The organism is Kitasatospora sp. NPDC050543 (assembly GCF_044457565.1).
Lineage (GTDB): Bacteria > Actinomycetota > Actinomycetes > Streptomycetales > Streptomycetaceae > Kitasatospora.
The window spans coordinates 1-55385 of record NZ_JBITGZ010000033.1 but is presented as its reverse complement, the minus strand read 5'-3'; the positions used below and the strand labels follow the sequence as shown (position 1 = coordinate 55385).

At 73.0% G+C, this 55385-nt stretch carries 48 protein-coding genes, 2 pseudogenes and 1 riboswitch (1 of these 51 running past the window's edge); of the genes and pseudogenes, 28 read left to right on the top strand and 22 right to left on the bottom strand.

Annotated features, from left to right (window positions below; translation table 11 throughout):
- The 7 genes and pseudogenes from ACIBH3_RS29595 to ACIBH3_RS29565 all read left to right on the top strand — a co-directional run.
- A pseudogene (locus ACIBH3_RS29595) lies at positions 1-305 on the top strand (glutamate ABC transporter substrate-binding protein) (it extends 600 nt beyond the left edge of the window).
- A 12-nt stretch (positions 306-317) separates the two neighbouring features.
- A pseudogene (locus ACIBH3_RS29590) lies at positions 318-964 on the top strand (amino acid ABC transporter permease).
- Complete coding sequence (locus ACIBH3_RS29585) at positions 961-1983, top strand: amino acid ABC transporter permease (protein ID WP_396315173.1); 1023 nt, start codon at positions 961-963, stop codon at positions 1981-1983. Before ACIBH3_RS29590 ends, ACIBH3_RS29585 begins: the two are co-directional and overlap by 4 nt.
- 8 nt (positions 1984-1991) lie before the next feature.
- Complete coding sequence (locus ACIBH3_RS29580; RefSeq protein WP_396315172.1) at positions 1992-2897, top strand: LysR family transcriptional regulator; 906 nt, start codon at positions 1992-1994, stop codon at positions 2895-2897.
- A gap of 187 nt (positions 2898-3084) precedes the next feature.
- On the top strand, positions 3085-3648 hold the full coding sequence (locus ACIBH3_RS29575; RefSeq protein WP_396315171.1) for a cysteine dioxygenase: 564 nt from the start codon (positions 3085-3087) through the stop codon (positions 3646-3648).
- A 70-nt stretch (positions 3649-3718) separates the two neighbouring features.
- Positions 3719-4777: a YeiH family protein gene (locus tag ACIBH3_RS29570; protein WP_396315191.1), complete on the top strand. Its 1059-nt coding sequence runs from the start codon at positions 3719-3721 to the stop codon at positions 4775-4777.
- A 244-nt stretch (positions 4778-5021) separates the two neighbouring features.
- Positions 5022-5723 carry a spermidine synthase gene (locus ACIBH3_RS29565; protein WP_396315170.1) on the top strand — a complete coding sequence of 234 codons (702 nt, stop codon included), beginning with the start codon at positions 5022-5024 and terminating at the stop codon, positions 5721-5723.
- Positions 5724-5800: 77 nt separating this feature from the next.
- Here the strand turns inward: ACIBH3_RS29565 and ACIBH3_RS29560 are convergent, their stop codons facing one another.
- The 3 genes from ACIBH3_RS29560 to ACIBH3_RS29550 all read right to left on the bottom strand — a co-directional run bounded on the left by ACIBH3_RS29560 (position 5801) and on the right by ACIBH3_RS29550 (position 11463).
- Positions 5801-8068, bottom strand: coding sequence for a glycosyl hydrolase family 18 protein (locus tag ACIBH3_RS29560; RefSeq protein ID WP_396315169.1), 2268 nt, complete (start codon positions 8066-8068; stop codon positions 5801-5803).
- Positions 8069-8414: 346 nt separating this feature from the next.
- On the bottom strand, positions 8415-10274 hold the full coding sequence (locus ACIBH3_RS29555) for a hypothetical protein (RefSeq protein ID WP_396315168.1): 1860 nt from the start codon (positions 10272-10274) through the stop codon (positions 8415-8417).
- 388 nt (positions 10275-10662) lie between these two features.
- A complete protein-coding gene (locus ACIBH3_RS29550; protein WP_396315167.1) occupies positions 10663-11463 on the bottom strand; it encodes a TetR/AcrR family transcriptional regulator in 801 nt (266 codons plus the stop codon).
- 233 nt (positions 11464-11696) lie between these two features.
- Here ACIBH3_RS29550 and ACIBH3_RS29545 point away from each other — a divergent pair, with 233 nt between their 5' ends.
- Both ACIBH3_RS29545 and ACIBH3_RS29540 read left to right on the top strand, forming a co-directional pair.
- A complete protein-coding gene (locus ACIBH3_RS29545; RefSeq protein WP_396315166.1) occupies positions 11697-12452 on the top strand; it encodes a molybdopterin-dependent oxidoreductase in 756 nt (251 codons plus the stop codon).
- Complete coding sequence (locus ACIBH3_RS29540) at positions 12436-13071, top strand: cytochrome b/b6 domain-containing protein (RefSeq protein ID WP_396315165.1); 636 nt, start codon at positions 12436-12438, stop codon at positions 13069-13071. Before ACIBH3_RS29545 ends, ACIBH3_RS29540 begins: the two co-directional genes overlap by 17 nt.
- Here the strand turns inward: ACIBH3_RS29540 and ACIBH3_RS29535 are convergent.
- A complete protein-coding gene (locus tag ACIBH3_RS29535; protein ID WP_396315164.1) occupies positions 13047-13556 on the bottom strand; it encodes an NUDIX hydrolase in 510 nt (169 codons plus the stop codon). The two genes, ACIBH3_RS29540 and ACIBH3_RS29535, sit on opposite strands and share 25 nt — an antisense overlap.
- A gap of 263 nt (positions 13557-13819) precedes the next feature.
- Here ACIBH3_RS29535 and ACIBH3_RS29530 point away from each other — a divergent pair, with 263 nt between their 5' ends.
- Complete coding sequence (locus tag ACIBH3_RS29530; protein ID WP_396315163.1) at positions 13820-15055, top strand: serine hydrolase domain-containing protein; 1236 nt, start codon at positions 13820-13822, stop codon at positions 15053-15055.
- Positions 15056-15261: 206 nt separating this feature from the next.
- Here the strand turns inward: ACIBH3_RS29530 and ACIBH3_RS29525 are convergent, their stop codons facing one another.
- Positions 15262-15585, bottom strand: coding sequence for a nuclear transport factor 2 family protein (locus ACIBH3_RS29525; protein ID WP_396315162.1), 324 nt, complete (start codon positions 15583-15585; stop codon positions 15262-15264).
- A gap of 207 nt (positions 15586-15792) precedes the next feature.
- Between ACIBH3_RS29525 and ACIBH3_RS29520 the strand changes: the two genes are divergently transcribed.
- Complete coding sequence (locus tag ACIBH3_RS29520) at positions 15793-16221, top strand: DUF6325 family protein (RefSeq protein WP_396315161.1); 429 nt, start codon at positions 15793-15795, stop codon at positions 16219-16221.
- A 7-nt stretch (positions 16222-16228) separates the two neighbouring features.
- Positions 16229-16513: an SHOCT domain-containing protein gene (locus ACIBH3_RS29515; RefSeq protein WP_396315160.1), complete on the top strand. Its 285-nt coding sequence runs from the start codon at positions 16229-16231 to the stop codon at positions 16511-16513.
- A gap of 145 nt (positions 16514-16658) precedes the next feature.
- On the opposite strand, the gene ACIBH3_RS29510 is transcribed toward ACIBH3_RS29515, so the two are convergent.
- From ACIBH3_RS29510 to ACIBH3_RS29500, 3 genes are all read right to left on the bottom strand, one after another.
- Positions 16659-17108 (bottom strand): DUF779 domain-containing protein, encoded by a 450-nt coding sequence (locus ACIBH3_RS29510; RefSeq protein ID WP_396315159.1) that lies wholly within the window; start codon positions 17106-17108, stop codon positions 16659-16661.
- Position 17109: 1 nt separating this feature from the next.
- On the bottom strand, positions 17110-18633 hold the full coding sequence (locus ACIBH3_RS29505; protein WP_396315158.1) for an aldehyde dehydrogenase family protein: 1524 nt from the start codon (positions 18631-18633) through the stop codon (positions 17110-17112).
- Positions 18634-18930: 297 nt separating this feature from the next.
- Entirely contained in the window at positions 18931-19881 is a 951-nt protein-coding gene (locus tag ACIBH3_RS29500) for a terpene cyclase (RefSeq protein ID WP_396315157.1), read from the bottom strand.
- Between the two features lie 236 nt (positions 19882-20117).
- Between ACIBH3_RS29500 and ACIBH3_RS29495 the strand changes: the two genes are divergently transcribed.
- On the top strand, positions 20118-23108 hold the full coding sequence (locus ACIBH3_RS29495) for an ATP-binding protein (RefSeq protein ID WP_396315156.1): 2991 nt from the start codon (positions 20118-20120) through the stop codon (positions 23106-23108).
- A gap of 286 nt (positions 23109-23394) precedes the next feature.
- Positions 23395-24477, top strand: a complete 1083-nt coding sequence (locus tag ACIBH3_RS29490; protein WP_396315155.1) for an aldose epimerase family protein — start codon at positions 23395-23397, stop codon at positions 24475-24477.
- A 79-nt stretch (positions 24478-24556) separates the two neighbouring features.
- Here the strand turns inward: ACIBH3_RS29490 and ACIBH3_RS29485 are convergent, their stop codons facing one another.
- Positions 24557-25057 carry a GNAT family N-acetyltransferase gene (locus ACIBH3_RS29485; RefSeq protein ID WP_396315154.1) on the bottom strand — a complete coding sequence of 167 codons (501 nt, stop codon included), beginning with the start codon at positions 25055-25057 and terminating at the stop codon, positions 24557-24559.
- A 52-nt stretch (positions 25058-25109) separates the two neighbouring features.
- Between ACIBH3_RS29485 and ACIBH3_RS29480 the strand changes: the two genes are divergently transcribed.
- Positions 25110-25838: a helix-turn-helix transcriptional regulator gene (locus ACIBH3_RS29480; protein WP_396315153.1), complete on the top strand. Its 729-nt coding sequence runs from the start codon at positions 25110-25112 to the stop codon at positions 25836-25838.
- A gap of 65 nt (positions 25839-25903) precedes the next feature.
- On the opposite strand, the gene ACIBH3_RS29475 is transcribed toward ACIBH3_RS29480, so the two are convergent.
- Positions 25904-27097: a globin domain-containing protein gene (locus ACIBH3_RS29475; RefSeq protein ID WP_396315152.1), complete on the bottom strand. Its 1194-nt coding sequence runs from the start codon at positions 27095-27097 to the stop codon at positions 25904-25906.
- An 82-nt stretch (positions 27098-27179) separates the two neighbouring features.
- Positions 27180-27968: a hypothetical protein gene (locus tag ACIBH3_RS29470; protein ID WP_396315151.1), complete on the bottom strand. Its 789-nt coding sequence runs from the start codon at positions 27966-27968 to the stop codon at positions 27180-27182.
- 336 nt (positions 27969-28304) lie between these two features.
- Between ACIBH3_RS29470 and ACIBH3_RS29465 the strand changes: the two genes are divergently transcribed.
- The 5 genes from ACIBH3_RS29465 to ACIBH3_RS29445 all read left to right on the top strand — a co-directional run bounded on the left by ACIBH3_RS29465 (position 28305) and on the right by ACIBH3_RS29445 (position 34567).
- Complete coding sequence (locus ACIBH3_RS29465; protein ID WP_396315150.1) at positions 28305-29585, top strand: extracellular solute-binding protein; 1281 nt, start codon at positions 28305-28307, stop codon at positions 29583-29585.
- A gap of 134 nt (positions 29586-29719) precedes the next feature.
- Positions 29720-30721 carry a carbohydrate ABC transporter permease gene (locus tag ACIBH3_RS29460; protein WP_396315149.1) on the top strand — a complete coding sequence of 334 codons (1002 nt, stop codon included), beginning with the start codon at positions 29720-29722 and terminating at the stop codon, positions 30719-30721.
- A gap of 39 nt (positions 30722-30760) precedes the next feature.
- Positions 30761-31672, top strand: a complete 912-nt coding sequence (locus ACIBH3_RS29455; RefSeq protein ID WP_396315148.1) for a sugar ABC transporter permease — start codon at positions 30761-30763, stop codon at positions 31670-31672.
- A 95-nt stretch (positions 31673-31767) separates the two neighbouring features.
- Positions 31768-33513 (top strand): glycoside hydrolase family 13 protein, encoded by a 1746-nt coding sequence (locus tag ACIBH3_RS29450; RefSeq protein WP_396315147.1) that lies wholly within the window; start codon positions 31768-31770, stop codon positions 33511-33513.
- Between the two features lies 1 nt (position 33514).
- Positions 33515-34567 carry a LacI family DNA-binding transcriptional regulator gene (locus ACIBH3_RS29445; protein WP_396315146.1) on the top strand — a complete coding sequence of 351 codons (1053 nt, stop codon included), beginning with the start codon at positions 33515-33517 and terminating at the stop codon, positions 34565-34567.
- 173 nt (positions 34568-34740) lie between these two features.
- Here the strand turns inward: ACIBH3_RS29445 and ACIBH3_RS29440 are convergent, their stop codons facing one another.
- Both ACIBH3_RS29440 and ACIBH3_RS29435 read right to left on the bottom strand, forming a co-directional pair.
- Positions 34741-34941, bottom strand: a complete 201-nt coding sequence (locus tag ACIBH3_RS29440) for a hypothetical protein (protein WP_396315145.1) — start codon at positions 34939-34941, stop codon at positions 34741-34743.
- A 162-nt stretch (positions 34942-35103) separates the two neighbouring features.
- On the bottom strand, positions 35104-36312 hold the full coding sequence (locus tag ACIBH3_RS29435) for a transglycosylase family protein (protein ID WP_396315144.1): 1209 nt from the start codon (positions 36310-36312) through the stop codon (positions 35104-35106).
- Positions 36297-36454, bottom strand: a riboswitch (cyclic di-AMP (ydaO/yuaA leader). (Overlaps the previous gene by 16 nt.)
- A gap of 263 nt (positions 36455-36717) precedes the next feature.
- Between ACIBH3_RS29435 and ACIBH3_RS29430 the strand changes: the two genes are divergently transcribed.
- A complete protein-coding gene (locus ACIBH3_RS29430) occupies positions 36718-38901 on the top strand; it encodes a hypothetical protein (protein WP_396315143.1) in 2184 nt (727 codons plus the stop codon).
- Between the two features lie 85 nt (positions 38902-38986).
- Here ACIBH3_RS29430 and ACIBH3_RS29425 read toward each other — a convergent pair whose 3' ends face one another.
- A complete protein-coding gene (locus ACIBH3_RS29425; RefSeq protein ID WP_396315142.1) occupies positions 38987-39904 on the bottom strand; it encodes a sirohydrochlorin chelatase in 918 nt (305 codons plus the stop codon).
- Between the two features lie 513 nt (positions 39905-40417).
- Here ACIBH3_RS29425 and ACIBH3_RS29420 point away from each other — a divergent pair.
- Positions 40418-40654, top strand: coding sequence for a DUF397 domain-containing protein (locus ACIBH3_RS29420; protein ID WP_396315141.1), 237 nt, complete (start codon positions 40418-40420; stop codon positions 40652-40654).
- 170 nt (positions 40655-40824) lie between these two features.
- Here the strand turns inward: ACIBH3_RS29420 and ACIBH3_RS29415 are convergent, their stop codons facing one another.
- Positions 40825-41373 (bottom strand): ATP-binding protein, encoded by a 549-nt coding sequence (locus ACIBH3_RS29415; RefSeq protein ID WP_396315140.1) that lies wholly within the window; start codon positions 41371-41373, stop codon positions 40825-40827.
- Between the two features lie 417 nt (positions 41374-41790).
- Here ACIBH3_RS29415 and ACIBH3_RS29410 point away from each other — a divergent pair, with 417 nt between their 5' ends.
- Positions 41791-42657 carry a helix-turn-helix domain-containing protein gene (locus tag ACIBH3_RS29410; protein WP_396315139.1) on the top strand — a complete coding sequence of 289 codons (867 nt, stop codon included), beginning with the start codon at positions 41791-41793 and terminating at the stop codon, positions 42655-42657.
- A gap of 57 nt (positions 42658-42714) precedes the next feature.
- Here ACIBH3_RS29410 and ACIBH3_RS29405 read toward each other — a convergent pair whose 3' ends face one another.
- Together ACIBH3_RS29405 and ACIBH3_RS29400 are read right to left on the bottom strand one after the other, a co-directional pair.
- Positions 42715-43353, bottom strand: coding sequence for a TetR/AcrR family transcriptional regulator (locus ACIBH3_RS29405; protein WP_396315138.1), 639 nt, complete (start codon positions 43351-43353; stop codon positions 42715-42717).
- A 207-nt stretch (positions 43354-43560) separates the two neighbouring features.
- A complete protein-coding gene (locus tag ACIBH3_RS29400; protein ID WP_396315137.1) occupies positions 43561-45105 on the bottom strand; it encodes an MFS transporter in 1545 nt (514 codons plus the stop codon).
- A gap of 86 nt (positions 45106-45191) precedes the next feature.
- Between ACIBH3_RS29400 and ACIBH3_RS29395 the strand changes: the two genes are divergently transcribed.
- Positions 45192-45644, top strand: coding sequence for a MarR family winged helix-turn-helix transcriptional regulator (locus tag ACIBH3_RS29395; protein WP_396315136.1), 453 nt, complete (start codon positions 45192-45194; stop codon positions 45642-45644).
- Positions 45645-45781: 137 nt separating this feature from the next.
- On the opposite strand, the gene ACIBH3_RS29390 is transcribed toward ACIBH3_RS29395, so the two are convergent.
- A complete protein-coding gene (locus tag ACIBH3_RS29390; protein WP_396315135.1) occupies positions 45782-46729 on the bottom strand; it encodes a M56 family metallopeptidase in 948 nt (315 codons plus the stop codon).
- A gap of 432 nt (positions 46730-47161) precedes the next feature.
- On the opposite strand from ACIBH3_RS29390, the gene ACIBH3_RS29385 reads away from it, so the two are divergent.
- Entirely contained in the window at positions 47162-47743 is a 582-nt protein-coding gene (locus ACIBH3_RS29385) for a hypothetical protein (protein WP_396315134.1), read from the top strand.
- A gap of 57 nt (positions 47744-47800) precedes the next feature.
- On the opposite strand, the gene ACIBH3_RS29380 is transcribed toward ACIBH3_RS29385, so the two are convergent.
- From ACIBH3_RS29380 to ACIBH3_RS29365, 4 genes are all read right to left on the bottom strand, one after another.
- Entirely contained in the window at positions 47801-48364 is a 564-nt protein-coding gene (locus ACIBH3_RS29380; RefSeq protein WP_396315133.1) for a DUF5134 domain-containing protein, read from the bottom strand.
- A gap of 218 nt (positions 48365-48582) precedes the next feature.
- Positions 48583-49356 (bottom strand): amino acid ABC transporter ATP-binding protein, encoded by a 774-nt coding sequence (locus ACIBH3_RS29375; protein ID WP_396315132.1) that lies wholly within the window; start codon positions 49354-49356, stop codon positions 48583-48585.
- Positions 49353-50174 carry an amino acid ABC transporter permease gene (locus ACIBH3_RS29370; RefSeq protein ID WP_396315190.1) on the bottom strand — a complete coding sequence of 274 codons (822 nt, stop codon included), beginning with the start codon at positions 50172-50174 and terminating at the stop codon, positions 49353-49355. The genes ACIBH3_RS29375 and ACIBH3_RS29370 overlap by 4 nt, the downstream gene beginning before the upstream one ends.
- A 173-nt stretch (positions 50175-50347) precedes the next feature.
- The gene (locus ACIBH3_RS29365) at positions 50348-51409 is read right to left on the bottom strand and encodes an ABC transporter substrate-binding protein (RefSeq protein ID WP_396315131.1); all 1062 of its coding nucleotides are present in this window, start codon (positions 51407-51409) and stop codon (positions 50348-50350) included.
- A gap of 502 nt (positions 51410-51911) precedes the next feature.
- On the opposite strand from ACIBH3_RS29365, the gene ACIBH3_RS29360 reads away from it, so the two are divergent.
- Genes ACIBH3_RS29360 through ACIBH3_RS29350 form a run of 3 tightly spaced genes read left to right on the top strand, consistent with a single transcriptional unit; the run spans position 51912 to position 55149 of the window.
- A complete protein-coding gene (locus tag ACIBH3_RS29360; RefSeq protein WP_396315130.1) occupies positions 51912-53312 on the top strand; it encodes a DUF6421 family protein in 1401 nt (466 codons plus the stop codon).
- Entirely contained in the window at positions 53309-54052 is a 744-nt protein-coding gene (locus tag ACIBH3_RS29355) for an SDR family NAD(P)-dependent oxidoreductase (protein WP_396315129.1), read from the top strand. Before ACIBH3_RS29360 ends, ACIBH3_RS29355 begins: the two co-directional genes overlap by 4 nt.
- Positions 54049-55149 carry a threonine aldolase family protein gene (locus ACIBH3_RS29350; RefSeq protein WP_396315189.1) on the top strand — a complete coding sequence of 367 codons (1101 nt, stop codon included), beginning with the start codon at positions 54049-54051 and terminating at the stop codon, positions 55147-55149. The genes ACIBH3_RS29355 and ACIBH3_RS29350 overlap by 4 nt, the downstream gene beginning before the upstream one ends.
- Positions 55150-55385: the final 236 nt, after the last annotated feature.

Below are 55385 nucleotides of genomic sequence, written 5' to 3'. Positions count from 1 at the left end.
ACGACACCTACTCCGCGTGCGTGGACAACCTGGTCACCGGCCAGGTGGACGCCGTCACCACCGACAACGCGATCCTCCAGGGGTACGCCGCCAAGGCGCCGGACGATATGAAGATCGCCGGTGAGCCGTTCTCCAAGGAGCCGTACGGTATCGGCACGCCGCACAACGACACGGCGCTGCGCCTGGCCCTCGACGACGCGCTCGCCCGCCACGAGCAGAACGGCGACTGGAAGAAGGCCTACGACGCCACGCTGGGCCTGTCCGGGGTGCCCGCGCCCGCTCCGCCGCCGATCGACCGGTACTGAGGAGGCCGCGCGATGAAAGTCCTGACCGACAACTGGTCGACGTACTGGCACGGCTTCGTCGGCACCCTCGAACTCACCCTGGTGAGCGGCGCGCTGGCGCTGGTGCTGGGCGTGCTGATGGCGGGCTTCCGGGTCTCGCCGATCCGGACCCTGCGGGCGTTCGGTACCGCCTGGGTGACGATCCTGCGCAACACACCGCTCACCCTGCTGTTCTTCGTGGTGGTGCTCGGCCTGCCGCGCTTCGACATCGTGCTGCCGTTCTTCACCTTCGCGGTGCTGGCGCTCGGCTGCTACACCTCGGCGTTCATCTGTGAGGTCCTGCGCTCGGGCATCAACACCGTGCCGCTGGGCCAGGGTGAGGCGGCCCGCAGCCTGGGGATGACCTTCGGCCAGACGCTGGGTCTGGTGGTGCGCTGCCGCAGGCGGGCCGTTCGGTGATCGCTCCGATCGGCAGCGTGCTGATCGCGCTGGCCAAGAACACCGCCATCGCCAGCGCGTTCAGCGTCACCGAACTGCTGGGCACCTACCGCACGATCAACGAGCTCGGGTACAGCATCATCTGGACCTTCGTCTGGATCGCCGTGGGGTACCTGATCCTGACACTGACCATCAGCGCCGTCTTCAACCTGCTCGAACGACGCCTGGCGGTGGCCCGATGACCTCGACCTCCTCCGAGCGAGCCGTGCGGCCCGCCAGGGCGGCGTGCCCGGTGCCGGCCTCCGCGCTGTACGACGTCCCCGGGCCGAAGGCGATCGCCCGGCACCGGCTGTACGGGGTGCTGGCGCTGCTGGCGGTCACCGCGCTGGTCGGCTGGATCGTCTACATGCTGTTCCACACCGGCCAGTTCACCCATGACAAGTGGATGGCCTTCGAGTACCGAGGGGTCCAGGACCTGCTGCTGCGGGGGCTGCGCAACACCCTGGAGGCCTTCGCCTGGACGGTGCTGTTCGCGCTGCCGTTCGGCGCGCTGTTCGCGGCCGGCCGGCTCTCCGACCACCGGGTGGTGCGCTGGTTCTCCACGCTGGTGGTGGAGTTCTTCCGGGCGATGCCGCTACTGGTGATGATCTTCTTCATCTTCGTCGCCCTGAAGGTCCAGCCGCTCTGGGCGCTGGTGGCCGGCCTGACGCTCTACAACGGTTCCGTGCTGGCCGAGGTGTTCCGGGCGGGCGTGCTGGCCGTGCCCGCCGGCCAGCGGGAGGCGGCCTTCGCGCTCGGGATGCGCAAGACCCAGGTGATGACGTACATCCTGGTGCCGCAGGCGAACCGGGCGATGCTACCGGCGATCATCAGCCAGCTGGTGGTGGCGCTGAAGGACACCTCGCTCGGATTCCTGATCACCTACGAGGAGTTCCTGCACGCGGGCAAGCTGATCGCCACCAACCTCGACTACGACCTGCCGTTCATCCCGGTGGTGCTGGTGATCACGCCGGTGTACATCGGGATGTGTCTGCTGTTGTCCTGGCTGGCGCGCTGGGTGGAGAGCCGCAGCCGGCGCAGATCAAGGGCGGCGCGCCGCTCGCGAAGGCGGGCGTGGTGCTGGGGGTACCCCCGGAGTCGGAGCAGTAGCGGGCCGGCGTGGGGTGAATCCGGTGCAGCCCGGGGTTGCGTGCCGGATGGTTCGCCAGGAAACCATAGTGTCGGATGGGATTGGACCGGCGACCCCAAAGTCTGCTTATGATTTGCCCCGTGTTCGACTCACGGCACATCAAGACCTTCCACGAAGTGGTCCGGGCCGGCTCCTACTCGGCGGCCGCCCGCGAACTCGGCTACACCCAGCCGGCCATCACCCAGCAGATGAAGGCGCTGGAACGCTCCGTCGGCGTACCGTTGTTCGCCCGCGCCGGGCGCGGGCTGAAGCTCACCGAGGCCGGCGAGGCGCTGGCCCGGCACGCGGAGGTGATCCTCGGCAGCCTCTCGGCCGCGCAGCAGCAGCTGACCGCGCTCGCCAGGCTGCGCGCAGGGAGGGTGCGGGTCTGCGCCTTCCCCAGCGCCAACGCCACCCTGATCCCGGAGGCGATGGCCCAGCTGCTCGCCGAGCACCCCGGCGTGCGGGTGGAGCTGCTGGAGGCCGAACCGCCGTACTCGCTCCAGCGGCTGATGCGGGGCGAGTGCGACATCGCACTGGCCTTCAGCTACCCGGGCATGGCCGCCGACGTGCCGCCCGAGCTGGTCGAGATCCCGCTGATGGAGGACCTGCTGACGGTCCTGCTGCCGGTCGGCCACCCGCTGGGCCGACGGCACGCCGTACGGCTGGTGGACCTCGCGGGGGAGCGCTGGATCGCCGGCTGCCCGCGCTGCCGCGCCAACCTGCTGCACGTCTGCGCGGAGGAGGGTTTCGCGCCCGACGTCGTCTTCACCACCGACGACAACCTCGCCGTGCAGAGCCTGGTCGCCGCCGGGGTCGGCATCGCGTTGATGCCCGCGCTGGTGCTCTCCTTCATGTGCCACCGCAAGGTCACCGGCCGCGCCGTCGAGCCCCATCTGCGCCGCCAGGTCAGCGCGTACGTGCTGCGCGAGCACCGGGAGATCCCGGCGACGACGCTGGTGCTGGACAGCCTGCGCGCGGCGGCAGCCGCCCGGGTGGGGTGCTGACGGGCAGGGTCGGGTGCTGATGCGGCGGGTGGCGAGTGGGGTGCCGCCGCCGAGGTGGGGTGTCGACGCGGCGGGTGCCCGGTGGCCGGGGTGGGTGGTGCGTGGCAACGACCCATAAGCGGTGATGGAGGGGTCGAGAAGAATTCGTCGTTGGACGTGATGGGTCACCTCGCCCGACCCTGCAAGCATGACAACTTCCGCCACCGCTGGCATCGCCTCGCTCACCGAGTGTATGCACGCCCTCGTCGGCGAGGTGCGTGAGGTCACCGACCGGGGCCTGCCCCCCGAACTGACGGCGTACCTGGTCGGCGAGCGGCTCGCTCCGTACCTCGGCAGAGCCGACCTGCTCACCGCCGCACAGTGCGAGGGCGATCCCGGCCGCTACCGCCAGCACGTGCTGCACGCCGAACCCGACGGCGGGTTCTCGGTCGTCGGGCTGGTCTGGCTGCCCGGCCAGGAGACGCCGATCCACGACCACGTCTCCTGGTGCGTGGCCGGTGTCCACCAGGGCCAGGAGAGCGAGCGCCGCTACCGGCTGGTCTCCGACGGCCGGACCGGCCACCTGGTCGCCACCGAGTCGGTGGTCAGCCCGCAGGGCAGCGTCGCCGCCTTCGCCCCGCCCGGCGACATCCACCTCGTGCGCAACGCCTGCACCAGCACCGCGATCTCCATCCACATCTACGGCGCCGACATCTCCCGGCTCGGCACCAGCATCCGCCGCGTCTACCGGCTCCCCGACGACGAGCGGTGACCCGACCGTGGCCCTGACCCTGCGCAGCGCCCAGCGCGCCACCGACCGGCGCGGCGCCGCCCGCCCCCCGATGCCCAAGGACGCCCCCGGGCTGCTGCTCGCCGCGCTCGGCGTGGCCGCCTCCCTCGGTGTGCACCAGCTCGTCCCGGCGATCCCCAAGCTGACGGCGGCCGTGGTGCTCGGCATGGCCGCCGCGCATCTGCCCGGCCTGCGCCCGATCGTGCGCGGCCCGGCCCGCGCGGGGCTCTCCACGGCGGGCCGCCGGCTGATGCGCCTGGGTATCGTCCTGCTCGGCCTCAAGCTCAGCCTGGACGACGTGCTCGGCCTGGGCTGGGCGACCGTCGCCATGGTGCTCGCGGTCGTCACCGCGACCTTCGCCGGCACCCTCTGGCTCGGCCGCCGCCTCGGCCTGCCCGGCGACCAGCCGCTGCTGGTGGCCACCGGCTACTCGATCTGCGGCGCCTCCGCCATCGGCGCGGTCAGCCAGGCGGCGGGCAGCGAGGAGGAGGACGTGGCCGCCTCGGTCGCACTGGTCACCCTCTGCGGCACCCTCGCCATCGCCGTACTCCCGCTGCTGCACCAGCCGCTGGGCCTCGGCGAGGCCGACTTCGGCCGCTGGGTCGGCGCCAGCGTGCACGACGTCGGCCAGGTGGTCGCGACCGCGCAGACCGGCGGGCCGGCGGCGCTGCGGGAGGCCGTCCTGGTGAAGCTGATGCGGGTGGTGCTGCTGGCGCCGCTGGTCGCCGGGGTGGCCGTGGCCGTCCGCCGCTCCCGGGCACGGGCGAAGAGCGAGGCGATGACGGTGGCGTCGGGTGGGGGCGGTGCGGCGGCGGGCGTACCCGCGGTGGCGCCGGCGGTGCGGGGCGGCCGGCCGCCGATCATGCCGCTCTTCGTGGCCGGCTTCCTGGCGATGATCGCCCTGCGCAGCACCGGAGCCGTCCCGGCCAGTGTCCTGACCACGGCCCAGGACGCCCAGGAACTCCTGCTCGCCGCCGCCCTGTTCGGCCTCGGCAGTGCCGTCCATCTGCCCACTCTGCTGCGTACCGGCGGCCGGATGGCCGCGCTGGGCCTGGCGTCCTGGGTGATGGTGGCCGGCGTGTCCTACGCGGGGGTGCTGCTGACCGCATAGCTGTGCCGAGCACGGCGGCGGGCCGGCGGCGGCCGGCCCCCGAACGGCGGCCCCACCGCGTGGGCCGCCGTTCGCGTGTCCGGGAGGCGGTGCGGCGCGGAGCGGGTGCGGCGCGGGAGCGGGAGCGGAGTGGGAAGTCGGTCAGGCCGACTTCCGGTGCGCGGGCCGGCACTTGGCCGAGGGCGGCGCTCGGCTAGAGTCGGACCGTATCCAGACCGTTCCGTGAGTACACCGAGGACCGCGCATGGCCACCGCACCGCCCGACCGGGACGGCCTCGACGCCGTCGAACTGCTCGACCGCCGGGAGGGCCCCTACGGGGAGGTGGTCCTGCGGCGGCGCGGCGAGCACTTCGAGATCATCGCCAACGGCTGCTTCCTGATGGACACCGCGGACGGCCGCTCCGAGCGCCTGCTGATCCAGGCCGCGCTGGACGGACTCGGCCCCGGAGTGGTGGGCCCGTCCGTCCTGATCGGCGGCCTGGGCGTCGGCTTCTCGCTCGCGTACGCGGCGGCCGAGCCGCGCTGGGGCCGGATCGTGGTCGTCGAACGGGAGGGCTCGATCATCCACTGGCACCGGGGCGGCCCGCTGGGGGCGTTCTCGGCCGGAGCCCTGGACGACCCCCGGGTCGCGGTGCTCCACACCGACCTGCTGGAGTACCTGGCCGCGCCCGAGGGCGAGCGCTTCCACGCGCTCTGCCTGGACATCGACAACGGCCCGGACTGGACGGTCACCGACTCCAACGCCGGGCTCTACGGCTCGGCGGGGCTGGCCCGGCTGTGGCGGCGGCTGCTGCCGGGCGGGGTGCTGGCGGTGTGGAGCGCGCAGCCGTCGGCCCCGTTCGAACAGGCGTTGCGTGCGGCGGGGTTCGCGGACGTCGTCACCCACGAGGTCCCGGTGGCCCGGGGTGTGCCGGACATCGTCCACCTGGCGCGACGCGCGGCCTGAGCGGCCCCGGGGCGCACCCGGGGCGGCCGGCGGTGCCCGCCACCCCGGCCGGGGCGGCGGGCACCGAGGTCAGCGGGTCACCGCAGGCCGTTGTCGACGGCGGCCATCAGCTCGCCGTTCGCGGTGTCGCCGTCGAATGACCACACCATCGCGCCGGCCAGCCCCTGAGCCTTGATCCAGGCGGTCTTGCGGGTGATCTCGGTCGGGTCGTCGTAGGTGTAGAACACCGACCCGTTGTAGAGGTACGCGAAGCCGGCCACCGGGTCCCGGTAGACGGTGTAACCACCGCTCGCCGCCATGTCCTTGAGCTTGTGGTAGTCCTCGTACCCGGGCTCGTAGCTGCCCGGCGCGGGCCCGGTGCCGGTCTGGAAGAGGCCGTTGGTGGTGCCGCGCGGCACGCCCGTCCAGCCGCGTCCGTAGAACGGCACGCCGAGCGTCAGCTTGCTCTTCGGGGCGCCGCCGGTGACGTAGGCGTTGATGGCGATCTCGGAGCTGAACCGCTGGTTCGCCGGGCTCGGGTCGCCCGCCGGGAGCCTGAGCGCGGACTGCTGGTTGGCGACGTTCTCCCAGCCGCCGTGGTAGTCGTAGCCCTGGACGGTGGCGAAGTCGAAGGCGCCGAACAGGCCGGGGATGTCCACGCCCGCCGAGATCTTCGCCGGGTCCGCCGGGAGGAAGGCGCTGAGCGCGTAGTGCTTGCCGGTGGTGGCGCCGAGCGCGTCCAGCTGGCGGCGGAACTCCCGGGCCAGCAGGGTGTAGTTGGCCTTGTCGGCGGGCTTGAAGATGTTGCCGAGATGCCCGTCGGAGTTCGGCCACTCCCAGTCGAGGTCGATGCCGTCGAAGATGCCGGCCGCGCTGCCGGCGCCGCCGCGGCCGTCGACGACCGGCAGGTTGCCCTTGATGTACATGTCGATGCAGGAGCTGACCAGCGCCTTGCGGGAGGCGTCGGTGGCGGCCGCGTCGGAGAACCACTTGCTGTACGACCAGCCGCCCAGCGAGATCTGGATCTTGAGGTTGGGGTACTTGGCCTTGAGCTGCTTCAGCTGGTTGAAGTTGCCCGCCAGCGGCTGGTCCCAGGTGTCGGTCTTCCCCGCCACCGAGTTGCCGGCGTCCCAGCCCTTGCCGAAGTCCGCCCAGGCGTCACCGGCGCCGTCACCGGCGTTGGGGTCGGAGTCGTTGCCCGCCGCCTTGTTGGTGATGAAGCACTGCTTGGTGGCCGGGTGGATGTTGGCGAAGGCGTAGTTGAGCGTGGTGAGCCGGCCGGCCGAGCCCGAGGTGTCCAGCTGCTTCACGCTGTAGCCGCGCGCGTAGATGCTCCACTGGGTGAAGTAGCCGATCTTCAGCGCGCCGCCCGGGTCGGTGCCGCCGGCCTGCGTCCGGGCCGTGACCGGGCCGGAGGCGGGGGAGGTGTTCCCGGCCGCGTCCCTGGCCCGGACCGTGAAGGTGTACGAGGTGTCGGGCGCGAGCCCGGTGACCGTCACGGCCGGGCCGGCCGCGCCGGCGGCGAGCGCCGTCCCGTTGTAGACGTCGTAGGCGGTGACCCCGACGTTGTCGGTGCTGGGCGTCCAGCCGAGCGACACGCTGGTGGAGCTCGTCCCGGTGACGGCCGGGGTGCCGGGGGTGGTGGGGGCCTGCTTGTCCGGCGTGGTCGGCGCCTTGGTGGTCGCGCTGACGGGCCCGGCGGCGGCCGAGCGGTTGCCCGCCGCGTCGAAGGCCTGCACGGTGAACCGGTACGTGGTGGCGGCGGTCAGCGCCCGGACGGTGGTCGAGGTGCCGTTCACGGTGGCGACCCTGACGCCGTCCTGGAACACGTCGTACCCGGCCACCCCGACGTCGTCGGTGCTGGCCGTCCAGGCGAGGTCGGCGGTCGTCTCGGTGGTGCCGGTCACCTGGAGGCCGCCCGGCACGCTCGGCGGGCTCTGGTCGGTACCGGAGCCGCCGTCGCAGGGCTGCCCGTTCAGCTTGCAGTTGAGCAGCGGCTTGTAGCCGCCCGAGTAGGCGATGTTGAAGCCGAAGCTGTACGAGCCGCCCGCCGGGATGGTGTTCGCCCAGCCCGGGTTCTTGACCGTCACATGCGGGGCGGCGGTGATGTACGTCGCGTTCCACAGCGAGGAGACGGTGTTGGCGGCGGGCAGGTCGAACTCCAGGGTCCAGCCGTTCAACGCGGTGGAGGAGCCGTTGGTGATGGTGTAACCGCCCTCGTAGCCGCTGCCCCAGTCGCTGCCCTTGGCGAACGCCGCGGTGGGGGCGGCGGCGTGGGCGGCGGTGGCGGGCAGAGCGACCGCGAACAGCGGTGCGAGCACGGTCCCGGCGGCCAGCAGCGGGAGTCGGATCCGACGTCTGCGCATGGATGTGGCTCCTGTCCTGGGGCGCCGGGGCATGCCGGGGCGCCCCGTTACCTGTGGGGAGGTGTCAGGTGCGTGGAGCGGCACCGTGCCGCGCCCCGGCCGTCGCGGCAGGGCGGAGCGGGAGCCTCGGGCCGTCGGGTTGCCATGGAGGATCCGGTGTCAGTGCGAGGGTAGGGAGCCGGTGCGCAACTGGCAATAGGTCTGTACCAGTTGGGGTGTGGACCTGACAGCTGGCGGCGGGGCGACGGCCGGTGGCGGGCAGTCGAACGCCCCGACGGCCGACCCCACGGGGCCGGTCGCCGGGGCGACGGGTACGACGAGGAGGGCCGGCCCGTTCGGCAGGACCTCAGCCGAACGGGCTGGTCTCCGGCGCCGCGGGCTGGGCGGCCTCCGCCGGGGCGGCGGGTGCGGCGGAGGGGGCCTGCGGGGCGAAGGGGTTGAAGTCCGGCGGCGGGACGTGCACCGGGGTGCCCTTCTTGGGCGCCGCGCCATCGCCCCCGGCGGCCGGGGCGGCGGGCGTGGCCGGGGGCGCCGCTGGCACGGGCGGTACGGGCGGGGCCGGCAGGGTGGCCTGCGGCAGCGTGGTGCCGAACGGGTCGGTCGGCTGGGCGGCCGTCACCGTACCGAAGGGGTCCGCCGCCGGGGGCGCGGCCGGTGCGGCGGCCGGGGCCGGCGGTGCGGCCGCGGTGGTGCCGCTCTGCGGGGCGAAGGGGTTGAAGTCGGCCGGCGGGATCCGGACCGGGGTGCCCTTGGGCACCGTCGGGTCCGTGCCCGTCGTCGTGCCCGTCGCGGCGGGCGGCTGCGGGGCGAAGGGGTTGAAGTCCGGCGGCGGGATCCGCACCGGGGTGCCCTTGGGGGCCTGCTCCGCCGAGGCGAGCTCGGTCGCAGCCGGCACCGACGCGTCCGTCTGCGGGGCGAAGGGGTTGAAGTCGGCCGGCGGGATCCGGACCGGAGTGCCCTTGGGCACCGTCGGGTCCGCGTCCGCGGCGACCGCTGTGGCGACCGGCACGGCGGGCGGAGCTGCGGGCGGCAGCGGCACCGCGGCGGGTGCGGGGGCCGGCACCGCCGGTGCGTGCGCCGCGGGTGCGGCAGCGGCGACCGGCTGGGCCGGGATCGGCGCGAGCGTGCGCCCGTCCACCCCGTCCCAGGCGAACTGGACGCTCTTCAGCAGCTCGGCGAAGACCCCGGTGTACAGCTCCCAGTCCTCGGTGTGGGCGGTCGCCAGCTGGACGCAGAGCACCGAGGCCGCGTCCGGCAGCGGCACGAAGGCCTCCACGACGGCGCTCACCGTCCAGCGGCGCAGCCCGTCCTCGGCCAGCTCGGCGGGCACCGGGACGGTACGGCCCTCGACCAGTACGGCGGCCGGCCCGGCGGGCAGCAGGACCGTCCACACCTCGGCCTGCGGGCGGGTGGTGGCCAGCTCGGTGGCGAGCTGGGAGATCGGGAGCGGGTGGTGGGTGAGCGAGACGACCAGCGAGGCGTCGGTTGGCCGCCCGTTCGCCTGGAGCACCGAGAGGCCCGCGAAGACCGTGCCGGAGCCGGCGATCAGCTCGGCCAGGGTGGCGGCCACGACGGCGAAGTCACGGCGCTCGGCCGGGCCCGTACCGCTGAAGAGCTCCTCGGTGGTCTCGGACAGATGCAACGTCAGGTCGGTCCCGGCGTCGGCGCGGGTCAGGGCGTGGAACACCGGCGGTACGACCAGTCGCATCCCGGCGCCGGCGCCGGACGCCAGCTCGACGGGCACCCGGGTCTGCTGCCCGGCGGCGAGGTCGGCCAGCGCGGCGGTGAAGGGCGGGCGAAGCTTCGGGTCCGTGACCTCGCCGGCCACCGGCAGCCCGAACAGCGCCATGGCCAGGCCCTCGGGGCCCGCGCCGCGTCCGCGCACCGGTCCTGCGCCGAAACGCTCCAGCAGCGCGGCCGCGGTGGCGGCGCCGGCGGTGGTGGGCGCGGTGCGGGCGGTGGCCGCGGCGACGACGGTGCCGAGCTGAGCCACGCTCAGGTAGGTCCGGCCGGCCTCGACCGGCAGCTCGAAGAGCGTCTCGGCTGCCGGGTGCGCGGCCGCGCGCAGCGCGGTCAGCGAGGCCAGCGGGTAGCGCGACGCGCGGGCGCGCACCAGGGCGTCGGTGACCGCGTCCAGTGTGGCGGAGACCTGTTCCGCCGTGGCGAACGGAGCGGCCTCCGCCTTGGTGTAGCCGTCCTGGGTCATGGTGGCGAGCCCCCCGCTCTACTGCGTCCGCTGATCGTCCGTGATCTGCCCAATTTCTATCAGAAGCTGCCGCCCGATCAGAACCCGCGGACCGCAGGATGGACATCGCCGAGGCCGTACCCGGGGGAGCGGGGCGGGGTGGCCGCGGTCCGGGCGCGCGGGGGCATGGTGCGTTCGGCTTCGGGTGGGTGGCCGGGGTGTGCTGCGGGCCGTTCGGTGGGCAGGTGCGCTCCGGCCTGCCGCATGCCGTCGCGGGTTCGGGGGCGCGTGGACGCGCGGGTACGGCGCCGGCCGGAGCCGTACGCCGGGTCGGCGGGGGGCAGCCGACTGCCCGGCCCGTTCACAGCCCGGCTGGGCGGCCCGTTCACGCCACGGCTGAGCGGCCCCTTCAGGCCTGGGGTGGCGCCGAGAGGCGGCCGAGTGCCTCCGCCAGGCCCGGGACGGTCAGCAGGCCCGCCAGCTCGCGTACCAGCTGCCCGGTCGGCCCCTGCGGCTGCTCCTCGGCGAAGAATCCGGCGATCTCGGCGGCCAGGGCGGGCTCCCGGGCAGCGGTCAGGGTCAGCGCGGCGACGAACTCCTGCACCAGCCGCAGCTGTACCTCCTCGCGCGGCACGCTCCGGTCGGTGAGCCACTCCAGCGCGGTGATCTCGGCGTTGGCGATCCAGGCCCGGACGGTCAGCCGCAGCCCGGCGCTGGGCGCCGGCACCGCGAGGTGGAGCAGGATCTGGTCGTGCGCGGCCCGCCGGACCTCGTCGATGACCGCGTTGGTGCCCGGGCTGGCCGCGACCGAGCCACCGCGCAGCAGCGCCGCGAAGCCGGGGCCGTGGCTCTGCGCGAACTCCAGGTAGCGCCCCATCACCCGGTGGAGCCGCTCGGAGAGCGGGCCGGTGGCGGGCTCCTCGAAGCGCCCGGCGAGCTCCTGCCCGGCGCGGCGCAGCGACTCCTCGTACAGCGCCTGCTTGCCGGGGAAGTAGTGGTAGACCAGCGGCCGGGAGGCTCCGGCGGCGGCCGCGATGTCGTCGATCGAGACGTCCTCCGGTGGCTGCCTGCTGAACAGCTCCAGCGCGACGGCGATCAGCTGCTCGCGCCGCTCGTCCACGCTCAGCCGGCGGCGGGGCCGCTCGGCCGCGCCGTTCTCGGCCTTCTGCCGCTCGGACCTGGGCGCCGCCGGAGGCGTACGGGAAGCCATGGGCGCCACCCTATCCGGCTCGCGCGCCCCCTACGGGTGCCGGGGCGAGGCACCCCGCGCGGGATCCGGCGGGCATGCGGGCGGGGCCTCCGGGCCGCCGTCCGGGCCGCCGTCCGGGCCGGAGAGGAGCCCGGGTGAGCCCGGGGGCCCGGGGTGGCGGCAGAAGATGACGAAACGCTGACGTCCCCGCCCCCGACCTGGCCACACCGGCCGTGAGCTGGTCGAATCGAGGTGTGAACGAGACCCCGTCCGAACCCGGCGGTTCCACCGGAGGCGGCACTCCCCCCGAGCGCGGCGCTCCCGTCGGCCGCCGCGTGATCCTCGGCATGCTGGGCCTGGGCGTGGCCGGAGTGGCCGCCGGCCCGTACCTTCAGCGCGCCGCCGACACGGTGCTGGCGAAGGTCAGCGACAAGGATCCGACCGGTATCACCGGCCTGTTCCCCGGCGGCGGCTTCCGGTACTACTCGGTGGTCGGCTCCGTCCCGGAGCGTTCACCCGAGGAGTACACCCTCACCGTGGACGGCCTGGTCGACCGCCCGGGCACGCACCGCTTCGCCGACCTCCAGGCCATGCCGCAGACCAGGATCGTCCACGACGTGCAGTGCGTCACCGGCTGGCGGGTGCCCTCCACCCCGTTCGAGGGCGTGCGGCTCTCCCACCTGCTGGACGCGGCCGGTGTGCGGCCGGGCGCCACCGCCGTACGGTTCACCTGCTTCGACGGCAGCTACACCGAGAGCCTCACCCTCGACCAGGCCCGCCGCGACGACGTCCTGGTCGCGCTGCGGATGGAGGACGGGCCGGTCACCCACGCGCACGGCGGCCCGGTGCGGTTGTACGCGGCGCCGATGTACTTCTACAAGTCCGCGAAGTGGCTGTCCGGGATCACCCTCACCCCCACCGTCCAACCCGGCTACTGGGAGCACTACGGCTATGACGTCGACGCCTGGGTCGGGAAGTCCAACCGGCGCGACGATGCCCCGACCGGCTGACCCGCCCGGCGGCGACCGGCTCGCGCGCTTCGCCCGCGCCGAGCGCTGGACGCACCGCGCCACCTCCGCCCTGATGCTCAGCTGCATCGTGACGGCCGCCTGCCTGTACCTTCCGCAGCTCTCGCAGCTGGTCGGCCGCCGCCGGCTGGTCGTGGTGGTGCACGAGTGGTCGGGGCTGGCGCTGCCGGTGCCCGTCCTGATCGGTCTGGCCTCGCGGGCCCTGCGCGCGGACCTCGGGAGGCTCGGCCGGTTCGCACCGTACGACCGGCAGTGGCTGAGGGCGGTGCTGCGCCGTTCGCCGCGCCGCCGGGCGGGCAAGTTCAACGCGGGCCAGAAGCTGTACGCGGCGTGGATCGCCGGCGCGGCCCTGGTCATGCTCGGCACCGGCCTGCTGATGTGGTTCACCCACCTCGCGCCGCTCCTCTGGCGGACCGGCGCGACCTTCGTCCACGACTGGCTGGCGCTTGCCGTCGGGCTGGTGGTCGCCGGGCACATCTGGCTGGCCGTCCGCGACCCGGAGTCCCGGCGCGGGATGCGCACCGGGACGGTGGACCGCCGCTGGGCCGTGCGCGAGCACCCGGACTGGGACGGCGATCAGCCGGCCGAGGACTCCAGGTAGCGCCGGTAGGCCTCGCGCCCGTCCGGCACGAACTCGTACTCCGCGAGCCGCCCGGCCAGCTCCTCGCCGGTCAGCCAGCCGTACCAGCCGACCTCCTCCACCTGCGGCGAGACCGGGCCGTCCCACTCGGCCTCGTACACCCGGCACCACCAGGAGAGGGTGCCCTGCTCGAAGAGGAACCGGAACAGCGGGCGGGGCCGCACGCCGTCGACCCCGAGCTCCTCCTCGGCCTCGCGGACCGCCGCGTCCTCGTACGTCTCGCCGGCGCCGACCACCCCGCCCACGAACATGTCGTACGCACCGGGCGCGAACAGTTTGGTCTCGGTCCGGCGGTGGACGAAGATCCGCCGCTGGGGGTCCCTGACCAGGATGAAGACGCACCGGTGGGTCAGACCGAGCCGGTACACCTCCCCCCGGGTCGCGGTACCGGTGACCCGGTCGTGCTCGTCGACGACGTCCAGCAGTTCTTCGGCGGGGTTGGTCATGACCGTCACGGTACCCACCCGGCAACCCGCAGATCGCCCGGATAGGGTTTCGGAGCGACCGTCGGCCGGTCGGTCGATCGGCGATCAGACGGACGTCCAACCGGAGGGTCCGACCGGAGGGTCCGATCGACCGGAGGTCGTACGGTCGGATGGGTCGTACGGTCGTACCAGGCGGTCTGGCGGTACACCGGGACGCCGGGGCACCGGATGTCGTACAGCCGGTACGTCCGGGGCGGCCGGTACAGCGGAAGAGGCGGCGCGCGGTGGTGGAGATCTGGGGCGAGACGGCCGAGGGCTACGAGCCGGTGCGGGAGGCCTTCGCACGCAACTTCCGCCAGCACGGCGAGCTCGGCGCGGCCTTCGCGCTGTACGTCCGCGGCCGCAAGGTGGTCGACCTGTGGGGCGGCGACGCCAGGCCCGAGGTCGGCGGCCGGCCCGCGCCGGCCGTGCCCTGGACGGCCGACACCGCCCAGGTGCTGCGCTCCGTCACCAAGGGGCTGACCGCCACCGCCGCCCTGCACCTGGCCCAGAACGGCCGGCTCGACCTGGACGCGCCGGTCGCCTCCTACTGGCCCGAGTTCAAGGCGGCCGGCAAGGAGCGGGTGCCGGTGCGCTGGCTGCTCTCGCACGAGGCCGGACTGCCCGCGCTGGACGTACCGCTGCGGGTGGAGGACGTGCTCGCCTGGGAGCCGGCCGTGGCCGCCGTCGCGGCGCAGGCCCCCGCCTGGGAGCCCGGTACCGCCCACGGCTACCACCCGTACACCTTCGGCTGGCTGGTCGGGGAGGTGGTCCGGCGGGTGAGCGGGCGCTCCATCGGCGAGTACTTCGCCGAGGAGATCGCCCGCCCGCTCGGCCTGGACCTGTGGATCGGGCTGCCGGCCGGCGCCGCGCCCCGGGTCGGCAGACTGGTCGACCTGCCCGCGCCGGAGGCCTCCCACTTCGGAGCCGGCGGGCTGCGGCTGCGGCCCAAGCAGGCCGTGGTCGACGCCTACCAGGACCCCACCTCCCTGACGGCCCGCGCCTTCGCCGCCGTCCGCCCGGGCGTCGACCTCAACGACCCCGCCGTCCAGGCCGCCGAGATCCCCGGATCGGGCGGCATCGGCACGGCCCGCTCGCTGGCCCGCTTCTACGCCGCGCTGATCGGGGTCGCCGACCGGCACGGCGGGGCGCCCGGCGAGCCGCTGCCGCCGCTGCTCGGGCACCGGCTGCTGGTGGAGGCGATGGGGCCGGCGGTCAGCGGCCCCGACCGGGTCCTCATCGTCAGGTCGACCTTCGGCCTGGGCTTCTTCCGGCACGGACCGACCTCGCTGATGGCCTCGCCCGCCAGCTTCGGCCACCCGGGCCGGGGCGGCTCGCTCGGCTTCGCCGACCCGGAGCTCGGCATCGGCTTCGGCTATGTGACCAACGGGATGCAGCCCGGCGTCACGGGTGACATCCGCTCCCGGACCCTGGTCAAGGCCGTCCTGGACTGCCTGCCGGAGACCGCCGGACAGGCGTGAGCGCGGCGGCCGGCGCGGCCGATGTGGCGGGCGTGACGACGTGGCCCCGGCTGACCGGCGGCGCGCGGGCCCGACCACGCCCGTCCGTACGGGGCGGTGTGGGGCGGTGTACGGGAAGCGCGGCGGCGTACGGGGGCGGCGGCCGGGCGTGCTCTGCCCTCCGGGGTGCACGCGGTGCACCCCGCGCCCCCGTACGCGCCCGGGGCTCAGGCCTGTCCGGTCTCGAACCGGATGATCTTCCCCCCGTCCACGCTGAACCGCCAGGCGGTGCGCATCTCGCCCCAGGTGTCATTGCGGTAGTTGGCGGTCAGGGCGCGGCCCTGAGCCGACTCGGACTGGACGTCGATGTGCCCGCGCGAGGCGAAGATCTCCCGCTCGGTCCAGTCCTCCAGGTCCCGGTCCGTCCCGTCGTCGGACATCGTCGCGCCCGGCGCCAGCGCGGACCGGAACGCCTCCCGGTCGCCGGCGTTGATCGCGGCGACCAGGGCGCGGACCGCCGGGTCCGACAGCTTGTCAACGGCGATGGTCATCGGTGTTCTCCTTGCTGTTCCGTGCTCGGGTACTCGGGTGTCGGGGCGTCGGAGTGCCGGGGCGGTGCCCCGGATCCATGCCTCCGGGACCACGGTGAGGGCACCGGCGGTCCGATCCGTGGTCCCCTTCGCGGCGCGTCGGCGATTTCCGCCATTCGTGTGCTTGACTCCCGCTACGGGTGAATCGCGTACGGAAGGGAGTCCTGGATGGGGCCGGCCGAACTGCTCGTCCTGACGTTCCCGCAGGAGACCATCACCGTCGAGGCCGCCACCGCCCTCGGCAAGCTGCGCACCGCGGGCGACATCAGGGTGATCGACTCGCTGGTGGTCACCCGGCACGCCGACGGCGAGGCGACGTACGCCGAACTCGCCGACTTCGAGCACCTGAGCGGCGTGGTCGTGCACGGCGGGGCCGAACTGCCGTTGATCGGACCGGAGGACGCGCAGGAGGCGGCCGAGCTGCTGGCGCCGGGCACGGTCGCGCTGCTTGTCCTCATCGAGCACGTCTGGGCTCAGGCCGCCGCCGACGCGCTGCGCGCGGTGGGCGGGCGGATCGCCTCGGGTGTGCGGATCCCGCCGGAGAACATCGAAGAGGCCGTCCGCGCCGCCAGGGCGCACCGCGCGGCCGGGAAGTGAGAACGCCATGTTCCGACCGCTGCGCCGCCCCATCAGCCCGCTGCGGGTGACCCGCCCGGTGGGGGCGCCGCTGGTCCGCGGGCTGGTCCTCGGCGGCGCCGCCTACGCGGCCGGCCGGCACCCGGCCCGCCCGCCGGGCGAGGAGCGCGAGGAGCAGGGAGGCCAGGACGGCGGGCGGGGCGCGGTGCCGGATCTCGCGCAGAAGCTCACGGACCTCGGCCGGATGGTCCAGCAGGGGCTGCTCACCCCGGAGGAGTTCGCCACCGTGAAAGCCAGGCTCCTCGGCGTCTGACCCGCGGAGTGGGAAGTCGGACCCGCTGACTTCCCACTCCGGCCCGGCGGTGGATCCCGGCCTCGGGTGCCCGCCCCGTGCGCCGTGCCGCCGTCGGCCGGGCCGTCACGCCGACAGCTGGTCCGTCACGCCGACAACCCGGCCGTCACGCCGACAGCTGGGCCGCCTCCGCGTCCGTGAGCAGGCGGGAGCGGGTGAGGAAGCGCCTCCCGGTGGGCGACTCCAGTGAGAAGCCGCTGCCGCGGCCGGGGACGACGTCGATGGTCAGGTGGGTGTGCGACCAGTGGGCGTACTGGTCGCGGGCCATCCAGACCGGGACCGGGTCCAGGCCCTCGACGTACAGCCGGCCGAGCAGGTGGTCGCTGTCCGAGGTGCGGAACTCGCCGGCGGGGTAGCACATCGGGGCCGAGCCGTCGCAGCAGCCGCCGGACTGGTGGAACATCAGCGGGCCCTGTTCGGCGGCGAGCAGCCGCAGCAGCTCGGCCGCCTGCTCGGTCACGGCCACCTGGGAGGCGGGCGACGCGGTGGACGGTCCGGCGACCGAGTCGGCGGGCGGTCCGGTGGGCGGTCCGGCGGGCATGCTGCCGGCGGGCATGCTAGAAGAACCCCAGCGCCTGCGGCGAGTAGCTCACCAGCAGGTTCTTGGTCTGCTGGTAGTGCTCCAGCAGCATCTTGTGGGTCTCCCGCCCGATACCGGAGTTCTTGTACCCGCCGAAGGCCGCGTGCGCGGGGTAGGCGTGGTAGCAGTTGGTCCACACCCGCCCGGCCTGGATGGCCCGCCCGGCGCGGTACGCCACGTTCCCGTCCCGGCTCCAGACCCCCGCGCCCAGCCCGTACAGGGTGTCGTTGGCCGTCTCGACGGCGTCCTCGAAGTCCTCGAAGCGGGTGACCGCGACGACGGGACCGAAGATCTCCTCCTGGAAGATCCGCATGCTGTTGTCGCCCTCGAAGACCGTCGGCGCGACGTAGTACCCGCCGGAGAGCGCGCCGCCGAGGTCCACCCGCTCGCCGCCCGCCAGCACCTTGGCGCCCTCGGCCTGCCCGATGTCGATGTACGAGAGGATCTTCTCCAGCTGGTCGTTGCTGGCCTGCGCGCCGACCTGGGTGTCGGTGTCCAGCGGGTTGCCCTGGCGCATCGCCTGCACCCGCGCCAGGCCGTCACCGAGGAAGCGGTCGTAGACCGAGGACTGGATCAGTGCCCGGCTGGGGCAGGTGCAGACCTCGCCCTGGTTGAGGGCGAACATCGCGAAGCCCTCCAACGCCTTGTCGTAGAAGGCGTCCTGTTCGGCGGCGACGTCGGCGAAGAACAGGTTGGGGCTCTTGCCGCCCAGCTCCAGGCTGACCGGGATCAGGTTGGCGCTGGCGTACTGCATGATGAGCCGGCCGGTGGTGGTCTCGCCGGTGAAGGCGATCTTGCGAATCCGGCTGCTGGAGGCCAGCGGTTTGCCGGCCTCCACCCCGAAGCCGTTCACCACGTTGACCACCCCGGCCGGCAGCAGGTCGGCGATCAGTTCGACCAGCAGCAGGATGGACGCCGGGGTCTGCTCGGCGGGCTTGAGCACCACGGTGTTGCCGGCCGCGAGCGCCGGGGCGAGCTTCCAGATCGCCATCAGGATCGGGAAGTTCCACGGGATGATCTGGCCGACCACGCCCAGCGGCTCGTGGAAGTGGTACGCCACGGTGTCGTCGTCGATCTGCGACAGCGCGCCCTCCTGGGCCCGCAGCGCGCCGGCGAAGTAGCGCAGGTGGTCGATGGCGAGCGGCAGGTCGGCGGCCAGCGTCTCACGCACCGGCTTGCCGTTCTCCCAGCTCTCGGCGACCGCGAGCTCCTCCAGGTGGTCGGCCATCCGGTCGGCTATCCGCAGCAGCAGCTGGGCGCGGTCGGCGGGGGAGGTGCGGCCCCAGGCGGGCGCGGCGGCGTGCGCCGCGTCCAGGGCAGCCTCGATGTCCTCGGCGGTGCCGCGGGCGACCTCGCAGAACACCTGGCCGGTGACCGGGGTGGGGTTCTCGAAGTACTGCCCGCGCACCGGGGGCCGCCACTCGCCGCCGATCCAGTGCTCGTAACGGGAGCGGAACTCGACGATGCTGTCGGGGTGGCCGGGGGGCTGGTAGACCGTCATGTCTCTGGGATTCTCCTCTGCTGTGGCCGGCGCCGCCCCGGCCCGCCCGGGGCGGCGCTGTGGACCGTTGGGCGGTCCGGCGGAAGGAATGGAGCAGGGAACGCGGGACGGAACGACGGAGGGGACGCGGACGCGGTGGAGGCGGGGAGAGGTGGTCGGTCGCCGGGCAGGAGGAGGCCGGGCGACCCGTCCGGGTACCCACCGTCGTGCACACTAGCCGGGGAGCGGACACTCGGCCACGGTGCGTGCATGATCGGGCGACGGACGGTGGCCGGGGCCATCCGCGTGGCGCCGGGGTCAGGCCGTTCGGTAGCGCCCGGTCCTGGCCTCCCAGCGCAGGTAGCCGGCCAGCCAGGTCACCAGTCCCTCGGCGTATCGCTGCGCGGCCCAGCGCTGGGTCCGGTCCAGGCCCAACCAGCTGTACGCTCTGGGCAGTTCGGCCACCAGCTCGGCGCAGCGCTCGACCATCAGCTGGGCCTCGGCGGTGACCACCGCGCAGGCCTCCTCGGCCGAGCAGCCCCGCTCCCGCTGGACGATCATCACCAGGTTGTTGACGTCGCCGCGCGGAGCCTCCAGTGCGTACGAGCGGACGTCGTTGCTGAGGGAAGGTATGTCCGCTGCGAGCTGCCGGAGTTGGCGCAGTACCGGGTGGTGGTAGGCGGCGGTCGGCACCTCGAAGCCGCCCAGCCGCTCGATCATGTCGAAGATGGTCTCCATCGCCGCGGTGCCGCGCCTGAGGATCAGGTAGCCGTCCCGGCTCGGGGCCTCGCCGGAGATCCGGCCGGCGGCCTCCGCCGGGTGGCTGGCGAAGTACCACTCCCAGTTGTACGCGGCACGCGCCCTCCAGCGCGCGGGCATGCTGCGTACGCTGCGGGCCCAGAGATCGGCGAAGGCGTTCTCGACGGCCGAGGACGGGTCCGGTCTAGCGCCGTGCAACACCTGGTTGAGCCGATCGCAGATCTTGGCCACCTCGGTGGGCTGCCGGCCGAGCGGCCCGTCGAACTGGTCGTCGAAGAGGAAGTAGAAGCCCATCAGATCGGCGGCCAGCGCGAGTTCGTCGGGCTCCGCCTCGGGGTAGCCCAGGGCGGCGAGCTCGACGACCTCCCAGTGGGCGTAGGCTGTGTGGCCGGTGCCGGACACCAGGTCGGGGTGCCGGTCGAGCCAGTCGCGGTGGTGTGCGGCGGCGTGGGTGTCGTGGGGGTTGCGGCGGTGCGGGAACGGAATCTGAAGTGAGCTGTCGTCAGACATCGGACTCCCGTTGCGGATGGGTGATCGGGTAGGCAGGGGATGATCAACTGTGCTCCCGCGGGCCGAAGAGTATCTGATGGAATGATCGGACGTTAGGGATAACAGGGCAATTGCCCCCGGCATCAGCTCCGAACCCTCCACGTTGGCCCTAGCCTGCGCGAATGCATCCCGGCGTGCCCCCACCGGCGCTAACCTCGGCACCAGGTAAAGGGATCGGCGAGGCGGAGGGCGTGGCGGTGGCCGAGCAGGAACGCGGAGCACAGCGGCAGGGCGGCGAGGGCGAGCAGAGCGCCGACCCGGGAGGCCCCCAGGTGCAGGCCCGGCTGCACGAGCGCGAGCCGGAGATCCGATCGGCCGACCTCGCCGTGGAGGCACTCTGCCGGGAGTTCGCCGCCGGTGGCACCGAGATCGGCGAACTGCTGATCTTCTCCGGTGCCCCCGGCCTGGGCAAGACCACCCTGCTGCACGAGGTGCGCAGGCTCGCCAGGCTCCGCGAGCGCACCACCGTGCTGTTCGCGCGCGGCGGTGAGCAGCAGTACAAGGAGCCGTACCACGTCCTGCGCCAGCTGCTCCAGCCCGTTCTCGGCGGGCTCGGCGAGAGCGAGCGCTCCGAGGTCTTCGGCAGCTGGTACGACGTGGTCGGCCCCGCCGTCGGCCTCTTCCAGCCCGGCGGCGGCTCCGACCCCATCGACCCGCAGGGCATCCGCGACGGCCTGGACTACGTCCTGACCCAACTCGCCCCGCGCCGCGCACCGTTGGTGATGATCGTCGACGATCTGCACTGGTCGGACCTGGAGTCGCTCAGCTGGCTCGCCTCGTTCGCCATCCGCTCCCGGGAACTGCCCGTCCTGCTGGTGCTCGCCCACCGCGACGAGGACAAAGAGTGGCACGAGGAGGCGCTTCCCTTCCGGCGCGGCATCCTCCAGTACGCCACCCGCCGCCACGAGTTGCGCGAGCTCACCCCGGCCACCGTCGCCGAGATGGTGCGCGACGCCCTCGGCCCCGCGGCGGAGGACCCGTTCTGCTACGAGTTCTGGTCGGTCACCCGCGGCAACCCCTACGACGCTGCGGCGCTGCTCGGGCAGGTCCTGGACCAGGACCTCGATCCCGTCGAGGACAACGTCGCCCAGCTGCGTGAACTCGCCGTCGAAGCCCGCGGGATGACCCTCAAGAGCTGGCTCGACAAGCTCGGCACCACCACCCTGCAGTTCGCCTGGGCCGCCGCGCTGCTCGGCACCGAGATCCGCCCCGACCTCGCGGCCCGGATCTCCACCCAGAATCTCGACACCGCCCGCGAGTCCATCCGCCAGCTGCGCAAGCGCCGTGTCCTCACCCAACTTCCAGGCGGCACGCTGGAGTTCGTCCACCCGCTGATCGGCTCCTCGATCTACCGGACGATGCCGCCCGCCGCCCGCACCGGGATGCACGGCGTCGCGGCCGCCGAGATCGAGAACGCCGGGCTCGGCCTGATCGCGGCCTCCCGGCACCTGGTGGAGACCCTCGCCGGCGAGGGCGACGACCGCACGGTGCGCAAGCTGCGCCGGGCCGCCGCCGAACACCTCGCCATCGGCGCCCCCGAGGCCGCCCAGCGCTGCCTCCAGCGCGCACTCAGTGAGCCGCCGGACGACGGCGACCGCGCCGAGGTGCTGTACGAGCTCGGCTGCTCCGCCCTGCTCACCGACCCCGCCGCCACCGTCAACCAACTGCGCCTGGCACTCGACCCGGACGAGGGGCTGCGCGCCGACCTCCGGGTCGACGCCACCTTCCGCCTCTCCGAGGTGCTCGCCCACAGCGGCGAACTCAGCGCGGCCGCCACCGTCTGCCAGGAGGAGGCCGAGCGGACCACCGACCCCCGGGGCCGGCTGCGCCTGGAGGCGGCCTCCTTCATGTGGCACGCCTTCCGCAAGGACGAGGAGGACGGCCCCGGCCGCTCGCGCCGCCTCGAACAGCTCTGGGCCACGCTCCAGGGGAGCGGCTCCGCCGACCAGGCCGTGCTGGCGATGCGGGCCTGGGACCTCACCCTGCGCGGCAAGCCCGCCGGCGAGGCGCTCAAGCTGGTCGACGAGGCTCTGGAGGACGGCCGGCTGCCGCAGGAGCTCAGCTGGACGGGCCCCACCTGGGGCTTCGAACTGCCCGCCATCATCGGGCTGACCTGCACGGACACCGACCGGCTGGCGCTCGCCGAGAAGCTCTTCGAGGGCGCGGTCATGGAGTTCGAGCTGGCGGGCTGGAGTGGCGCCCACCGCGGCTTCGCCTACTTCCTGATGGGCCTGTCCCGCTTCCGCCGCGGCCTGCTCGCCGAGGCCGAGGACTTCCTGCGCCGCGCCCTGCGGCTCTCCGAGCGGATCGCCCCCGACCTCCCGCTGCAGTGGGACACCGTCGGCGTGCTGGTGGACACCCTGCTCGCCCGCGGCCGGGTCGACGAGGCCTGGGAGCTCGCCCAGAAGTACCGCTTCGGCCCGCCGTACCACCCGACCGCGATGGTGCTGCCCGACGCGCCCTCGCTGTACGGCAAGCTGCTGCTCGCCAAGGGCAAGCGGGCGGCGGCCGCCGCCACCCTCACCGAGGTCGGCGCCCGGCTGACGGCGCGCGGCTGGCACAACACGGTCTGGGCGCCCTGGGCCGGGACCCTGGCCGTCGCGCTCGCGCCGGACGACCCCGACCGGGCCTGGGAGCTGGCCGGGCAGGCCGTCGCCCGCGCCGAGGAGTTCGGTACCGCCTCCGCGATCGGCAGCGCGCTGCGGCTGCACGCCGAGGTCGCCGACGGCGCGAAGGCGGTCCAGTTGCTGGAGCGGGCCGTCCGGTACCTCGGGCAGTCCCCGGCCGGCTACGAGCACGCCATCGCGCTGGTGGACCTCGGCTGTGCGCTGCGCCGGGTCGGGCGGCTGGACGACGCGGCCGAGTACCTCTACCAGGGCATCGAGCTCGCCCAGCACTGCGCCGCCGACGGCCTGGTCACCCGGGCCCGCCGCGAGCTGGCCCAGTCCGGCCTGCGCCCCAACCGGCTCCGCACGGTCAGCAAGGACGCGCTCAGCCAGCACGAGTGGGCGGTGGCCAAGCTCGCCGTGCAGGGCGTCCCGCCGCAGCGGATCGCCGAGCAGCTGGGCGTCCACCTGAGCCTGGTCAACCGGCGGCTCGCGGCCGTCCACCGCAAGGTCGGCACCGGGCCCGAAGGCCTGGCCTCCGCCCTCGGGCTGAGCCCGCGGGAGCCCGGCAGCCCGAGCTGAGCCCAGCCGCCCGGGGTGCCGGTCCCGCGCCGGCCGCCCTCCCGGTGCGGGGGCCTGTCCGACGGTTCCCGCCGGGCGCGCGCCGCCGGGCGTCCGGCCCGAACGCGCCGCCGAGTCGCCCGAGTACGACCCCCGTACGAGGGTGATCCGGCGGCACGCCGGGACGGACGCCCGACGACGCGCGCTTCTGCGGCGGTAACCGTCGGACAGGCCCTAGGCTGGCCGCGGCACAGAAGTCGACGCGGGGTGGCCGTGGCACGAGGCGGCGACCAGTGAGGAGCAGGCCATGGCGGTGCACCGGGCGGACGGCGCGCAGCAGACGGTCGTCCGGCGTGAGCCCTTCGAGCGCAGCGGCGCCGGCCTGGCGATCGAGCGCTGGACCCTGCGGGCCGGGCCGTACGAGGCGAGCGTGCTCAGTCTGGGCGCCACCCTGCACACCCTGCGCGCCCCCGACCGCTCCGGCGAGGACGGCCAACTGGTGCTCGGCAGCGACGAACTGCACCAGCTCCTCGGCCCGGCCCGGCACTACGGCGCCACCATCGGCCGGTACGCCAACCGGATCGCCGACAGTCGCGTCAACCTCGACGGCGTGGAGCATCCGCTCGCCCCGACCGGCGACGGTGTCACCATCCACGGCGGCCCGGACGGCTTCATGCACCGGATGTGGGCCACCGAGGAGATCCCAGGCGGGGTCCGGCTCTCGCTGCACAGCCCGGACGGCGACCAGGGCTTCCCCGGAGGGCTGAACGTCAGCGTCTCCTACACCCTGTCGGGTGTGGGCGAGTTGACCATCTCCTACCGGGCCGTCAGCACCAAGGACACCGTCGTCAACCTCACCAACCACGCCTACTTCAACCTGGGCGGCGAGGGCAGCGGCGACGTCCTGGGCCATCTGCTGACCGTGGACGCCGACGAGTACACCCCGGCCGACGAGCGGCAGATCCCGTACGGCCGGTACGAACCGGTGGCCGGTACGCCGTTCGACTTCACCACCGCCCGGCCGGTCGGCAAGGCACTCCGGGAGGACCACCCTCAGCTGGCCGGCCCCGGCGGCTACGACCACAACTGGGTGCTGCGCGCCCGGCCGGCGGACGGCACCCCCGCCCGCGCGGCGCTGCTGGAGGACCCGGCGAGCGGGCGCACCCTGGAGGTGCTGACCACCGAGCCCGGGATCCAGGTCTACACCGCCAACAAGTTCCAGGGCGCGGTGACGGGCGCGAGCGGGGTGCCGTACGGCCCGTACGCCGGCATCGCGCTGGAGACCCAGCACTTCCCCGACTCGCCGCACCACCCCGACTTCCCGAGCACCGAGCTACGGGCCGGAGAGGAGTTCCGCTCCACGACGGTGCTGCGACTGGGCGTCAGCTGACGGCGGCGCACCGGCGTGGGTCAGCCTGGTCGTCTCTCACCGCTCGTCTCTCACGCACTGGCCTCTCACAACCCGGGGCTCACAGCTCGCGGCGCATGCAGAGCCGAGGCCAGCGGTCCAGGCCGTGCGCGGCCTCCTGCCGCCGGATCTCCCGCAGGCCCGGGGTCAGCTCCGCGCCCGCCAGCGGCCGGAACCCGCACCTGCGGTAGTACGGCGCGTTCCAGGGGACGTCCGCGAAGGTGGTGAGGGTGAGCGCGGGCGCGTCGGTGGAGGCGGCGAGGTGGTCGATCAGCGCGCGGCCGACGCCCCGGCGGGCGTGGTCGGGGTGCACCGAGACCTGCTCGATGTGCAGGCAGCCGTCGACCGGCTCGCCGATCAGGTACGCCACCGGCCGGTCGGCGGCGTCGACGGCCGCCATTGCCGCGTGGCCGCCCTCCAGATAGCGGGCCAGCTCCGCGGTGGGGAGCGGCTCGTCGTCGGCGACGGCCGCCATGCCGAGGGCCCGGAAGCCCTCGCCGGCCGCGCGTTCGATGTCCTGGAGGAGCGGCAGGTCGTCCGGGGTCACGGCTCTGATGCGCATCCGCCCAGTCTCCCGTCCGGGCGCGGGCGGCGGCCACCGTATATTTGACGGTATGGACAGCAGTGACCCCGGTGTGCACAGGGCCCTCGCGGCGCCGGCCCGGCGGGCACTGCTGGCCGCGCTGACGGAGGCCGCCGAGCCACTGGACATCCGCCGCCTGGCCGAGTTGCTGGACCTGCACATCACCACGGTGCGCCACCACCTCACCGCCCTGGTCGAGGCGGGCCTGGTCGAGGTACGGCCGCAGGAGGCGAGCGGCCGTGGCCGGCCCCGGCTGACGTACGTGGCGGCGCCCGCCCGCGAGCAACTGGATGCGTACCGGACGCTGGTGGACGTGCTGTCGGCGGGCTACGGCCCGGCGGAGGCCGAGCGTTCGGCCCGCGCCGAGCGGGCGGGCCGCAGCTGGGGCGCAGCCGAGCCGGGCACCGGTGGCACGCTCGCCGACCAGGTGCTGGCCGAAGCCGGGCGCTGGGGCTTCCGGCCCGAGGCTGCCCCGGACGGATCCCAGGTCCTGCTGCACGGCTGCCCGTTCCTGCCGAACGCCCAGCGCCACCCCGAGGTGGTCTGCTCGGTGCATCAGGGACTGCTGGCGGCGATGGCCGAGCGGGCGGGCCGCCCGGGGGCGCTCAGCCTGCGTCCGTTCTCGGCCCCCGGGGTCTGCGCGGTGCTGATCGCGCCCGTCGGCGAGCACCACGACGGCGAGCTGCCCGCCAGTGAGAATCCCCACGGCCAGGAGCCCCCCGGAGCGGGGCCCGCCGGGGCCGGGGGCGACGCCCGCTGACTCGGCCGGCGCCACCCCCCACCGCCACCCCGGCCGGCGGCGGCCGCGCGGGCCGATCCCGCGCTTCAGTCGCCGGCGCGCCAGAGGTCGGGGCCGAACACCTCGTAGTGCACGGCCTCGGCCGGTATCCCGCGGCGCAGCAGCTCGGCGCGCGCGGCGCGCATGAACGGCAACGGGCCGCAGAGGTAGGCCTGCACCCCGTCCGGCAGGTCGGGTGCGCCGAGGTCGACCAGGCCCTTGCGGGCCGCGACCGCGTCGGCCTCCTCCTCGTACCAGCGGTGCAGGACGGCACCGGGCAGCGCGGCGACGAGCTCGCCGAGCTGCTGGGCGTGGGCGTGGTCGGCGGGGGAGCGGTCGCCGTGTACCGCGGTCACCGGGCGGGTGGAGCCGGTCCGGACGAGGTGATCGAGCATGCCGATCATCGGGGTGCAGCCGATGCCGGCGGAGGCGAGCAGCAGGGGGGTGTCACCGTCGGCCAGCGTCAGGTCGCCGAACGGCCGGGAGACCGCGAGCCGGTCGCCGGGGCGCACGTGCTCGTGCAGCCAGCCGGAGACCTCGCCATCCGGCGTCGCGCCGCCGTGCACCCGCTTCACGGTGATCCGCCACTGCCCGCGCCCGGGCGCGCAGGAGAGGCTGTACTGCCGGATCTGGCGCGCGCCGTCCGGCAGTCGCACCGCGACGCTGACGTACTGTCCGGGGCGGAAGTCCGGTGCCGGGCTGCCGTCGGAGGGCCGCAGGGTCAGCGAGAGCGAGTCCCGCGCCTGGGGCGTGCGGTCCACCACGGTCAGCTCCTGCCAGACCTCGCCCTCCTTGACCCCGGCCTCCTGGTAGAGCCGTGCCTCCAGGTCGGTCAGCTCGCCGGCCATCAGCCAGTAGACCTCGTCCCAGGCGCTCGCGACCTCGGGGGTGACGGCCTCGCCGAGCACCTCGACGATGGCGGTGAAGAGGTACTTCTGCACGGTCTCGTACTGCTGCGCGGTGACGCCCAGGGAGGCGTGCTTGTGCGCGATCCGCGCGAGCATCGCGCCCGGCCGCGCTCCCGGTTGCTCGACCAGCATCGTCGCGTACGCCGCGATGGCGCCGGCCAGGGCCTGGCGCTGGGAGCCGCTCGCCTGGTTGCCCCGGTTGAACAGGTCGCGTTCCAGCTCGGGGTGGTCGGCGAACATGCGGTCGTAGAACAGCGGGGTGATCTCGCCGATGGCGCCGCCGACGGCGGGCAGGGTGGCGCGGACGATCTCGGTCGACCGGTCGGAGAGCACGGATCCTCCAAGGTGAGGGGTGGGCTGACGGCGGTGCCGCGCTCTCAATATAGAGGACGACTGTCCTTTTAAATAGCGAGGGTCAGGAGGGGAGCACCCCGCAGAGGTCGCCGGTGCGCAGCGGAGTCCCGTCGGCGGTCAGGGCGGCCAGCAGCTCGGCCGGTGGCCGGTGTGCCCCCGCGGGTGGCTCGGCGGCGTGCAGCGGGATCACCCAGGGGGCGAGCGTGGCGGCGTACGGCTCCCCGTCGGGCGTGCGCCACTCCTGGAGCGCCACCGCGCCGAACACGTGCTCCGCGAAGTCCTCCGCGGCGAGGGCGCAGCCGGCCCGCGAGGGTGCCCCGACGACGTAGCCGACGCCCGTGGCGGCCTGCGGCCGGCCCGTCAGGCCCGGCGGTCGCCACGGCGGCTCGGCGCCCCCGGCGGAGGCCGGCGAATCCGCGACGGCCGACGACGTGCTCGCGACGGCCACCGACCCGGCCCGGCGGTGCCGGGCGGTCGCGGGCTGCCCGGGAGGCGTGGCCCCGAAGACCGTGAAGTCGGCCACCTCCACCGGCAGGTGCAGCCGCACCTCGTCGATCCGGTGCAGATTGCCCAGGACCAGCCGCAGCTGCTCCTCGCCGGTCAGCAGCTCCGTGATCCGGGCCCGCACGTACGCCCACTCGCGCGGGCCGCGCCGCAGGAAGCGGTTGAGGGAGCCGGTGGCGAGGTCGGCGCCCAGCGGCGTCCCGGCCCAGACGGCGGACAGGTCGAGCACCCGCTCGCCGACCGCCACCCCCACCCGGGGTTCGCCCGCGGGCCGACTGCCGCGCAGCGGGGTGAAGACGCCGTACGGCAGGTTCCCGGGCTCCGCCACCGACAGCCGGCTGTGCATCCTGCGATCTCCCTGGTCGAGCGCCTGCAAGGTTCTTGCGGCAACGGTGAGTGCCGACGGGTGGGGCGGCGGGCGGCGGGTCAGGGTGGGCGAATCGGGCGAACCGTAACAACGGCGACGCCCATCAACTACCGTGCGGCAACATCAAGGACACACGGACGTAACGATCCCCGGCAAGTTGCAGAAAGTTGCTGCAAGGACTTTCAGTGCCGGTTCCATCGCTGTTACGTTCCTCCCCAAGCCCGGCGGCCGCAACGGCGCAGTCGGCAACGGGACAGCCATTATGCGCCGTCCTCCACCAAAATCGGGCACCCCCACCCCTCCCTAGGAGTTCTCATGCGGCGTGGCATCGCGGCCTCTGCCCTCGTTGTGGCCCTCGCGGCCTCGATGGCTGCCTGTGGCAGCAGCGGCTCCAGCTCAGACGGCAAGGCCGACGGGCCGGTCAGCATCACCTACTGGGACACCTCGAACGCCACCAACGAGGCGCCGAACTACCAGGAGCTGGTCAAGAAGTTCGAGGCCGCCAACCCGAACATCAAGGTCGCTTTCGAGAGCGTGCCGTTCGACCAGGCGCAGAACAAGCTGCAGACCGCGATGGGGGCCAAGGGCGCACCGGACGCGTTCCGCTCCGAGGTCGGGTGGACCGCGGCCTTCGCCAAGGCTGGCTTCCTGGAGCCGCTGGACGGCACCCCCGCGGCCGCCGACGCCGCCGCGTTCCAGCCGAGCCTGATGCAGCAGGCCAAGTACCAGGGCAAGACCTACGGTATCCCGCTGGTCACCGACACCCTGGGCCTGCTCTACAACAAGGCGCTCTTCGCCAAGGCCGGCATCACCGCCGCCCCCAAGACCTGGGACGAGCTGAAGACCGACGCCGCCGCCCTCAAGGACAAGGCCGGCGTGGACGGCTTCTGGATGCGCGCCGGTGACGGCTACTACGCCATGCCGTTCCTCTTCGGCGAGGGCACCGACACCGTCGACGCCGCCGGCAAGAAGATCACCGTGACCTCGCCCGAGGCCCTCAAGGCGATCGACACCTACAAGTCGATGTTCACCGCGCCAGGCACGGTCAAGGCCGACGTCACCGCGGACTCCTACGCCCACATGATGGACGCCTTCAACGCCGGCAAGGTCGCGGCGATCATCCAGGGCCCGTGGGAGATCACCAACATCTACAAGGGCTCGGCCTTCGCCGACAAGACCAACCTCGGCATCGCCGCCGTCCCCGGCGGCTCCGCCGGCAAGTCCGGCGCCCCCACCGGTGGCCACAACATCTCGGTGTACGCCGGCTCCGACGCCGCCCACAAGGCCGCCGCCGAGAAGTTCGCCGCCTTCATGACCTCGGCCGAGAGCCAGGCGTTCATCGCGCAGAAGAACTCCACCCTGCCGACCCGCGCCGACGCCTACACCCCCGAGGTCAAGGGCGACCCGGGCATCGCCGGCTTCCAGGCGGTCCTGCCGAGCGCCCGCCCGCGCCCCGAGCTGCCCGAGTACAGCTCGCTGTTCGCCTCGCTCGGCACCAACCTCGGCAAGATCGCGCAGGACCAGGCCGCTCCGAAGGACGCCATGGACACCGTCGCGACCGACTACGCGAAGCTGCTCCCGGGCTTCGCCAAGTAGCACCCGCAGCCGCTCGGCCCACCGTGACCCGGTGGGCCGGGCGGCCCTCGGCCGTGGTCCAGGGCACCCGGCCGCCCCGTACCAACAGCAGTCGCCGTAGCGAGGCTGCGGACCTCCCGAAAAGGTGTCACCAAATGGCAGTCGCCGTGCAGGGCGCAACCGGCAAGGGCAGCCGTGAGCGCGAACCGCGTCCCGGCCTCGTGCAGCGCCTCAAGCTCTCGTACAGCAAGCACTGGTACGCGTACGCGATGATCGCGCCGGTCGTCCTGGTGCTCGGCGTCCTGGTGATCTACCCGCTCTGCGAGGGCGTCTGGCTCACCCTCACCGACGCGACCAGCCTCAACTCGGCGCGCAAGATCGGGGTCAACTCGATCCCCGCCAGTTACAACTTCGTCGGCCTGGACAACTACGCCGACATCCTGTGGGGCCCCGGCTCGTACGACCGCTTCTGGTCGCACTTCGTCTGGACGATCGCCTGGACGGTGCTCTGCGTCTGCCTGCACTACAGCCTGGGCCTGGGCCTGGCCCTGCTGCTCAACCAGAAGCTGCGCGGGCGCGGCCTCTACCGCCTGCTGCTGATCCTGCCCTGGGCCGTACCCACCTTCGTGACGGTCTTCTCCTGGCGGCTGATGCTCTCCGACGGCGGCGCCGTCAACAGCCTGCTCCACACCCTCCACCTGCCCGAGCCCGGCTGGCTGGACGACCCGCTGGGCCAGAAGGCCGCCGCCGTCCTGGTCAACACCTGGGTCGGCGTGCCGTTCATGATGATCTCGCTGCTCGGCGGCCTGCAGTCGATCCCGGCCGAGCTGTACGAGGCCGCCGAGATGGACGGCGCCACCGCCTGGCAGCGCTTCCGGCACGTCACCCTGCCGGGTCTGCGGACCGTCTCCAGCACCGTCGTCCTGCTCGGCGTGATCTGGACCTTCAACCAGTTCGCCGTCATCTTCCTGCTCTTCGGCAACGGCGCGCCCGACGCCCAGCTGCTCGTCACCTGGGCCTACCGGCTCGGCTTCGGCCAGCAGCCCCGCGACTACGCCCAGTCCGCGGCCTACGGCGTCATCCTGCTCTCCATCCTGATCGTCTTCACCGCCTTCTACCGTCGCTGGCTCGCCCGCAACGAGCAGGCCAACGGCTGACGCCCCCGCACCCCAGCGACCAAGAAGGCAGGTAACCCGATGAGCACCACCACCGACCGACCGACCGTCCTCACCGCGGGCGCCGGCGCCCCGGCCGCCCGGGCCGCCAAGGTCCGCCGCCGCGGCGAGCAGGCCCCGCTGGCCAAGGCGCTCTCGCACGGCGCACTGATCCTCGCCAGCCTGATCGCGCTGTTCCCGGTGCTGTGGATCGTCTTCGTCTCGCTCGGCCCCGACAAGACGGACTACCTCCACCCCGGCGCCATCCTCGACAAGATGTCGCTGTCGAACTACGACAAGGTGCTGTTCGACACCGACTTCCTGAGGTGGTTCGGCAACGCCTTCATCGTCTCCGGCGCCACCACCGTGCTCGGTGTGCTGATCGCCGCGACCACCGGCTACGCGGTCTCCCGGATGCGCTTCCCCGGCCACCGCCCGCTGATGTGGTCGCTGCTGGTCACCCAGATGTTCCCGATCGCGGTGCTGATCGTGCCGATGTACACGATCCTCTCCACCCTCGGCCTGCTGGACAGCTACCTCGGGCTGGTCCTGGTCTACTCGACCACCACCGTCCCGTACTGCGCCTGGCTGCTCAAGGGCTACTTCGACACCATCCCGGTGGAGATCGACGAGGCCGGCCGGGTCGACGGGCTCTCGCCCTTCGGCACCTTCTGGCGGCTGGTGCTGCCGCTGGCCCGCCCGGGCCTGGCGGTCGCCGCGTTCTACTCCTTCCTCACCGCCTGGGCCGAGGTGGCCTTCGCCTCCACCTTCATGCTCAGCTCGGACAACTACACCCTGGCCGTCGGCCTGCAGACCTTCGTCAGCGAGCACGACGCCCAGTGGAACCTGATGGCCGCGACCGCCGTACTGATCGCGATCCCGTCCTCGGTGCTCTTCTACCTGGTGCAGCGCCACCTGGTCACCGGCCTGACGGCCGGTGCCTCCAAGTCGTAGTCCGAGCGCCGTTCCCCTCTCTTCCTGCTGACGCGCACCGGCCGCCCACACCCCGGCGGCCGGGACGACACCTAGTCCCCAAGGGATGACAGTCCATGACCCAGAACCTGGCCGACACCTCCCGGTCCACCGCCGCCGCCCCCACCGCCGTCACCACGGCCGTCGCGAACGCCGGTGAGTCCAGAGGCTGGTGGCGGGAAGCGGTCATCTACCAGGTGTACCCCCGTAGCTTCGCCGACTCCAACGGCGACGGCATGGGCGACCTGCCGGGCATCCGCAGCCGGCTGCCGTACCTCAGGGACCTCGGTGTGGACGCCGTCTGGCTCTCCCCCTTCTACGCGTCCCCGCAGGCCGACGCCGGGTACGACGTCGCCGACTACCGCGCCGTCGACCCGATGTTCGGCACCCTGCTGGACGCCGACGCGCTGATCCGCGACGCCCACGAGCTGGGCCTGCGGATCATCGTCGACCTCGTCCCCAACCACTCCTCGGACGCCCACGAGTGGTTCCAGCGGGCCCTGCGCGAGGGCCCCGGCTCCCCGCTGCGCGAGCGGTACCACTTCCTTCCCGGCAAGGGCCAGAACGGCGAACTCCCGCCGAACGACTGGGAGTCCATCTTCGGCGGCCCCGCCTGGACCCGCACCGAGAACCCCGACGGCACCCCCGGCGACTGGTACCTGCACCTGTTCGCCCCGGAGCAGCCCGACTTCAACTGGGAGAACCCGGCCGTCGCCGACGAGTTCCGCTCGATCCTGCGCTTCTGGCTCGACATGGGCGTCGACGGCTTCCGGATCGACGTCGCCCACGGCATGGTGAAGGCCCCCGGCCTGCCCGACCTCGGCTCGCACGACCAGCTCAAGCTGCTCGGCAGCGACGTGATGCCGTTCTTCGACCAGGACGGCGTGCACGAGATCTACCGCACCTGGCGCCGCATCCTCGACGAGTACCCCGGCCAGCGGATCGGCGTCGCCGAGGCCTGGACCCCGACGGTGGCCCGTACCGCCAACTACGTCCGCCCCGACGAGCTGCACCAGGCCTTCAACTTCCAGTACCTGGGCACCCACTGGGACGCCGGGCAGCTGCGCGAGGTCATCGACGTGTCGCTCGACTCGATGCGCCCGGTCGGCGCCCCCAGCACCTGGGTGCTCTCCAACCACGACGTCACCCGGCACGCCACCCGCTTCGCCAACCCGGCCGGCGGCACCCAGATCCGTACCCCCGGCGACCGCGAGCTCGGCCTGCGCCGGGCCCGCGCCGCCAGCCTGCTGATGCTCGCGCTGCCCGGCTCCGCCTACCTCTACCAGGGCGAGGAGCTCGGCCTGCCGGACGTCACCGACCTGCCCGACGAGGTCCGCCAGGACCCGTCGTTCTTCCGCAAGGCCGGCCAGGACGGCTTCCGCGACGGCTGCCGGGTCCCGATCCCGTGGTCCGGCACCGAGGCCCCGTACGGCTTCGGCCCCACCCCGGGCGGCCCCAGCTGGCTGCCGCAGCCCGCCTCCTGGGCCGAGCTGAGCGTCGAGGTGCAGAGCGGCGACCCGACCTCCACGCTGGAGCTCTACCGCAGCGCCCTGGCGGTCCGCCGCGAGCACCCCGCGCTCGGCGCCGGCACCGAGGTGACCTGGCTGGACTCCCCCGAGGGCACGCTCGTCTTCCGTCGTGACAGCGCCGAGGGCTCCTTCGTCTGCACCGTGAACGCCTCCGCCGAGCCGGTCCGGATCGCGACGCCGGGCCGTATCATGCTCTCCTCCGCCGACGCCGTCGGCACGAGCGAGCCTAAGGACGGTGCGGTGGACGGATGGACGGTCCTGGCGGCGGACAGCACCAGCTGGTGGGCGGTCTGACATGGTTGCAATAGGCTCTGGGATCGTGACTACGGCGCGACTCTCAGACATCGCGGCGCAGGCGGGGGTCAGCGAAGCCACCGTCTCCCGCGTACTCAACGGCAAGGCGGGCGTCTCCGCCACCACCCGGCAGACCGTGCTGGCGGCGCTGGACGTGCTCGGCTACGAGCGCCCCACCCGGCTGCGCCAGCGCAGCGCCGGCCTGATCGGGCTGATCACCCCGGAGCTGAGCAACCCCATCTTCCCGGCCCTCGCGCAGGTCATCGAGCAGGTGCTCAGCCGGCACGGCTTCACGCCGGTGCTCTGCACCCAGACCCCGGGTGGCGCCACCGAGGACGAACTGGTGGAGATGCTGGTCGAGCGCGGTGTCGCCGGCATCGTCTTCGTCTCGGGTCTGCACGCGGACACCACCGCCGACCACGACCGGTACGCCAAACTCACCGGCCGGCAGGTCCCGTTCGTCCTGATCAACGGCTACAGCGAGCGGTTCTCCGCCCCGTTCATCTCGCCGGACGACCGCTCTGCGATGTGGATGGCCGTCCAGCACCTGGTCGAACTGGGCCACGAGCAGATCGGCCTGGCCATAGGGCCCAGGCGCTACGTTCCGGTGCTGCGCAAGGTCGAGGGTTTCACCGCCGCCACGAAGGAACTGCTCGGCCTCACACAGGAGCAGGCCGAGGCCATGGTCCACCACACCCTGTTCAGCGTCGAGGGCGGCCACGCGGCTGCCGGCGCACTGCTGGACAAGGGCTGCACGGCGATCGTCTGCGGCAGCGACATGATGGCGCTCGGCGCGATCCGGGCGGTGCGCCAGCGGGGCCTGTCGGTGCCGCAGGACGTCTCGGTGGTCGGCTTCGACGACTCGCCGCTGATCGCCTTCACCGAGCCGCCGCTGACCACCATCCGCCAGCCGGTCGAGGCGATGGCCATCGCCGCCGTCGACGCCCTGCTGGAGGAGGTCGGCGGAAACGCCGCGCAGCGCGGGGAGTTCATGTTCCAGCCGGAGCTGGTGATGCGCGGCTCCACCGGCGCCCGGCCGGGCCGCGGGGAGTGAACCCCAGGCCGTGAGCCGAGCCGTGAAGGCCCCCGGAGGATCCTCCGGGGGCCTTCACGCTGCCCGGGCGCGCCGCGCTGCCCCGTGCCCGCACGGGACGCGGGAAGCGGCCTCCCAGGGCCCGTCCGCCATGCGCGTCGGTCAGGCGCGCGCGGGGCATCGTCGGAGCGGCCCTAGCCCTCCTGGACGGGCGGCTGCTCCTGGGCGAGGCGCTGCCCGTCGGCGGCCTCGGTGGTGCGGCTCTCGGTGCGCCGCCCCCTGGCCAGGTAGTCGCGGACGATCAGCTCGATGGCGTCCTGCGGGCTGGCGGTACCGGAGAGCAGCATCACGTCGATCGCGAGATTGGCGTCGAGCGTGACGGTGACCTGGGCCATGGTGACTCCTCCTCGGGTGCTGAGCAGCAGCATGCCCGGAGGTCCAGCGTTTGACCATGGCCCGGTGGGACCGGTACGGCCCGGTGTTGATGGGTACGCCGCGGCCCCCGGGGAGAGCGAGCAGACTCCTCCCGGGGGCCGCGGCGTACCGCGCCGCTGGGATCAGACCCGGCCGGCGAAGTCCGGGGCCCAGTTGGCGATGGTCTCGACCCTGACGCCCGCACTCGGGTTGGCGGCCTCGACGTAGCTGCCGTTGCCGGTGTAGATCGCGACGTGGTAGACGCCCGAGTCGCTGCCGTTGTTGGACCAGAACAGCAGGTCGCCCGGCTGCAGCTTGTCCAGCGACACGTGGGTGCTGGCGGCGGCCTGGTCGGCGGCGACGCGCGGGATGGAGATCCCGGCGGCACGCAGCGCGGCCTGGGTCAGACCGGAGCAGTCCCAGCCGCCGTTGCCGGTGCCGCCGTAGATGTACGCCTGGCCGACCTTCGACTGCGCGAAGGAGACCGCGGCGGCCTTGCTGCCGGTCGCGGTCTGGGCCGAGGTGGTCGCGGCGGCCTTGGTGGCGGTGGCGGCGGCCGGCTTGGTCTCGGCCTTGGCGGCGGGGGCGGCGGAGCGGTTGAACCAGTCGAAGTGCTCCGCGTCGGCCTTGTCGTCACCGAGGGACAGGTGCTGGCCCGGGTAGATGACGTTCGGGCCGTCGGTCAGGACGGACTTGTTGAGCTCGTACAGGCGCTCCCAGCCGCCCTGCACGTTCTCCTTGTCGGCGATGGAGGAGAGCCAGTCGCCGGCGATCACGGTGTAGCTGGAGGCGTGCGCACCGTGCTGCTGCGACCAGGACTTGCCGGTGCCCTGGTCGCTCTTGGCGGGGGCGGCCGGGGCCTTGGCGGCCGGGGCGGCCGGGGCCGGGGCCTTGGCGGCGGGGGCGGCCGGAGCGGCCGGAGCTGCCGGAGCGGTGGTGTCCAGGACGGGCGCGGGGCCGCCCTTGGTCAGACCGGCCTGCACGGAGCAGACGGGCCAGGCGCCGGGGCCCTGCTCGGCGAGCACCTTCTCGGCGATGGTGATCTGCTGCGCCTTGGTGGCCAGGTTGGCCTGCGAGGCGTACGCGGTGCCACCGAAGGCGGCCCAGGTGCTGGAGGTGAACTGGAGGCCGCCGTAGAAGCCGTTACCGGTGTTGATGGCCCAGTTGCCGCCGCTCTCGCACTGGGCGACCTTGTCCCAGGTGGCGACGGAAGCGGCGGAGGCGGTGCCGGAGGCGAGGCAGGGGATCGAGAGGCCGACGCCTGCCACGCCGACGGCGGCGATCAGGCGGCGGGTGCGGCTGGACAGACGGGTGCCGTTGGTGGGCAGCATGAAGAAGCGTTCCTCTCCCACGCCTGCGAGGTGAGCTGTCGGATTCGGGCTGGAGTTGCCCGGCCGTACTGAGCACGGCTTCACCCCTAGCCCTGAACCGGTGTGGGACCGGTCCGGGGCGGCTTACCTGGGTCCCCCGCGCCTGCCGTGGTGCGTTTTCGCGCTGCCAGCGCACCCGACGGCAGGCCTCGGCGTTGCGGGTGAACTGGGCCCGTGTGACCACGAGCGGCAGCACGTTAAGCAGACTTAAGTTCAAACTGCAAACATGTGTGAGCTTGCTCACGAGGCCTCCGCAAGATCGCGACAGAGTGTCCGACATGATCAGAAACGGGCGGTTTCCAACAAGCCCCTTGCGGTCGGCGAGATCTGCCTATGCTTCAGGAGTCAGCGCATGACGCAGCCGTCTGGGGGGAGGGCTACGAGGCCATGGTCGCGAGTGACGAGCGGAACACCGGGGGCGGGCCGGCCGGCGGGACCAATGGCCCTGTCGCCGGGGCCGGTGCGGGCCGGCCGCTGCGACGGCGGACGATGATCCGCTGGCTGGCCGTCGGTAGCGCCCTGGCGGCGGTCTCCGGCGAGGAGCTGCTACGCCGTTCGCTGAGCGGGCGCGACGCCCACGAACCATCAGTCGGACCCCCCGCCGCCGGCTCCGGGCACCCCGGCGCGGACCCCGGGCACACCCACGGCGGCCCGCCGCCGGCGGCGGGGCAGTCGCCGCCCGCGGTGGACGAGAGTGGGCGCCGGTGGTCCGATCCGGCCGGCTGGGGTGGCTCGGTGCCGGGTCCGCGCAGCGCGGTTCGCATCGCAGACCGGGTCATTCTGGACATTGACCTGGAAATCGGATCAATCGTCATCGAACCATCAGGCGTGCTGGTCTTCGCCTCCGACCGCACGCTCACCCTGAGCTCGGCGGGCAACGTCGAGGTCCGCGGCGCGCTCGCGCTCGCCCCCGCCGGCACCGCCACCCACACCCTGCGCTTCCCCGCCGTCGACGAGCGCCGCTTCAAGGGCGACGGCATGAGCGTCCTGGACACCGACACCGGCCTCTGGGTCACCGGCGCCGGCTACCTGCGCCTCGACGGTGCCCCCCGTGCCGCCTGGGTCCGCGCCGCCGCCGCGCTGAAGGCGGGGGACACCACCATCGAGCTGGCCGCCGCCCCGGCCGGCTGGCAGCCCGGCGACGAACTCGCAGTCACCCCCACCGCCGCCCCGAGCGAGGCGGACTTCTCCACCTCCTACGACCTGCGCACCATCAGGACCGTCAGTGGAAACACCGTCACGCTGGACGTGCCGCTCGCCCACGCCCACCCCCGGGTGGCCACCGGAGGCGGCGTCACCCTCGGCGCCGAGGTGCTCAATCTGACCCGCAACGTCCGCGTCGAGGGCACGGCCGGCGGCCGGGCCCACATCCACCTGACCAGCTCCCGCCCGCCCGACGTCCGGCACGCGGCACTGCGCTGGCTCGGCCCGCGCACCGACACCCGCGAGAGCTGGCAGGGCCCGCAGGGCGCCACCCCGGTCACCGCGCCCGTCGTCGGCCGCTACGCCCTGCACTTCCATCTGCTCGCCGACAGCAGCCGGGGCACGGTCGTCGAGGGCGTGGTGGTCCGCGACGCGGGCAACCACGCCTTCGTCCCGCACGGCAGCCACGGCATCACCTTCCGCAGCTGCGTCAGCCACGACACCTGGGAGGACGCCTACTGGTGGGACGGCCCGCTGGACACCCGCACCCCGCAGGGCCCCTCCGACGACATCACGTACGAGTCCTGCGTGGCCTCCCGCACCGTCTTCGAACCCGCCCCCCGCGCCTACCGGCTGACGGGCTTCAGCCTCGGGGCCGGCAGCGGCGGCCGGGCGGTGGACTGCGTCGCGGTCGGCGTCCAGGGCGCGACCGGGGCCTCCGGCTACGAGTGGCCGGAGACCAGCGAGGGCGTCTGGACCTTCGAGCGCTGCCTGGCCCACAACAACCTGCAGGACGGCATCTTCGTCTGGCTCAACGCCGAGCACCACCACGTGGTCACCCAGTTCGTCGGCTACCACAACGGCGGCTGGGGCATCGAACACGGCGCCTACCTCAACGACTTCGACTACACCGCGAGCGTGCTGTACGGCAACGCCGCCGGGGGAGTGGCCCTGCACTCGCTGGGACGCGACAAGGGGACGGTCTTCGACGGCCTGCTGATCGACGCCGCCGGGCAGTCGGACTACGCCGTCGCCACCGCCCGGCACCAGCTCGCCGGTGAGAGCGTCACCTTCAGCCGCTGCCGGCTGACCGGCTATCGCCGGGCCGGCATCGCCTTCCAGGCCGACCAGGAGGGCCGGCCGGACGACATCGCGGTGCTGGACTGCGAGTTCGCCGGCCCGGCCGGCAGCGAGCTCTGGCTCGACCCGCAGTCGTCGGCGCCGAAGAGCATCGTGCTGCGCCGGGCGGGCGAGGCCGGCGCCGTGCAGGTGCGCAAGCCCGGGGCGGGCGGCACCGCCGTGCCGCAGTGGAACGCCGCCACGACGCCGGCCCCGGCGGTGGCGGGCGGCGCCCGTCCCGTCCTGCTGCCCGCGCTGGCCCTCAAGGACGCCGCGGCGTCCACCAGCCGGCTCACCGCCGGATCCTGAGTCCCGCAGCCCGAGGGCCGGGCGGCGGCGCAACGCGAAAGGGGTTCCGGGCGGACCCGGAACCCCTTCGGCGCGAACGAGCCGACTACTCGGCCGACTGCTCCTCGGCCGGCCCGGCCTGCTCGGCCTCCGCGGCGGCGAGCTCGGCCTCGGCGGCCGCCAGCTCCCGCTCCAGCGCGGCGAGGTAGGTGGAGGCGACCAGCTGGCCCACCGTCGGGTAGGCGCCGAGCGGGGCCGCGCTGGGGCAGCCGGTCTCCTCGGCGGCGGTCGCGAGCAGCTCGGGGTCGGCCTCCGGGCCGATCACCAGCGGGGCCAGCGCCGGGCGCTCCGAGCCGGTGGCCCGCAGGTGCTCGACGGCGGCCGCGACCGAGCCGGGGACGTCCAGGGCGGCGGAGACGACCGGCACGGCGAGCCGGGCGGCGAGCAGCACACCGGTGATCCCGGCCGCGGCGGCGGCCTCCTCGCCACCGACGGTGGTCAGCACCACGCCGTCCGCCGAGGTCGCGATGGCGAAGAGCCTGGCCCGGTCGGCGCGGGCGAGCCCGGCCTCGGACAGGCGGACGTGGACGGCCTCGGCCAGCAGCGGGTGCGGGCCGAGCACATCGGTGACGGTGGATCCGGCGGCGGCGGCGAGCTCGTTCAGCTCGGCGAGGAAGCCGTGCGGGCCGGGCAGCAGCGGAACCACCACCGGCGCGGGCATGCCGGCCTCGGCGGCCTGCGCGAGCAGGTCGGCCACGGTCGGGGCGTCGGTGGGGCTCTCGCCGGAGGCGTCCGGAAGGTAGCCGGCGGCGGTCTCGACGCCGGACTGCTCGCTGCGGACGATCGACAGGAGCTCGTCCACGACGGAACGGGACTCGGGTCCGGCGGTCGCGGGCACGGCGAGCACCAGGGCCGGGGAGCCGGCCGGGATCTCGGGGCGCTCGGGTCGGCGGTGGCGCCCCCGCGCACGGGAGCCTGGCGTACGGACGGGCAGTGGCGCGCCCGGGATGGCTGCGGTGCTCATGGCGGAGATCGTAGGACATCAGGCCGGGCTACCTGCATTCGGCTGCCGGGAATGCGAGGTCAGTGCCCCCGCAATTGGGACATAGCTCAGCAAATTGGTCCGCATAATCACGTCGGGCCGCACGGGTGTGAACCGCCGCAAGTCCGTACGCGTCCAAAGTGAGATGTCTCACAGGGGGCGAGGTGACTGACTGTGGGTCACGGCGGGGCGACTCCCGGCGTTCGAAGATCAACATTGAGCAGGGCGCCGCCTACGCGCGGTGAGCACGCCTTCTCCGGTTCATTCGGCTATGTCCCCTTATGCACCGCCGTCGAATGGTTCCGGAATTGGTTGCATCACTTCGTGTTGACCATCATGCACCTGCAACGTCCCGTGCTGATGCACGTGCACTGGAGCTATCATCACGTCAAGTAAGGCGTACACCGGGCCGGTAGGGGCCGGGCCGGTCGCTCGCGACTGTGCGGCCGGGGCGCCGAGCCGGACGACAACTCCGGAGCTCTTCGGGAGACTTCTATGCACCACACGTACAACGGCATGGCGGCTGCGGACCTCGAAGGAGTGGTCTGGCAGAAGAGCCTGCACAGCAACTCTCAGGGCAACTGCGTCGAGTTCGCCGCACTGCCGGGCGGTGACGTCGCGATGCGTAACTCACGCTTCCCGGACGGTCCGGCGCTGATATACACCCGGGCCGAGATAGCGGCACTGCTGCTGGGGGCCAAGGACGGGGAGTTCGACCATCTGGCGGTCTGATCCGCCCTCACCATCGGGGGGCCGTCGTGGGTGCTGACACCACGACGGCCTTTAGTCTTTCGTGGACGCGCTCACGGACCCACCCGCGGACCCGCCGGCGGTCCTGCTCGGGTACGCCGCGCCCGCTCGCCGGGCGCCGTGGTGCGCGCCCGGGCCGGTTCTCCCGCAGGCTAGGCCGAGCGGCGGTGCCGGCCACCGGACTCCTGCACGGCGGCGGGCTGCTCCTCGGCCTCGAACAGGGCCCAGACGACCTTCCCCGCGCCTGCCAGCGGGTGCCAGCCCCAGGAGCGGCTGAAGGAGTCCACCAGGTGCAGGCCCCGGCCGGACTCGGCGACGAAGTCGGCCTCCCGGGCGACCGGCCCGGTACTGCTCGGGTCGCTGACCGCGCAGACCACCTGCGGTGAGCGGTGCACCAGGCTTATTCGGATCGGCAGCCGCGCGTCCGGCGCGTGCTGCGGCCCCGCCTGGAGGGGAAAGGCCGAGAGATCGGCGATCGGGGTGCCGGCGAGGTGCTCGGGGCGGGCGCCGACGGCGTGCCGCAGCGCGTTGGTCACCAGTTCCGACGCCACCAGGGCGACATCGTCGAAGAGGTCGCCGAGCCCCCAGCGGTGGAGGGTGGTTCTCGCGAAGTCGCGCGCGGTTCTGACGGCTTCGTAGCGGGGAGCGAGCGTACAGGTGACCACGTGGGGGTCGACCGCCAGGGCCGTACCGGTGCTCATGAAGAGCTCCTCCCATAAGGGGGCGGACACGGCTGGACCCGCCGGGGTCATGCCGGTCACCTCCGACTCGCTCGGCCGCTCGGCCGCCCCCTCGACCGGCCCGCGCGCGCACACGAACGCCCGGTCGCGCTGCTGCGCCGCCGGACGGTGTGCGGTGTCGCGCGTGGTGTCGACGCGGAGCCCGCGGGATTGCCAGGGATGTGCAAGTGCACGTGCACCATGGTCCTCTGCGCTCACTGCAGATGCAAGAGTCGATTCACGTGCAATCGCACTGTTGGCATATGCAAGCGCCGAATGCACGTGCATCCTGGTGTCTCCGATACCTAACTGATAGATAGATCCGTCAGTACCGGCACCGTGAGCGCTCAACTGATGGCAGACTGTGCCCTGTTTGCCCAAGGTGGAGGTTTCGACCGCATGACCACAGTTCAGCCGGGCGGCGGCTCGATGGTCCGCCGGATCCTCCTGGGATCACAACTGCGCCGGCTCCGGGAGGCGCGAGGTATCACCCGCGAGGACGCCGGGTACGCGATCCGCGCGTCCGAGTCCAAGATCAGCCGCATGGAGCTGGGCCGGGTCAGCTTCAAGGAGCGCGACGTGGCGGACCTCCTCAGCCTCTACGGCGTGGACGACGGCGCCGAGCGGGAGGCCCTGCTCGGCCTCGTCCGCGAGGCCAACAAGTCCGGCTGGTGGCACAGTTACAACGACGTGCTGCCAGGCTGGTTCCAGACCTACGTCGGTCTGGAGGAAGCCGCCACCCTGATCCGAACCTACGAGGTGCAGTTCATCCCCGGCCTGCTGCAGTCCGAGGAGTACGCCCGCGCCGTCTTCGGGCAGAGCCGCCCGGTGATCAGCGACGAGGAGATCGAACGCCGGGTCAGCCTGCGCCAGCGCCGCCAGAAGCTGCTGACCGAGGGCAACAGCCCGCGGCTGTGGGCCGTCATCGACGAGGCGGCGCTGCGCCGGCCGGTCGGCGGGCCCAAGGTGATGCGCGGCCAGCTCCAGTACCTGATAGACATCGCCGAGCAGTCCAACGTGGTCGTCCAGGTGATGCCCTTCCGCTTCGGCGCGCACGCGGGCGAGAGCGGGGCCTTCTCCATCCTGCGCTTCCCCGAACAGGACCTCGCGGACGTGGTCTACCTGGAGCAGCTCACCAGCGCCCTCTACCTGGACAAGCGGGACGACGTCGACGCGTACGTCCAGGTCATGGAGCGGCTCTGCGTGGACAGCCTGACGCCCGAGCGCACCATCGAGCTGCTCTCCTCGATCCTCGCGGAGCGCTGAGCGCCCCGACCGGTAGTCCGAGCCGGCGAGCGCAGCTGGTGTCCCGTCCGCCGCGCCTCAGCTGCGCGCCGGCGGCTGCGCGCTGGCCGGCGGGCCCGGCTGCGGCGGCAGGCCGAGCTCCCAGGCGAGCCCGTAGCGCCGGAAGAGGTCCGCCCGGATCGGCGGCAGCGGGAGCTCCGCCCCCGGCAGCAACACCCCGATGCAGCCGCCCATCAGCGCGCTGCGCAGCACCGCGTGTTCCGCGACCGGATCGGGTGCGCCCCACTCGCGCAGCACGTCCTGGAGGATCGCGCCGAGCCGCTGTTGCTCCGGGTCCTGGACGAAGGCGCCGGTGTCCGGGTCGAGGATCAGTGCGAGGTGCGAGCGCATCACCCTGGGGTGGGCCAGTGCCACCCCGAGCACCGCGTCGATGGCCCGGGCGAGCCTGGCCTCGGGGCAGGCGTCCGGTGCCAGCTCCGCCAGTGCCCGGGAGAGCTCCAGGTGTATCAGCCGGTGGGTGGCGCACTGCATCAGCAGTCGTTTGCCCTCGAAGTAGTAGGAGAGCAGCCCGCGCGCGAGTCCGGCCCGCTCGGCTATGTCACTCAGTGTGGTGCGGGAGTATCCGTGCTGGTCGACGAGTTCGACGGTGGCGCGCATGATGCGTCGGCGGGAGCGTCGGCGCATTTCCTCGTTGACCGAATCACCACGAGGTGCCATCGTGTCTGCTCCGTACGTCCGTTGGCTCCGGGCCAATATACTGCCCGGCGCCCGCACCGATGCCGCCCCGCCGGGGGGCGGGGACGGCGTGAGGTTCGTACGCGGACGCGCCGGTTCCACCAACACGGGGGTTTGGTGGAACCGGCGCGCCCACCCGCCGGCGAGGGCCGCCGGCCGGGTGGGCGATGCCGTGATGTGCCGGTGCGGTCAGCGCTCGGCGAGCACCTTGGAGTCGTTCGGCGTCTTCAGGTCGGCTGACGGGTAATCATAGTCGGGTACGGAGACGGGGATCGACCGCTTGCGCCGGTCGATCGCGGCGCCGGTCGCCGCCACCACGAAGCCGACCAGGGCGACCCCAGTGACCAGCAGCAGGGCCGGGCGGTAGCCGTCCAGCTGGGCCTGGGCGCTCTCACCGCCGCCGCTGCCCGCGGTGATGACCGCGGTGGCCGCCGCCAGCACGATCGCGCCGCCGACCTGGAAGGCCGTGTTGACCAGTCCGGAGGCCAGCCCCTGCTCCTCGTCGGCGACGCCGTCGGTGGCGGCGATGTTGACCGAGGGGAAGGCCAGCGCGAAGCCGATGCCGAGCAGGATCATGCTCGGGAGCACCAGCGTGACGTACGAGCTGTGCTCGTCCAGCCGCAGGAACCCGGCGTAGCCGAGCAGCAGCGCGAGCACGCCGATCGGCAGCAGTCGCCCCGTCCCGAAGCGGTCGACGATCGCGCCCATCTTCGTCGCCGAGAGGGCGACCAGCGCGCCGGCCGGCAGCAGGCCGAACGCCATCTCCAGGGCGGACCAGCCCAGCAGTCGCTGGAGGTAGAGGGTGGCGATGAACTGGAAGCCCGCGTACGAGCCCATCAGCGTGAAGGCGATCAGGTTGGCCCGCGAGACGCCGCCGTTGCGGAAGATGCCGAGCCGGACCAGCGGGTGCGCGGTGCGCTGCTCGATCATCAGGAAGGCGGCCGCCAGCAGGATCACGGCGAGCAGCGAGCCGACGGTGCGCAGGCTGAGCCAGCCGGCGCCCTGCGCCTCGGTGACGGTGAAGACGAGCAGCAGGACGGCGGCGGTGCCGGTGATGGCGCCGGCGATGTCGTAGCCGCCGGAGGCGCGCTCGTTCTCGGCCGGGCGGGGCAGCATGCGGATGGCGAAGACGAGCGCGAGCAGCGCTACCGGGACGGGCATCAGGAAGGTCCAGCGCCAGCCGGCCGAGGTGAGCAGACCGCTGAGCACCAGGCCGAGCGAGAAGCCGCTGGCGCCACAGGTGGTGTAGATGGACAGCGCGCGGTTGCGGGCCGGGCCCTCGGGGAACGTCGTGGTGATGATCGACAGCCCGGCGGGGGCGGTGAACGCGGCGCTGACGCCCTTGAGGAAGCGGGCACCGATCAGCAGGCCGCCGTCGTCCACCAGGCCGCCCAGCAGGGAGGCGGCGGCGAAGGCGCCGAGCGCGACCAGGAACACCCGGCGCCGGCCGAGCAGGTCGGCCGCACGGCCGCCGAGCAGCAGCAGGCCGCCGTAGCCGAGGACGTAGCCGCTGACCACCCACTGCAGGGCGGAGGTGGACAGGTGCAGGTCCGTGCCGATGGACGGGAGGGCGACGCCGACCATCGAGACGTCCAGGGCGTCCAGGAACATCGCCGCGCAGAGGACGACGAGTGCGCCCCAGAGTCGTGGGGTCCAGTGCGGCTGTCCGGCTGAGGACACGTCAGAGGGCTTTGAGAGGTCGTTGGTTGAGTCGGAGCGGCTAGGCGGAGTCATAGGGAGGAGACTACATGCATGTGCAATCAATGCAAGCGGATATAATTCGCTTGCAATAAGTTCACGGGAGCGCCTACCCTGGCCCGGTGTCCGAACTCGACTCCGTCACCGAGGTGGCCCTGGTCGCCGGCTGGCGCGACCTGCTCGCCCGCCACGCCGCGACCACCTGTGCGCTCGACCGAGAGCTCGGCGAGCGGCACGGCATCGGCATGAGCGAGTTCGAGGTGCTGGAGCGCCTCGCCGAATGCCAGCAGGCCGCCATCGGTCCCCAGCGCGTGCAGGAGCTGGCCGACACCGTGCACCTGAGCCAGAGCGCGCTGTCCCGCCTCATCGGGCGGCTGGAGAAGGCCGGCCTGGTGGCGCGGACGATGTGCGAGGTGGACCGCCGGGGCATCTTCGTGATGCTCACCGAGGAGGGTCGCGCTCGCTACGACCAGGCCCGCCCGCTGCACCGCGAGGTGCTGGCCCGCACCCTCCACCGTCCGTCCGGAAAGCTCTCCGAGAGGCCGTCCGACAAGCCGTCGACGTGCTCCCCCTGAGCCTCCCGCGCGCGGCCTGACCTGACCCGACGCGACCCGACCTGACCCGAGCTGACTGCGGCCTGTGCCGTCCTGGGGCGCCGTCCTGATGCCGCCAGCGCCGCCGCCGACGGCCCGGCGGACGCTCCGCAGGGCGGTCAGAGCAGCGTGGACAACCCGGGTGCGGCCGCCAGGAGCAACGCAGTGGCGGGCGCACCGAGCGCGGCGACGGTCAGCCGCAGCCGGTGCAGCACCGGCAGCCGGGGCTGATCCGCCAGCAGCCGGTCCACCCGGCGCGGGGCCTGCGCCAGCCCCGGCGGGCAGGCGCCGAACACCCCGCGCCCCAGGTTGAGCTCCGCCAGCGCAAGTGCCGTCGTGGTCCGCCCGTGCCGGCGCGCCGCCCGGTCGTCCGCCGCCAGCTCCACCAGCTCGCCGACCTGATCGCGGAACGCGCTGAACACCCCGACCCCGGGGAACCCGCTCGCCAGCGCCTGGGCGCACTGCGACAGCCAGTGGTGCCGCGCCCGGACGTGCCCACGCTCGTGGCTGAGCACCGCGGCCAGCTCCCGGTCGGTCAGCTGTTGCAGGGCGCCCGTGGTCACCACCAGCCGGGCCCCCTGGCCGGGCAGCGACCAGGCCTCGGGCCGCACGTTCTCCAGCACCACCAGTCGCTCCCTGCGCCTGCGCGGACTGCCGACCGAGTGCGGCAGTTCCGGTGCGCGGTCAGCGAGTTGGGCATGCCGCCGGGTACGCATCGCCCGCGCCGAACGGACCTCCCGGGTCAGCGCCAGCATCGTCTGCACCCCACCGGCGGCCAGCAGTGCGGCACACAGCCGCCCCCAGCCCTCGGCACCCTGGAGCCCGTACGCCGCCTCCACGCCGTGCGGCGCACCGGCGAACAGCAGCTCCCGCAGCGGCGGCAGCGCGGCCGAGGCGGCCAGCACCAGGCTCAGTACACAGCAGAGCAGCACCGCGACCACCAGGCACTGCCAGGCCAGCAGCGCCAGTACGGGTTCCCGCTCGGCCCAGCCGGCCCGGGCCAGCAGGCGTGGCGCCACGGTCGACAGCAGCAGTCCGAGCAGCAACAGGCCGAGCAGGGCCGTCATGGCAGGGGCTCCCCCAACTACGCGCGGAGCGCGACAGTGCGCTGCCTCCAACCTATGCGCTCCCCGGCGGGTGCGATATGCATTCCGGCCACCAGTGAGCAACGCCACGCGGCTGAAACCGATCGCGGCGCTCCGCCCGGCCGGCACGCCTGCCCGGGCCACTGTCACGGGCGTGTCGCCGTTCCTCGCCGGTTCGGCGACCATCCGTACCAGGTTTTGATCATCCGGCCTTGCAGGGGACAGAATGGTCGTTCGCGTCAGTGAACTGACGCGTCATCATGTTGGGCGCAAAGCGGGGGACTCATGGACAACGGCCAGTTCGGGTACGGGCACGACGAGGCGCAGCCGGCGGCGTCCGGGCCGCCGCTCCCGCCCCCGCCGCTGGCACCGCCGCCGCCCCCGCCCGCTGGACCCCCCGCGCAGCCTCCGCTGATGGCCTGGTCCGGCGACACCGCCGGGTCCGCCCCGGCCCGTGGCCGGATCTCGACCGGTGCCAAGGCGGGACTCGCCGCCCTCGCCGCGGTCCTCGTCGGCGGCGGCATCTACGCGTTCGCCGCCCAGGGCGACGGCGACGGCCGGCTGCGCACCATCCACGACAACGCCGAGGTCGCCGCCCTGATCAGGGCGCATCGCGGCGCGTGCGACGACTCCAGGCCCGAGTCCAAGCTCCCGGCCGGCGTCGCCTCGGCCATCCGCTGCCGTACGGCCAAGGCCGCGGACGAGGACTCCGGCAGCCGGTACGTCACGTACGGCCTGTACACCGACCTGGCGGCCTTCGCCCGGGCGGCGAAGGACTCGATGGGCGGCCGCAACCCGGGCACCATGCCGCTCCAGATCGGCGACGGGTTCTTCATCCGGGTGCGCAGCTACGACCTCACGCCGACGCCCGGCACCCTCTGGATGAACTGCGACGCGGACCTCAGCATCAACCTCCCGCCCGGGGCGTACCGCAGGCCCGTCGCGGGCAGCGGCTGCGTCCTGACGGACTCCCCGCCGCGCGACAGCGAAGACTGACCCGAGGCGGCCGGGGCCGGCGGCTCCGGCCCAAGCCATACCCTGCCCGGACCCGCCTCAGAGCGTCAGCAGCATCGCGAACATGCCGATCCCCATCGTCAGCCGGCAGGCCTGCGGCAGGCCCGCCGTGCCGGCGGGCAGGGTGCCGCCGGGCGTGCTGAGCAGCCGGCTGCCGGCCCAGAGGGTGTAGCCGCCGAAGTAGAGGAGCAGCGCGCCGGTCAGCAGCGGCAGGCCGGCCGCGCCGGCGTGGTGGGCGTGCGCGGGAGCGGTGGCCATGCTCAGCGGCATGTACGTCATCGCCAGCGCGCCGATCGCGTGGTGCAGACGGTGGGCCCGGCGGGCCGGGGTGGCCGGGGCGAGGGCGGCGACCAGGAACCCGGCGGCCGGGAGGCCGAACAGCCACGCCCAGACGGCGGGCGGGACGGTGCTGCCGGTGGCGGCCATCGCCGCCATGCCGAGGCCCATCAGCGCCTCGGCCGCGTCCGACTCGTGGCTCGGCAGCCGTCGGGCGTCGCCGGGGGAGGATGCGCAGCCGGAGCCACGCAGCCGGGCGAGGCAGTAGCAGCCCGAGGCGCCGGTGAGCGCCGCCAGCAGCCAGCTGACAACGGCTGATCCGTGCATCGGCGCCCCTCCCGACCGGTGCGTACGGGGTGTACCGTCCACGATCACCGATCACGGGGCCGCGCAGCAGGGCGCGTACGGGGGCGCGCAGAGGTGCCCAGCCGGGGTGAATCACTCCGGCGGGGCGTGCGGTGCGCGGTAGGACGCCTGGGGCAGGACCTCTGCGGTCGCCCTCCGGCCGGCAGCGCCGTCCGACCTCAGCCATCTGACCGCAGCCGTCAGACTCCCGGGTCGAGTCGGCCCGAGGCGACGATCCGGCTCAGGAACCGCCGGGTCCGCTCCTCCCGCGGATCGCCGAACACCTGCTCCGGCGTGCCCTGTTCGAGCACCACCCCGGCGTCCAGGAAGCAGACCTGGTCCGCCACCTCCCGGGCGAAGCCCATCTCGTGGGTGGAGAGCACCATCGTCATCCCCTGCGCCTTGAGATCCCGGACCACCGCCAGCACCTCGCCCACCAGTTCCGGGTCGAGTGCCGCGGTGATCTCGTCGAGCAGCAGCAACCGGGGCCCGGTGGCCAGCGCCCGGGCGATCGCTGCCCGCTGCTGCTGCCCGCCGGAGAGCCGGTCCGGGTACTCCCCGGCCTTGGCCGCCAGCCCGAGCCGCTCCAGCAGCTCCAGTGCCGCCGCCTCGGCCTGCGCCCTGGGCGTGCCGTGCACCCGGCGCGGGGCGAGCGTGATGTTCTCCAGCACGGTCATGTGCGGGAAGAGGTTGTAGGCCTGGAACACCACGCCGATCCGCCGCCGCACGGCGTCCTCGTCCACCCGGGGGTCGGTGATCTCCTCCCCGTCCAGGAAGATCGCGCCGTCGTCGATCTCCTCCAGCAGGTTGGCGCAGCGCAGCAGCGTGGACTTGCCCGAACCGGAGGCTCCGATCAGGGCGGTGACGGAGTGCTCGGGCACGGTGAGGTCGACGTCGCGCAGCACCAGCTGCCCGCCGAACGCCTTGCGCACCGACTCCAGCCGCAGCACCGGCCGGGACGTCGCATCGGTCATACCGCACCTCCCTGGTGCTGACGGCGGTTCATCCGCGCGGTGATCCAGTCGGTGAAGCGGGTCAGCGGAATGGTCAGTGCGATGAAGACCAGGGCCGCGACCACGTACGGCGTGTAGTTGAAGGAGTGCGCGGTGATGATCTTCGCGGCGTACACCGCGTCGATCACGCCTCCGATCGAGACCAGCCCGGTGTCCTTCTGGAGCGAGACCAGGTTGTTGAGCAGCGGCGGCACCACCCGGCGCACCGCCTGCGGCAGCACCACGTACCGCATCGCCTGCGCGTTGCTCAGCCCGAGCGAGCGGGCGGCCGCGCGCTGGCTGGGGTGCACCGATTGGATGCCGGCGCGGAACACCTCCGAGACGTACGCGGAGTACGTCAGCACCAGGGCGGCCCCGCCGAGCAGCAGCGGGTCGGTGGTCACCCCGGTCAGCCGCAGGGCCGGCACACCCGTGATCATCGCCAGCAGGCAGATGATCATCGGCAGGCCGAGGAAGAAGTCCACGTACGCCGTCGCCAGCAGCCGCACCGGCAGGAACACCGGCCCGCGCAGTGTGCGGGCGACCGCCAGCAGCAGACCGAACAGCAGGATCAGCGCCCCGCAGCAGACCATCAGCTCCAGGTTCACCCGCAGGCCCTTGAGCACCTCGGGCAGCGCCTGCTTCGCGTACCCGAGGTTGAAGAAGGTCTCCCGGGTGCGCTGCCAGCCGGGGGAGTTGACCACCAGCAGGTAGAGCGCGAGGGCCGTCCCGGCGGTGGACAGCCCGGCGATCAGCACCGACCGGCGGGCCCGGCTGCGGCGGTAGGCCTGATGCGCCAGCCGCCGGGCGGACGGGCGGTAGTCGTCCGGGCCACCCTCGCCGGTGCCGCCGCCCCGCCCCGCATCGCCCGCCGGAGCGCCGCCACCCGGCGCACCACCCCCGGCGCCCTGCGCTGCACCTCCGGCGCCCGGCGCACCACCCTTGAGCAGCCCACCACCGGGCGAGGGGGCCGTCACTTCAGGACCGGCGCGGAGACGGCGTCGGACAGCCACTGCTTCTCCAGCCCCGCCAGCGTGCCGTCGGCCCGCAGCGCGTCCACGGCCTGGCTGACGCACGCCGTCAGCGCACTGCCCTTGTCCAGCACCAGGCCGAACTGCTCGCTCCGCGCCCCGCCCTGGAGCCCCTCGAACTGACCGAGCACCTGGGCGTCCGTCACCTCGGCGCCGGTGATGTAGAACGCGGTGGGCAGATCCACCACCAGCGCGTCGATCTGGCCGTTCTTCAGCGCCGCCTTCGCCAGGTCGTTGTCGTCGAAGACGGCCGGCTGCGCACCCGGCTTGATCACGTCGTTGATGGTGGCCAGGCTGGTGGTGCCCACCTGGGCCCCCAGCCGCGCGCCCTTGAGCTCGGCGACGCTCCTGGCGCCGGCCACCTTGGAGCTCTTCAACGCGATGACGGCCTGGCGCACGTCGTAGTAGCCGGAGGAGAAGTCCACCGCCTGCCGGCGTTCCGCGCTGATCGACACCTGGTTGACGTCGAAGTCGAAGTCCTTGGCGCCGGGCGAGGTGGTCTTGCTGAACGGACTGACCACCCAGCTCACCTTCTCCCTGGGGTAGCCCAGCCGATCCGCCACCGCGTACGCCACCGCCGACTCGAAGCCCTTGCCGTTCTCCGGCTTGTCCTCGGAGAACCACGGGTCGTAGGCGGGCTTGTCCGTCCCGATCGTCAGGGTGCCCGAGGTCCTGGTGGCCAGCGCACCCTTCGCGCACCCGGCGCCCGCACCGGACGCGGCGCCGGCACCGGAGGCCTCGGAGGTCGTGGCGTCCTGCGGGGCGCAGCCGGCCAGCGCGGCGGCGACCAGCAGCGCCGCGACGGGCAGCGCGGCGCCGGCCCGCGAACGGCCCCGGCCCGGGGCCAGGGACGTGCCCCGCGGCGTACCCGAGGACCGGCCAGGGCTCGCGCGGAGCGCGGCACGAGGGGAGGTGCCGGGAGAGCCGCAGGCGGAGGCACTCGCGGAGGCACTCGGGGACGCGGTGGGCGACGCGATCGGGGACGGCTTGCGGGCGGAGGTCATGGACGGGCTCCAGAAGAGGGCGCGGCGAAGGACGGAAGGAGAGGAGGCGAAAGGGCGCGCCGGCACAGCCCGGTCCGCCGTTCCACGGCGGATTGCATTCCCCGGTGGCGGCGCCGGGACACAGGCGGCATCGTCGGGCATACGGCACCACGTCCGCGGTGCCCCCGGGCCGGCGTCAGCAGCAGCGGCAGCGACAGCCGCGCGGACAACAGCAACAGGACACCCGGAGCAGGTCGATGTGGCGTCGGGCCACCAGGATCACCGCCGGGAGCATGGCGGGAGGTTCGCACTCCGTCGGTACCGCTGTCCAGAGCATCCGGACGCCCGTCCACATCCCGGACACCACCCGCCGGGCCCGGCCACGGTCCCCGGGCGGGCGACCGGTAGCCGGGCGGTAGCCGAGCGTACTTGCAGACTTCGCGCTCCAACCCCCCTTGAACAGGAGAACCTCCTGTATCTATGGTGTAAGCGTCGAAATAACTCCTGTCGAAGTGAGTCCCTGATGCAGAATCTTTCGCCGAGGCTCGCCGTGGCGGCCGACGCTCCCGCGGAGAGCACCGCCGGCCACCCCGCCTGGCTGCGCCTCAAGACCGCCGTCGAAGCCCTGCGCCCCCTGCAGTCCAAGGACGGCTCCATCGACCTGGCCGCCGTGCAGCGCCACACCGTCGACCCGCTGCTCGCCACCGTGCTGAGCGCCGTCGAGGAGCTCGCCCCGCTCTTCCCGCACGACGCCGAGTACCTCGCGGCCGTCCGCGCGGACCTGCGCAAGTGGGCCGACACCGGTTACAGAGAGCCCGACTTCCTCGACTCCCTGCTCGCCTTCCAGCCCGCCGCCCAGCGCGAGGACGGCCTGGAGCACCTCGTGGTGTTCCCGATGTACACCCAGAACGGCAACCCGGACCGCAACCTGGAAGCTGTCCTGCTGAACGTCGTCTGGCCGGACTGGCTGGCCGAGCTGGAGCGCACCCGCTTCGACAACCCGATGTTCGTGCCGATCACCTTCACCGACTTCACGGCCGGCTACGACACCAACTCCGCGGTGCTCTTCCCCGAGACCGTCGCCGTGCGCAAGGCCCCCGAGCGCTTCACCTGGGGCGGCATCTTCTGCGACCGCGAGGCCGCCCGCTTCCGCGCCGTCACCACCAGCGCCGTCGAGCTGCTCGGCCTGGAGATCCCCGAGGACGCCGCGAGCCTGCTCACCGACCAGGAGCGCGCACAGCAGACCTTCGTCCTGTGGGACCTCGTCCACGACCGCACCCACAGCCACGGCGACCTGCCGTTCGACCCCTTCATGATCAAGCAGCGCAGCCCGTTCTGGATGTACGGCCTGGAGGAGCTGCGCTGCGACCTGACCGCCTTCAAGGAGGCCGTCAAGCTTCAGGCCGAGGGCTACGCCCAGGGCCGCGACGTCCAGTACGCGATCCTCTTCGACCGGATGTTCCGCTTCCCGGTCAGCGGTGACCGCGTGCGCAACTACGACGGCATGGGCGGCCAGCTGCTCTTCGCCTACCTCCACAAGCACGACGCGCTGCGCTGGCGCGACAACCGCCTGAGCATCGACTGGACCCGCGTCGCCGACGTGACCAACGCGCTCTGCGGCGAGATCGAGACCCTCTACCGGGACGGCATCGACCGCCCCAAGACCGCCCACTGGATCGCGGCCTACCAGCTGGTCTCCAAGTACCTCACCCCGCACCCGGCCTCCACCTGGGCCAAGGGCACCGACGCGCTGCCGCTCGACATCACCGAGGGCAAGGCGCTCAACAAGGCGCTGTGCGACGCCGTCCTGCCGGACGAGTTCCCGCTGAGCATGTTCTTCGAGGCCCTCTCCAAGAAGCTGAGCGGCGTCATCGCCGCCACCACCGGCATCACCGGCGCCGGCATCCAGGGGGTCGCCGCATGAGCGCCCTGACCGGAAAGGTGATCGCCGTCGCCGGGGCCAGCGGCCCCGCGGGCCAGGCCGTCGTACGCCGCCTCGCGGCCGGCGGCGCCACCGTCGTCGCCGCCGACATCGACCCCCAGCGCCTGGACGCCGCCCTCCAGGCCGTCCGGACGGACGTGCCCGGCGCCAAGGTCAGCGGGCAGGTCATCGACCTGCTCGACCCGCAGGAGGTCCACGACTGGGCCGACCACCTGGAGGCCGAGCACGGCCAGGTCGACGGTCTGTTCCACCTCGTCGGCGGCTGGCGCGGCAGCAAGACGTTCTTCGACACCCGGATCGACGACTGGGACTTCCTGCACGACACCGTCGTGCGCACCCTCCAGCACACCTCGCTGGCCTTCCAGCCCGCGCTGGTCCGCAGCGCCTCCGGCCGGTACGCCATGGTGTCCGCCGCCGCCGCGCACAAGCCGACCGCCGGTGGCGCCGCCTACGCGGCCGCCAAGGCCGCCACCGAGGCCTGGACCCTCGCGATGGCCGACTCCTTCAAGAAGGAGACCACCGCCGAGGATGGCGAGCCCACCGCCGCGGCTGCGATCCTGGTGATCAAGGCGCTGGTCAGTCCCGAGATGCGGGCGGAGAAGCCGGAGGCGAAGTTCGCCGGCTTCACCGACACCGCCGACCTCGCCGACACCCTGGCGGGCCTCTGGGACCGCCGCGCAGCAGAACTGAACGGACAGCACCTGTGGCTGACAGCCCGATGATCCACTCCACCGACGCCGCCGCCACCGACGCCCCGGCGACGGACGCCCGGCGCCACCACGACCCGGCCGTCCGCGGCTTCGCCAGCGACAACTACGCCGGCGTGCACCCGGAGATCCTGGCGGCCATAGCCGTCGCCAACGGCGGCCACCAGGTCGCCTACGGCGAGGACGACTACACCGCCCACCTCCAGGACGTCTTCCGCCGGCACTTCGGCGACAAGGCCGAGGCGTTCCCCGTCTTCAACGGCACCGGCGCCAACGTCGTCGCCCTCCAGTCGCTGCTCCCGCGCTGGGGCGCGGTCATCGCCGCGGGCACCGCCCACATCAACGTGGACGAGTGCGGCGCCCCGGAGAAGATCGCCGGCATCAAGCTGCTCACCATCCCCACCCCGGACGGCAAGCTCACCCCCGAGCTGATCGACCAGCAGGCCTGGGGCTGGGGTGACGAGCACCGCGCCCAGCCGCTCGCCGTCTCCATCACCCAGAGCACCGAGCTCGGCACGCTCTACACGGCCGAGGAGATCAAGGCCGTCTGCGACCACGCCCACGAGCGCGGCATGCTCGTCCACCTGGACGGCTCCCGCCTCGCCAACGCGGCCGCCTCGCTCGGCCTGCCGCTGCGTGCGTTCACCACGGACGTCGGCGTCGACGTGCTCTCCTTCGGCGGGACGAAGAACGGCCTGATGCTCGGCGAGGCCGTGGTCGTCCTCAACCCGGAGCGGGTCCGCAACCTCAAGTACCTGCGCAAGATGTCCATGCAGCTGGCCTCGAAGATGCGCTTCGTCTCCGTCCAGTTCGAGGCCCTGCTGGCCGGCGACCTGTGGCTGCGCAACGCGAGCAACGCCAACGCGATGGCCCGCCGCCTGGAGGCCGCGGTCCGCGGTATCGAAGGCATCACCGTCGTGCGCCCGGTCCAGGCGAACGCGGTGTTCGCGCTGCTGCCGCGCGAGGTGAGCGAGCGGCTGCAGAAGCGCTACCGCTTCTACTTCTGGGACGAGCACACCGGTGAGGTGCGCTGGATGTGCGCTTTCGACACCACGGAGGCCGACATCGACGCCTTCGCGGCGGCGATCGCGGAGGAGATGGGCCGCGGCTGACGCGCAGTCCTGCCTGAGATCGTCCCGTCCCGGAGCTCCGGGACGGGACGATTTGCTTGTGGCGGCGGGGTGGCCGTAGAGTTCCGGAGTCGCACCGAGAGGGGCGGCGGAAAGCAAGTCGGAAAGCGAAACTCCGGAAATCGGAGCGGAAAACATCTGATAAGCTTGGAACACGAAAGAGCGAAGCGCCCGGAGAGTTCACGAGAGTGGCTCGAAGGAAGTGTCCGTTCCTTGAG

Excerpts from the sequence above, each read along its gene's own strand:
- ACIBH3_RS29470 (WP_396315151.1), bottom strand. The coding sequence starts at position 27,968 with ATGCACAGCCGGCTGTCGGTGGCGGAGCCCGGGAACCTGCCGTACGGC.
- ACIBH3_RS29440 (WP_396315145.1), bottom strand. The coding sequence starts at position 34,941 with ATGGCCCAGGTCACCGTCACGCTCGACGCCAATCTCGCGATCGACGTG.
- ACIBH3_RS29425 (WP_396315142.1), bottom strand. The coding sequence starts at position 39,904 with ATGAGCACCGCAGCCATCCCGGGCGCGCCACTGCCCGTCCGTACGCCA.
- ACIBH3_RS29560 (WP_396315169.1), bottom strand. The coding sequence starts at position 8,068 with ATGCGCAGACGTCGGATCCGACTCCCGCTGCTGGCCGCCGGGACCGTG.
- ACIBH3_RS29565 (WP_396315170.1), top strand. The coding sequence starts at position 5,022 with ATGGCCACCGCACCGCCCGACCGGGACGGCCTCGACGCCGTCGAACTG.
- ACIBH3_RS29550 (WP_396315167.1), bottom strand. The coding sequence starts at position 11,463 with ATGGCTTCCCGTACGCCTCCGGCGGCGCCCAGGTCCGAGCGGCAGAAG.
- ACIBH3_RS29555 (WP_396315168.1), bottom strand. The coding sequence starts at position 10,274 with ATGACCCAGGACGGCTACACCAAGGCGGAGGCCGCTCCGTTCGCCACG.
- ACIBH3_RS29430 (WP_396315143.1), top strand. The coding sequence starts at position 36,718 with ATGGTCGCGAGTGACGAGCGGAACACCGGGGGCGGGCCGGCCGGCGGG.
- ACIBH3_RS29465 (WP_396315150.1), top strand. The coding sequence starts at position 28,305 with ATGCGGCGTGGCATCGCGGCCTCTGCCCTCGTTGTGGCCCTCGCGGCC.
- ACIBH3_RS29505 (WP_396315158.1), bottom strand. The coding sequence starts at position 18,633 with ATGACGGTCTACCAGCCCCCCGGCCACCCCGACAGCATCGTCGAGTTC.
- ACIBH3_RS29490 (WP_396315155.1), top strand. The coding sequence starts at position 23,395 with ATGGCGGTGCACCGGGCGGACGGCGCGCAGCAGACGGTCGTCCGGCGT.
- ACIBH3_RS29480 (WP_396315153.1), top strand. The coding sequence starts at position 25,110 with ATGGACAGCAGTGACCCCGGTGTGCACAGGGCCCTCGCGGCGCCGGCC.
- ACIBH3_RS29350 (WP_396315189.1), top strand. The coding sequence starts at position 54,049 with ATGATCCACTCCACCGACGCCGCCGCCACCGACGCCCCGGCGACGGAC.
- ACIBH3_RS29515 (WP_396315160.1), top strand. The coding sequence starts at position 16,229 with ATGTTCCGACCGCTGCGCCGCCCCATCAGCCCGCTGCGGGTGACCCGC.
- ACIBH3_RS29535 (WP_396315164.1), bottom strand. The coding sequence starts at position 13,556 with ATGACCAACCCCGCCGAAGAACTGCTGGACGTCGTCGACGAGCACGAC.
- ACIBH3_RS29585 (WP_396315173.1), top strand. The coding sequence starts at position 961 with ATGACCTCGACCTCCTCCGAGCGAGCCGTGCGGCCCGCCAGGGCGGCG.
- ACIBH3_RS29420 (WP_396315141.1), top strand. The coding sequence starts at position 40,418 with ATGCACCACACGTACAACGGCATGGCGGCTGCGGACCTCGAAGGAGTG.
- ACIBH3_RS29415 (WP_396315140.1), bottom strand. The coding sequence starts at position 41,373 with ATGAGCACCGGTACGGCCCTGGCGGTCGACCCCCACGTGGTCACCTGT.
- ACIBH3_RS29405 (WP_396315138.1), bottom strand. The coding sequence starts at position 43,353 with ATGGCACCTCGTGGTGATTCGGTCAACGAGGAAATGCGCCGACGCTCC.
- ACIBH3_RS29525 (WP_396315162.1), bottom strand. The coding sequence starts at position 15,585 with ATGACCATCGCCGTTGACAAGCTGTCGGACCCGGCGGTCCGCGCCCTG.
- ACIBH3_RS29570 (WP_396315191.1), top strand. The coding sequence starts at position 3,719 with ATGCCCAAGGACGCCCCCGGGCTGCTGCTCGCCGCGCTCGGCGTGGCC.
- ACIBH3_RS29520 (WP_396315161.1), top strand. The coding sequence starts at position 15,793 with ATGGGGCCGGCCGAACTGCTCGTCCTGACGTTCCCGCAGGAGACCATC.
- ACIBH3_RS29390 (WP_396315135.1), bottom strand. The coding sequence starts at position 46,729 with ATGACGGCCCTGCTCGGCCTGTTGCTGCTCGGACTGCTGCTGTCGACC.
- ACIBH3_RS29540 (WP_396315165.1), top strand. The coding sequence starts at position 12,436 with ATGCCCCGACCGGCTGACCCGCCCGGCGGCGACCGGCTCGCGCGCTTC.
- ACIBH3_RS29460 (WP_396315149.1), top strand. The coding sequence starts at position 29,720 with ATGGCAGTCGCCGTGCAGGGCGCAACCGGCAAGGGCAGCCGTGAGCGC.
- ACIBH3_RS29375 (WP_396315132.1), bottom strand. The coding sequence starts at position 49,356 with ATGACCGATGCGACGTCCCGGCCGGTGCTGCGGCTGGAGTCGGTGCGC.
- ACIBH3_RS29500 (WP_396315157.1), bottom strand. The coding sequence starts at position 19,881 with ATGTCTGACGACAGCTCACTTCAGATTCCGTTCCCGCACCGCCGCAAC.
- ACIBH3_RS29445 (WP_396315146.1), top strand. The coding sequence starts at position 33,515 with ATGGTTGCAATAGGCTCTGGGATCGTGACTACGGCGCGACTCTCAGAC.
- ACIBH3_RS29455 (WP_396315148.1), top strand. The coding sequence starts at position 30,761 with ATGAGCACCACCACCGACCGACCGACCGTCCTCACCGCGGGCGCCGGC.
- ACIBH3_RS29485 (WP_396315154.1), bottom strand. The coding sequence starts at position 25,057 with ATGCGCATCAGAGCCGTGACCCCGGACGACCTGCCGCTCCTCCAGGAC.
- ACIBH3_RS29510 (WP_396315159.1), bottom strand. The coding sequence starts at position 17,108 with ATGCCCGCCGGCAGCATGCCCGCCGGACCGCCCACCGGACCGCCCGCC.
- ACIBH3_RS29450 (WP_396315147.1), top strand. The coding sequence starts at position 31,768 with ATGACCCAGAACCTGGCCGACACCTCCCGGTCCACCGCCGCCGCCCCC.
- ACIBH3_RS29360 (WP_396315130.1), top strand. The coding sequence starts at position 51,912 with ATGCAGAATCTTTCGCCGAGGCTCGCCGTGGCGGCCGACGCTCCCGCG.
- ACIBH3_RS29400 (WP_396315137.1), bottom strand. The coding sequence starts at position 45,105 with ATGACTCCGCCTAGCCGCTCCGACTCAACCAACGACCTCTCAAAGCCC.
- ACIBH3_RS29385 (WP_396315134.1), top strand. The coding sequence starts at position 47,162 with ATGGCCTGGTCCGGCGACACCGCCGGGTCCGCCCCGGCCCGTGGCCGG.
- ACIBH3_RS29575 (WP_396315171.1), top strand. The coding sequence starts at position 3,085 with ATGACAACTTCCGCCACCGCTGGCATCGCCTCGCTCACCGAGTGTATG.
- ACIBH3_RS29380 (WP_396315133.1), bottom strand. The coding sequence starts at position 48,364 with ATGCACGGATCAGCCGTTGTCAGCTGGCTGCTGGCGGCGCTCACCGGC.
- ACIBH3_RS29355 (WP_396315129.1), top strand. The coding sequence starts at position 53,309 with ATGAGCGCCCTGACCGGAAAGGTGATCGCCGTCGCCGGGGCCAGCGGC.
- ACIBH3_RS29365 (WP_396315131.1), bottom strand. The coding sequence starts at position 51,409 with ATGACCTCCGCCCGCAAGCCGTCCCCGATCGCGTCGCCCACCGCGTCC.
- ACIBH3_RS29410 (WP_396315139.1), top strand. The coding sequence starts at position 41,791 with ATGACCACAGTTCAGCCGGGCGGCGGCTCGATGGTCCGCCGGATCCTC.